This is a genomic window from Xanthobacter sp. (genome assembly GCF_041911315.1).
Taxonomy (GTDB): Bacteria; Pseudomonadota; Alphaproteobacteria; order Rhizobiales; family Xanthobacteraceae; genus Xanthobacter; species Xanthobacter aminoxidans.
The window spans coordinates 53,850-111,131 of record NZ_JAYRPE010000053.1; the positions used below are offsets into that span (position 1 = coordinate 53,850).

Genomic DNA, 57,282 nt, shown 5'->3' on the forward strand with positions numbered 1-57,282 from the left:
GAGGGAGGCCTTTCCGGCGAGGACGGCGCGGAGCGAAGGCGGCAACGGCCCTCGCGCCCCGGACGCATGGAGCGCCAGCGGAATGCGCGCCGGGGCCCAGCGCAAGGGACCGCCGAAGGCGCTGCTTGAACGCCCTCTCCCCTTGCGGGAGAGGGTTGGGGTGAGGGGTGTGTCGCCTTTTGCCCGAAGGTTGGGATTACGACGCCAGCCCCCACACCCCCGGCCCCTCTCCCGCGAGGGGAGAGGGGAGAACGGCGCGCTCGCCCCCGGATCAGCGGGGAGCGGAGCGATAAAAGCGCTGCGCAGAATTTCGAGCGGCGCCCTACCCCTGATACCCCACCGCCGCCCGCTTCTCCGCATCCGTCAAAAAGTCCGCCGCGCCCACGCGCGCCCAAAGTTCCGAGCGCTCGGCGCTGAGCGCTTCGATCTGGTCGAGGTCGGGCACCAGGCTCAGGCCGCCGCCGAAGGCCGGGGCGAGCCACAGAGCGAGGGCGTCGCAGACGCGGCGCACCAGCGGCACCACGCTCTGGCGCCACAGGGCGCGGTTGGCTTCGGCATAGTTGGCATAGGTGTTGTCGCCGGGGATGCCCAGCAGCATGGGCGGCACGCCCACGGCCAACGCGATCTCCCGCGCGGCGGAATTGCGGGCGGCTTCGAAGTCCATGTCCTTGGGCGAGAGGGAGAGCGGGCGCCAGTCCAGCCCGCCCTCCAGCAGCAGCGGGCGGCCGGCATTCACCGCGCCCTGGAAAGAGGCTTCCAGCTCGCCCTTCAGCCGCTCGAACTGCTCCTCGGTGAGCGCGCCCGTGCCGCCATAGACGAGGGCGCCGGAGGGCCGGGCGGCGTTGTCGATGAGCGCCTTGTTCCAGGCGCTCGCCGCATTGTGGAGATCGAGCGCCTGCGCCGCCGCCTCCAAAGGGGCGAAGCCGTAGTGGTCGTCCAGCGGGTTGAAGGCGGAGAGGTGCAGGATGGGCGGCACGTCGGCGCCGGGCACCAAAGTGTCCTGCGCGATGCGCACGGTCTCGGCGCCCAGGGTGTAGTCGAACGCCTCGGGCCAGCCGTCCGGCCCCGGCACCACGCGCACCCGGTCCGGGCGCAGCAGATGCAGCTCGCGCACCGCGCCCTCCAGGGCCACCGCCTCCACATAGGCGTTGCCGGCCACGAGGAGATGGCAGCCGATGGCCTCGAACAGCGCCGCGCGGGTGAGGCGCGGGTTGGGCCGGGCGAGGAGATCGAGGAAGGGGTGGGTGTCGTGCTCGCGCCCGTTCACGGTGAGCACCAGAGGCACGGTGGCCGCCGCCTCGCCGATGAGCCGCACGGCGCGATAGGCGATGGCATTGCGGGCATAGCCCTCGCGGGCCAGCGAAGCGTAGTTGCGCGGCGTCCAGCGCGGCCGGCCGGCGGAGAGCAGAGCGATGAGGCGTCCGGTGCGGCTCGCCTTCGCCTCCTCGGGCGCACGGCGGAAGGGGGCAAGCAGGCTGGCCAGCATGAGGGGGCTCCGAAATGAAAACGGCCGCCCCCTGAGGCCGCTCATTCCAGCAGATCGGGGCTTCTGCGGGAGGTGCGGATCAAGGAGCGGCCGGAGGGTGCAAACCGGCGAACCGGCTGCAGGCCACAGGATGCGCCGGCGCGGCGGCCGGCGTTAAAGCGTGCGGAACGACGAACCGGCCCCAGCCGGCGCGGCAGCAGGGCGTCAGCCCGCCCGGCGCGGCGACAGGGCTTTAGCCCGCCCGGCGAGGGTATTCGTGATGGCGCGGCGGCAGCCGGTGATAGAGGCTCGCCACCGCCACGAGGCAGACGGCGCCCGCAATCACGATGCCGGACAGTTCGAACGGATCGATGGGCGAGGCCGCCATCAGCACCGGCACGGCGCCGGCGGGCGGATGCGACACGCGCAGCAGCAGCATGGCGAGGATGGCAAGGCCCACCCCCAGCGCCGCCGCCCACCAGGCGCCGGGAAACAGCAGCGCAAAGACGATGCCCACCGTGACCGACAGGGCATAGCCGCCAATGACATTGGCCGGCTGCGCCAAAGGCGAAGAGGGATGGCCGAACAGCAGCACCGCGCTCGCGCCGAACGGCGCGATGAGCAGCGGCAGGCTGGTGAAGGCCGCGGCGCCACCGACAAGGCCCATGCCCAGCATGCCGCCCGCGCCGGACTTCAGCCCGACCTGGACGGAGCCGCAATGGGGCTCATGACGTGCGAAAAATGCTTTCCAATGATGTCTCATGGCTCCAGACGGGGCAGAGAGGGCCAAGGGAAGGCAAATGTCTGCACACAACGCTGTCATGCAGCCTCATTTGTAGGCACATGATGGACGTATTCTGGATGCCACGCAAGCGTCGTCACCGGAAAGGCGCCAACAAACCGGTTCGCGCTGGGGCAGCACAGGCGTAGAATGATTGCGGGCCGTGGGTTGGGAGCAGATCGGGAGGGCGTCATGCTCTATGCCCTGGTCCTCATCGTCACGACCACCACGGTCCAGCCCGCGGCGGCATCCGCCATGGGCTATGCGGGCGGCTCCTATGCCGGCGCCCGGCTCGTCACCACCGAGACCTCGCAGCAGATCGTCGGCTATTTCCGCAGCGAACGCGGCTGCCTCGGCGCCAGCCTGAAACGCAACGAGCGATGGCCGGACTTCGCGCCCGGCCAGAGCGTCACCGGCCTGTGCGTGCAGGTGGAGATCCCCGTCGGCGGCGTCGTGGTCGGAAGCTGACGGCCTAAAGCCCCCGCACGCGCGGCGCGCCGGCCTTCGGGCCGAACGCCAGCGCCGTCACCGCCCACACCAGCGCATCGAGCCGGTCGGGCGAGCGGCCGGAGGAGAGGCCGTCGGTGCCGAAGTCGCACATCTCGTCCTCCAGCTCCGGGAAGGCGCCGGCGTGGCGGACGCGGGCCTGCTCGTAGAGGGCGGCCACCGGCTCGGCGCGCAGGAATTTGCCGCGCGTGGCGCGCACCTGCTCCACAGGAACGGCGGGGTCCACCTCGGCGATGACGGCGCGCACCATCTCACCGCCCTGGTTCACCTCGGCGACGATGCGGTCGGCGGAAAAGCGGTGAAACAGCGCCACCGCCTTCGCCGCCCATTGGGCCGGGCGCAGGCCCTGCTCGGTGGCATCCGCCAGCACATGCACCACCCCCGCCGCATCCACTCCCGCCGCCACGAGGCCGCAGGAATCGGCGCCGGCGCGGGAGGAGGCGGGCGGGTCCACTGCCACGACGATGCGGGCGAGCGGCGGGGCCTCGGCCTCGCGCAGCGCCTCCAACTGGGGGCGGGAGAACAGCGCGTCGGACCGGTCCTCGATGATCTCGCCATCCAGCTCCTGCCGGCCGAGGCGGGTGCCGCCGTAGCGGGACATCACCTGCCCGAGGAAGGTGGGGGCGAGGTGGAAGGCATTGTCCGCCGTCTTCGCCCGGCTCACCGCGGTCGCGGGGTCGGCCAGGAGACGGCGCAGCAGCGCGGTGGGGCGCGGCGTGGTCGTCACCATCTGGCGGGGATGGGCGCCGAGGCGCAGCGCGAACTGCAGCATGTCAAAAGTCGCCTCGCCGCGCTTCCACTTGGCCAGTTCGTCCAGCCAGGCGGCGGCGAATTGCGGGCCGCGCAGGCTTTCCGGGTCCTCGGCCGAAAACCCCTGCGCCACCGCGCCATTGGGCCAGACGAGGCGGCGGCGGGTGGGCTCCCAGCGCGGACGCTCGCCGCGCGGGTGGACGGCGAGAACGCCGGAGACGCCCTCCACCATCACCTCGCGCACATCGGCCATGGTCTCGGCGATGAGCGCGATGGGGCTCACCGGCGCCACCGCGAAGGGGGCGGTGCCGGAGGCGAGGCCGCGCACCCATTCGGCGCCGGCCCGCGTCTTGCCGGCCCCGCGCCCGCCCAGCACCAGCCAGGTGAACCACGCCCCGCCGCCCTGGGCTTCCAGAGGCGGAAGCTGGTCCGGCCGCGCCCACAGGGCCCAGTCGGCGAGGAGGCGGCCGGCATCTTCCTCGGGCAGGCTTTCAAGAAGCGTCCGGGCCGTCCCCTTCTTCGCGCAGGCGATCAAGGCGGCGCGCAAGCTCGCGGCGGAAGGTGTCGAGGTCGCGGACGGTTCCATCTTGGTCCTTCGCCTTGCGCCGTTTGCGGGCCTCCGCTTCCAGGGCGGTCAGTTCGCGCAGGGTCCGCGCCAGCACGGCCAGCGCCCGGGCGTCCTTCTCGGGTTCGGGGCGCGGCGCCTCGGAGGGGTCGGCGACGCGGGCGAGGCGGTCCTCGATCTCGTTGATCTGCCGCTCCGCCGCCCGCCACAGCCGCTTGAGCAGGCCGCGCCGGTCCTGCTTGCCGGAGGCGTGCGCAGGGGCCTTGGCGGTGCGCGCCTTCGCCGGCTGGCCGCCCACGGGGTGGGCGGTGCGGCGCGGCACGGGATTGAAGAGGAAGGTGCCGTCCGGCCCCATCTCGCGGTCGATCCAGTAATAGACGCCAGCGCTGGAGAGGCCGGTCTGCCGGCGGATCTCCGCCATGCTGGCCCCCTCCAGATAAAGCCGCCGCGCCAGCGCCCCCCGCGCCGGACGCGCGGACGGCACGGCGCTGCCGTGAGGCTGCTCCATGGCTGGACCTCTGAGGTGAGGAGGAAAGGAAGAGGCGCTGGTGAATGAGGAGGCCAGGCTGCGGAGAGGGCACGCCCCCTCACCGCCGTCGCCGCTCTCATTCCCCGGACAAGCGACGGCGTAGCCGGAGCGCTGATCCGGGGGCCAGCGCAAAGATTCCGCGCCGCGGGGCAATGCCCCGGAGCGCGGGATGAGGAAGCGCCTGCGGCGGACTTGTGCGCTGGGCCCCGGCTCGCATTCCGCTGCGCTGCATGCGTCCGGGGCGCGAGGGCAGTTCGTCGCCCCGGCATCGGCCGTCAGGCACACCTCTCGAACTTGGGGAAAAGATACCCAGGCAGCGCACCGCTGTCAAGGACTAAAATCCCAAAAATCTCCCCCTCACCCCAGCATCACCCGGTCCCGTCCCGCCAGCTTCGCCAGATAGAGCGCGCGATCGGCGCGGCCGTAGGCGTCGGAGAAGGTGTCGCCGGGGGGTGTGAAGGTGAGGCCGGCGGAGAAGGTGTAGGTGAAATCAGGGACATCCGGCAGCGGGCGGGATGCGCGGACGCGGGCGAGGAGGTCGGCGACGCGGTGCTCGGCCTCCGCGAGGTCGGTCTGCGGCAGCACCAGCACGAATTCCTCGCCGCCCACCCGGCCGAAGCAGTCGGAGCGGCGGATGGCGCCGGCCATCAGGGCACAGAAGGCCCGCAGCAGCACATCGCCGGTCTGGTGGCCGAAGCGGTCGTTCACGTGCTTGAAATTGTCGAGATCGATGACGCAGAGCGTGCCGCCGGGGCCTTGCGGCGCCATCATCTCGTTGGCGCGGTGGATGGCGAAGCGGCGGTTGGCGACGCCGGTCAGCTCGTCCGTGTGGGCGGCGCGCAGCGCATGGTCGCGGGCCTGCCTTATGTCGCGCGTGTCGACGCGGAAGGCGGTGACGTCCACCCCCACGGTCAGCATCCAGCCGTCCGCGTCCATGGTCTCGTTCACCAGCAGCCAGCGGCCATCCCTGAGATCGCTCTCGAAGCTGCGGAAGCGCACCTTGCCGCGGCGCGACTTGGCGGAGGCGAGCCAAGTCTCGAAATCATCAGCCGTGATGTTGATGCCGTGCCCCGACGCATGGCTGCGCCGGACCATTTCCTCCCAGGTGGGGAAATCGCCCTCCGGAAGCCCGAAGGTGGCACGGTAGGCCGGGTTGGTGTAGCGCAGCCGGTCGGTGTGATCGTAAAGACCGACAAGCAGCGGCGTCGCCTCGTAGAGGGTGCGGAGGCGGGTCAGGAGGCCGGGCACGCCGTCTTCGGCGCCCGCGTTTCCGAAGTCACGGATGTCGAACATGGCCCGGCCGAGCATACCGTAAGTGGAGGCGCGCCGGGCAGTGGTTTTGTAGCACCTGCCTCCTGCTTTCGGGTGAGACGACGGCGCGCGCCCGGCGCGGTCGCGTCCCCTGCCCTAGCCCAGCGCCGCCATGACCGCGGGCGGCGCCTCGCCGTCCACCTGGATGCGGTTGCGGCCGCTCATCTTGGCCATGTAGAGCGCGCGGTCGGCGCGGCCGTAGAGATCGGTGAAGGTGGTGCCCGGCCCGCCCGTGGCGATGCCGGCGGAGAAGGTGTAGGCGAAGTCCGGCCATTGCGGCAGCGGCCGCGACTGGCGCACCAGCGAGAGCATCCGCTCGACGATGAGCACCGCCTCCTCCGCCGCGGTCTGCGGCAGCACCAGCACGAACTCCTCGCCGCCGATCCGCCCGAAGCAGTCCTTGCGGCGGATGAGGCCGTTGATGCGGGCGGCGAAGTCGCGCAGCACCGCATCACCCGCGAGGTGGCCGACCAAGTCGTTGATATATTTGAAATTATCGAGGTCCAGCACGCACAGCGCCCCGCCCAGGGCGCCGGGCGAGAGCATGTCGTCCACCCGCGCGGTGATGAAGCGGCGGTTGGCGATGCCGGTGAGATCGTCGGTCTGCGCTTCCTTGATGGCGCGGTCGCGGGCCTGCCGCACATCCCGCCCGTCCTCCCTCAAGGCGGTGATGTCGCTGGCGATGCACAGCATCCATCCCGAGGCGGAGACGCCCTCCGTCATCAGCAGCCAGCGGCCATCGTAAAGGTCGGTCTCGAACGCCCGGTAGGGCACCTTGCCGCGGCGCGAGGAGGTGGAGACCAGCCAGGCGTCGAAATCGGGGGCGGCGATGACGGTGCCCCGCCGCTCGGCATGGTTGCGGCGCATGATCTCCGCCCAGGTCACCTCCTCGCCCGGCGCCAGGAAGAAGGCGGAGCGGAACGCGGCGTTGGCATAGCGCAGCCGATCGAAGGAATCATAAGCCGCCACCAGCACTTGCGTGGCGTCGTAGAGGGCAGCGAGCTGGTCGGGGACAAGGATCATGCCAAGGACATTATACGTCATGCGTGTCTGTTTGGGCACGTACAGATCGGCCGCATGGCGCGTGCTGCTGTCTCAGCTGGCGGGTGGGCCGGGTCGGCGGCAACGGCCGCCATGGAAAGCGGCTTCGCGCTGCGGTATGGAGAGGGGTGGCGCGCTGGCGCGTCGCTCTGGAGGGTGCGCGATCCCATGTTTCCGCCCGGCTTCCCGTCCGGCCTGCCGCTACTGGTGCCGCTGATGCTGGCCGCCTGCCTGATGGTGCCGGCCCACGCGCTGGAGGCCCAGTGGCCGGACACCGCCTCCGCCCGCCAGCAGGCGCAGGAGCTGGTGGAGGCGCTGAACGCCGACCTCCTCGCCCATCCGAGCGCCACCGCCACGCTGGAGCGCTGGTGCGCCACCCGGGGCATCTCCGATCCGTCCAAGGTGGTGGCCGAGCGGGTCTACGAGCGGGAGGGCGCCGCCCCCCCGGAGGTGCGCGCTCTGCTCGGCGCCGGACCCGACACGCCGGTGCGGCATCGCCGGGTGCGGCTGGTGTGCGGACCCACGGTTTTGTCGGAGGCGGATAACTTTTATCTGCCGGAAAAGCTGACCCCCGACATGAACCAGGTGCTGGACACCACCGATACCCCGTTCGGCAAGGTGGTGAAACCGCTCGATTTCCGGCGCAAAACCCTCGATTCCACAGTCCTGTGGATGCCGGCGGACGAGACCGGCTTCAAGCCCGCCCCCGGTGCCGCGCTGCCCCTGCCGGCCTTCGTGCTGAGCCACCGGGCGGTGCTGACCCTGCCCGACGGCACCCCCTTCAGCGCCCTGATCGAGCGCTATACGGCCGGCATCCTCGGCCCCCCGCCGTCGCGCTGAAGCGCCTCGCCGGGGCCCCTCCCCCCTCCCGCGCGGGGAGGAGGAAAGGTCCGTCTTTTCAGAGGCTTGTCAGTCCGTCTGCGCCTCGGCCACGGCCACGGCGGTCATGTTGACCACGCCGCGGGTCGTCACCGACGGGCCGAGGATGTGGGCCGGCTTGGCGGTGCCCATGAGGATGGGTCCGACCGGCAGGGCATCGCCCAGCACCTTGATCATGTTAAAGGCGATGTCGGCCGCGTCGAGGTCCGGCATCACCAGCACGTTGGCCACCCCGGACAGCCCGGAATGGGGGAAGGACTTCTTGCGGATATCTTCCACAAGTGCTGCATCCGCCTGCATTTCTCCGTCGACCTGAAGGTTCGGATCGCGCTCGCGGATGATGGAGAGGGCGGAGCGGACGCGCTTGGCCGAGAGCGTCTCGTGGCTGCCGAAATTGGAGTGCGAGAGCAGCGCTACCCGCGGCTCCAGACCGAAGCGGCGGACGTGGGCGGCGGCCAGCACCGTCATCTCGGCGAGGTCGGCGGCGGTGGGCTCGGTCTGGATCTGCGTGTCGCAGATGAAGAAATTGCCCTTGGAGGTGATGAGCAGCGAGAGCGCCGCCAGCTCCTTGACTCCGGGGGCGAGGCCGATGATGTCGCGCACCTGCCGGAGGTGGCGCACGAACCGACCCTCGATGCCGCAGAGCATCGCATCCGCCTCGCCGCGATGGACGGCCAGCGCCGCGATCACGGTGGGATGGGTGCGGACCAGCGTGCGGGCGGCGTCGGGCGTCACGCCGCGGCGGCCGGCCACCTCGACGTAATCGCGCACGTAGTCGCGGTAGCGCGGATCGTCCTCGGGATTGATGAGGTCGAAGTCGCGGCCGGGCTGGATGGAGAGGCCGAAGCGCTTCAGGCGGGTATCCACCACGCTCGGGCGGGCGACGATGATGGGCCGGGCGATGCCTTCCTCGACCACCGCCTGCACGGCGCGCAGCACGCGCTCGTCCTCGCCTTCGGCATAGATCACGCGCTTGATGGACTGCTTCGCCTTGGCGAACAGCGGACGCATGATGAAGCCGGAGCGGAACACGAAGGTGTCCAGCCGGTCGATATAGGCGTCCATGTCGGTGATGGGACGCGTCGCGACGCCGGTGTCCATGGCCGCCTTCGCCACCGCCGGCGCGATGCGCAGGATGAGGCGCGGATCGAACGGGGAGGGAATGAGCGAATCGGAGCCGAAGGAGCGGGTCTCGCCGCCATAGGCGCGGGCCACCACGTCCGACGGTGTCTCGCGGGCGAGCGCGGCGAGGGCTTCCACCGCCGCCATCTTCATCTCGGCGTTGATGTCGGTGGCGCCCACATCCAGCGCGCCGCGGAAGATGTAGGGGAAGCACAGGACGTTGTTGACCTGGTTCGGGAAGTCCGACCGGCCGGTGCAGATCATGGCATCCGGGCGCGCCTCGCGGGCAGCCTCGGGCATGATCTCGGGCATGGGATTGGCGAGGGCGAGGATAAGCGGCTTGTCCGCCATCTTCTTCACCATCTCCGGCTTCAGCACGCCGCCGGCGGAGAGGCCGAGGAAGATATGCGCGCCCTCGATCACCTCGTCGAGGGTACGCTTGTCGGTCTTCTGGGCATAGATCTCCTTGTAGGGATCCATGAGGGTGTTGCGGCCGTCATAGACCACGCCCTCGATATCGGTGACCCAGATGTTCTCCTTCTTCGCGCCGATGGTGACGAGAAGGCCGAGGCAGGCGAGCGCGGCGGCGCCGGCGCCCGAGGTGACGATCTTCAGATCCTCGATCTTGCGGTTGCCGATCTCCAGCGCGTTGCGCACCGCAGCCGCGACGATGATGGCGGTGCCGTGCTGGTCGTCGTGGAAGACCGGGATCTTCATGCGCTGGCGCAGCTGGGCTTCCACCTCGAAGCACTCGGGCGCCTTAATGTCCTCGAGATTGATGCCGCCGAAGGTGGGTTCGAGCGCGCTCACCACGTCCACCATGCGCTCGACGGTCAGGGCATCGATCTCGATGTCGAACACGTCGATGCCGGCGAACTTCTTGAACAGGACGGCCTTGCCTTCCATCACCGGCTTGCCGGCGAGGGGGCCGATATTGCCGAGGCCGAGCACGGCGGTGCCGTTGGAGACGACGCCCACGAGATTCGAGCGGATGGTCAGCTCGGCAGCCTGCAGCGGATCGGCGGCGATGGCCTCGCACGCGGCGGCGACGCCGGGCGAATAGGCGAGCGCCAGATCGCGCTGATTGCCGAGGGGCTTGGTGGCCTGGATCTCAAGCTTTCCCGGCCGCGGCGTGCGATGGTAATAAAGTGCGCCCGAACGCAGATCCTCGGAAATGTTGGACGCCATACGCCTCCCCCTTCGTGAATAACGTTCGCCGCGGAAAATCGGCCGGCAACCTAGCGGCCACGCATGCTTATGTCACGGGCGACCGCACAAATTAGGTTATGTTGCGCACGCATGGCGGGTCTGAGGGGCGCAGGTGCCGCGATCTTGGGCGTGTCTGATGCGCGCTCGCAATTTGGGCGCCTGCGATTCGCCCTTTTGGCGGCGAGTCTGCGGGTATGATGCGGGCGGATGCCTGGAAGGAATGGATATGACCGAGGGGAAGGCGGGGCGCGGAATCGGGACGAAGGTTGCCGTTGCGATCGGGATCGTCGCCGTGCTGGGGGCGGGCGGCTGGTTCGGCTTCGCCGCCTGGTCGCGGGCCAAGGTGCGGTCGGAAGTGGACCAGGCGTTTGCCGGCATCCGCGCGGCGGGCAGCAAGGCGTCCTTCACGGACGCCGGCTTCGACCCCGCGGACCGGGCCGTCACGGTCTCAGGCATCGCCATCGCCTCGGCCGACGGTACAGCGGCCGTGAAGATCGCGCGCCTTGTCGCGCGGGGCAGCGAGAAGCCCATCGACCGGCGAGTGACGCTGGAAGCCCTCGACCTCGACGGCGTGGAGGTGACGCTCACCGGCGATTCCGCACAAGGCGGGACCGTCACCTACAGCCTGCCGCAGGTGATGATCGACCGCTACAACGGTCCCATGACCTTGATCGCGGCTGGCGAGGGTGGCGGCGCCTATGGCGCCTTGCGGGTGGCCCTGCGCCAGTTGGCGGCGACGACCGCCGCCAAGGTGACCATCCCCGAGGCGCGCGTACGGATGGCGCCGGCCGGTGCTCCGCCCATGGAGGCCACCTACACCAATCTCGCCGCCGAGGGCATCAATGCCGGGGCGATCCGCAGCCTCATCATCGACCGCTCGACCGCCTCCTATGTGCTGCCGGCCGCGGCGCCCGCCAATGGGCAGGCCGCCCCGGTTAAGTTCAACCTGCGCATCGAGGGACTGGTCGCGGCGCAGATCGACACCGCGCCGCTGCTGCTGATGACCCAGCCGGGCGGCCCCGCCGGCAAGGCAGCCGACGCCTACGGGCGCATCTATGGCAAGGTGGTCACCGGCCCTTACGTCATCTCCCAGGACGGCGGCCCCACCCAGGGCGGCGCCTCCATGCTGATGGAGAATTTCGCCATCCGCCCCTCGGCCTTCGATGCCGGGCGGCTCGCCAAGTTCCAGGCTCTGGTGACGAAGCCGCCGGCCAATCCGTCCGTCGAGGACAGCCGCCGCGCCGCCGAGCTGGTGCGCGATACCATCGGCGGCATCTCCTTCACCACTGTCGCGGTCACGGAAGCCTACACCTCGGAGAAGGGCGAGACAGGGCGTGTCGGGCTGATCCGCATGGACGGCCTCGCCAACGGCGTGCTCGACGGGTTCGTGCTGGAGCGGGCGGACGGCAAGACGCCTGAGGGCGGCACCGGCAAGATCGGCCGCATCGCTGTGCGCCAGCTCGATTTCAACCAGCTCGCGGCGCTCGCTGCCGAAGCGCAGAGCCCCTCCCCCACCACGGCGCTGGTGTTGTTCCGGGTGATCTCGGGCATCGAGATCAAGAATCTGGAGGTGCCTTACGGCGAGGGCGATGCGAAGGACGAGCCGGTGAAGATCGGCAATTTCTCCCTGTCCTGGGGTGGGTCGCTGGGGGTGCTGCCGTCCTACGTGGACTTCGCGCTGACCGACGTCTCGGGCCCGATCCGGCCGGAGGATGGCGAGCCCTTCATCTATCTCATGAACGCAGGCATGAAGCGGGCGACCGTCTCGCTCGGCGCCAAGGCATTTTACGACGTCAACGAGAGCACGCTCACGCTGGCGCCCATCACCACCGAGGTGAAGGACGCCTTCCGGGTCATCATCGAGACCAAGCTTTCCGACGTGCCGCAGTCCGCCTTCGCCGACGCCGGCGGCTTCGTCAACGAACTGCCGGCGATCGGTGCCGGGCCGGTGACGGTAACGCTGACGGACCTCGGGCTCGCCAAGCTCATGTACGCCCAGTTCGCCAAGGCGGCCGGGGTGAGCGAGGCGGACTATCGCGAGCAGGTCGTGGCGCTGGCCGAAAGCTTCGCGGCCGAGATGGAGGAGGGCATGCCCGAGATGGCGCCGGTGGGTGCCGCCCTGGTGTCGTTCCTGCGCAATCCGGGCACGCTGAAGGTGACGGCAAAGCCGAAGGGCTTCGTGCCGCTGATCGCCCTCGTCTCCTCCGGCGACCCGACCGTCATGCTGGAGACCTTCACCTTCGAGGCGACCGCCACGGCGCCCTGAGGGCGCTCAGGCGCGCGATGGAAGCGCCGGGTTCAGAGCCCCGGCGCCCTCACCGGGGGGCGCCGGTGGCCGCGCTCAGGAACGCCACCAGCTTCACGATCTGCTGCTGAACGGCCATGTTGACGGCTTCCGGTGGATTTTCCTGGACCCGCACCATCTTCAGGCCGAGGGGGCTGCCGTAGAAGGCGGCCAGTTCCTTGAGTTCGGCCAGGGTGTAGGCATCCGCATAATAGCCCACGAAGACCCCCACGAGATCCTCGCGGATGCTGGCGGATTCCTTCGTGAGCACGTCACGTGCGGCATCCCGCTTGTCAGCCGGGATCTTCTCGGCAGCCTGGCCGATCATCCGGCCGAAATGCTTCTCCAGGCCCGGCACGACCGCGAAGTCGACCACCTGCCGCGCCAGCGCGGCCTTGTCCGAAGCCTCGTCAGCTGCGGCGCCGGCGGGGAAGGCGAGAATCTGGACCGCGAGGGCCGCGGCCAAGAGCATTGGATAGGCGAACCGCATCTGCATCCTCCCGGGAGCGCCCGCGGTTTCGTCCCGCGGTGATGTCCCGGAGAGGATCTATATCGGCTTCGGCGCGGCCGCGCTTCTCCCCCAACTGGGGGACCGCATCACTTCTGCTGCGGCGCAGACCGGATGTGGAGTTCGCGCAACTGCTTCGGGCTCGCCTCGTTCGGGGCGCCCATGAGCAGGTCGAGCGCTTGCTGGTTCATGGGGAAGATGGAGATTTCGCGCAGGTTGGTGGTGCCGCACAGGAGCATGACGATGCGGTCCACGCCCGCCGCCATGCCGCCGTGAGGCGGCGCGCCATACTGGAAGGCCCGATACATGCCGCCGAACCGCTCCACCACGGTCGCCTCGTCATAGCCGGCCAGTTCGAACGCCTTCACCATGGCCTCGGGACGATGGTTGCGGATGCCGCCGGAGGCGATCTCGTAGCCGTTGCAGGCGATGTCGTACTGGAACGCCTTGATGGTGAGCGGGTCCTGCGTGTTCAGCGCTTCCAGCCCGCCCTGCGGCATGGAGAAGGGGTTGTGGGAGAAGTCCACCTTCTTCTCCTCCTCCGAATATTCGTAGAAGGGGAAGTCGACGATCCAGGCCAGCTCGAAGCGGTCCTTATCGACGAGGTTCAGTTCCTCGCCGACGCGGGTGCGGGCAAGGCCGGCGAACTTCACGAACTTGTCCGGGTCGCCCGCCACGAAGAAGGCGGCGTCGCCGGCCTTGAGGCCGAGCTGTTCGCGGATCGCCTCGGTGCGTTCGGGGCCGATGTTGTTGGCGAGCGGGCCGGCGCCCTCCCCGCCTTCGCGCCACATGATGTAGCCGAGGCCCGGCTGGCCCTCGCCCTGCGCCCAGCTGTTCATGCGGTCGCAGAAGGCGCGCGAGCCGCCGCCGGGGGCGGGGATGGCCCACACCTCGTTCTTCTCCACCTCCAGCATGCGGGCGAACACCTTGAAGCCCGAGCCGCGGAAATGGTCCGACACGTTCTGCATCACCAGCGGGTTGCGCAGGTCCGGCTTGTCGGTGCCGTACTTGCGCAGGGCTTCCGCATAGGGAATGCGCGGCCAGTTCTTGGTCACCGGCTTGCCGCCGGCAAACTCCTCGAACACGCCGGTGATGACCGGCTCCATGGCGGCGAACACGTCTTCCTGCTCGACGAAGCTCATCTCCAGGTCGAGCTGGTAGAACTCGCCCGGCAGGCGGTCGGCGCGCGGGTCCTCATCGCGGAAGCAGGGGGCGATCTGAAAGTAGCGGTCGAAGCCGCTCATCATGATGAGCTGCTTGTACTGCTGCGGCGCCTGCGGCAGCGCGTAGAACTTGCCCGGATGGAGGCGCGAGGGCACCAGGAAGTCGCGCGCGCCCTCCGGCGAAGAGGCCGTGAGGATGGGCGTCTGGAATTCGAAGAAGCCCTGATCCTTCATGCGCCGGCGCATGGCGTCGATGATGGCGCCGCGGGTCATGATGTTGCGGTGGAGCTTCTCGCGGCGCAGGTCGAGGAAGCGGTACTTGAGCCGCGTCTCTTCCGGGTATTCCACATCGCCGAACACCGGCAGCGGCAGCTCGGCCGCCGGGCCGAGCACTTCGAGGTCGGTGGCGTAGACCTCGATGGCACCTGTCGTGAGGTCCGCGTTCTCCGTGCCTTCGGGGCGCAGGCGCACCTTGCCGTCGATGCGGATGACCCACTCGGAGCGCGCCTTCTCGGCGTCCTTGAAGGCCCCGCTATCGGGGTCCACCACCACCTGGGTGAGGCCGTAATGGTCGCGCAGGTCGATGAACAGCACGCCGCCGTGGTCGCGGATGCGGTGGCACCAGCCGGACAGGCGGACGATCTGGCCCACCTCGGCGGTCGAAAGCGCGCCGCAGGTATGTGAGCGGTAACGGTGCATGGGGTCGCCCTTTCAAGGCTGAACGGAGAAGACACGGGGCGATCAGGCCCTGCAGCCCGGACGCCCGCGCGCAGGCCATTGGCGCGCACCGGACGCCCGAGGCGCCGCTTGCGCGCCGGGCGCCGCGTCACCGCGCGCCACGGCTCGAAAGTCCGCATCTAAGGCGGGGCGAAGGTGCATGCGATCCCGCCCGTGTCAAGCGCGCAGTCTTGTTCAGCCATGCGCGAAGGATGTAGGTTCGGTTCTGCCGTGTCTTCATCGATGGGTCGTGCGGGTGCGGGCGTGACAGAGAGCGAGGCCGGCATGGAGACGCCGAACGGGCGTGAAACCGGGTCGCAGGACGTGGCGGGACCAGCCCTGCACGGGCCTCTGTGGCTGGCCCTGATCGCTGCGGCCCTGGTCGGCTGCGTAATCGCCGCCACCAGTCTCCTCGTGACGAACCTGTGGCATGATGGGGCCGCCGATCGCGCCCGTGAGCTCGAAAACCTTGCCGTGACGCTGTCGGAGCAGACCGCCCGTGCGTTCCAGAGCGTGGGCCTCATCCAGGACGACCTTATCGCCCATGCGCGGGAAAGGGACATCGAGACACAGGCCCAGCTCGCAGGAAACATGTCGACGGAAGACGTCCATTCCCGGTTGCGGGAGAAGATTTCCGGCCTGCCCTTCATCGATGCCATCACCGTCATCGATCAGACCGGCCAGCTCCTCAATTTTTCGCGCTATTGGCCCATTCCCAAGGTCAACGTATCCGACCGCGACTATTTCCTGGCCCTCGAAGGGATGAAGGGACCGGATATCTTTGTGAGCGAGCCGGTCCCGAACCGCGGGAGCGGCTCCGTCACCATCTATCTCGCCAAGCGCTTCGCGAACAGTTCGGGCCGCTTCCTGGGCCTGGTGCTGGGCGCCATGGAGCAAGCGTATTTCGAGCGCTTCTACGGCGGCATCCGGCTTGGACGCGACGGCATGATCGCGCTGATCCGTTCCGACGGTGCGCTGCTCGCCCGCTATCCCGGCTCGGCCGGCCTCTCCCCGCGCGATTCCGCCGTCCGTGCGCGGACCGCGACGGCGGTGTTCGGCAGCGGCCAGATGACCCAGCTCCCCGCCGGAACGCTGGATGAAAAGGCGCGCATTGCTGCGGTCCACCCCGTGGGCGATCTGCCGGTGGCCGTGGTGGTGAGCGACAGCGTCGCCGCTCTGGATACCCTCATGTGGCAGCGCGCGACGCCGCTGATCGTCGCCTCCGTGCTGCTTTGCCTCACCATCGGTCTGGCCGCCTGGGGCCTCGGCCGGCATCTGCGGGATGAGCGGGCCTTCGCCGTAACCCAGCATGCCATGGCACGGATCGACATGCTGACCGGCCTGCCCAACCGCCTTGCCTTCGCCGAGCGTCTGGCCGCACTCCTGAATGCGCGAGGCGGCGGAACGCCCTTCGCCCTGCTTTATCTCGACCTCGATTATTTCAAGGCCGTCAACGACACCCTCGGCCACGACGCCGGCGACACCCTGCTGACCGAGATCGCCGAACGCATCCGCGCCATGCTCGGCCCGGACGACTTCTCAGCCCGCCTCGGCGGCGACGAGTTCGCCGTCGTTCTGGCGGGGCTGACGCACGAGACAGAAGCGACGGAATTTGCGCAGCGTCTGATCGAGGCGCTGCGCACGCCGTTCCACATCGGGCTCCACCGGATCATCAGCGGCTGCAGCGTCGGCATCGTGATGTCGCCGCGGGACGGGACCGGGGTCGCTCAATTGCTCAAGAACGCGGACCTCGCCCTCTACCGCGCCAAGACCGACGGCCGGGGCATCGCCCGTGTCTTCGTCGAGGAGATGGAGCGTCTGGTGCGCGAGCGCCGCGAGATGGAGGTGGATCTCCAGACCGCATGGCGGGAGCGCCAGTTCTTCCTGGTCTACCAACCCATCGTGGAAGCCGAATCAGGCCGCATCGCCGGGTTCGAGGCGCTGCTGCGCTGGCGGCATCCCGAGCGCGGGCTGGTCAGCCCCTCGGACTTCATCCCGGTCGCCGAGGAAACCGGGCTCATCCTGCCGCTCGGCGCCTGGGTCCTCACCGAGGCCTGCGTCGCGGCCACCGCCTGGCCAGAGAGCCTGTTCGTCTCGGTCAATCTCTCGCCCATCCAGTTCCGGGGGGCGGAAGCCTTCCGGCAGGTGCGCAGTGCGCTGGAAAGCTCGGGTCTCGCCCCCTCCCGGCTGGAGGTGGAGATCACCGAAAGCACGCTGCTGCATGAGGGGCCGATGGTGCGGGCGACGCTGGAGCAGTTCAGCGAGGAGGGAATCACTGTCGCGCTGGATGATTTCGGGACCGGCTACTCCTCCCTGGGATACCTCAGAACGCTCAGCATCGGCCGCATCAAGGTCGACCGCTCGTTCATCGAGCAGGTGGAGACCTCGCCGCAGAGCCTCGCCATCGTGCGCGCCATCGTCGGCCTCGCCCGCACGCTCGGGCTGCGTTGCACGGCTGAAGGCGTTGAGACCGAGGGCCAGCGGCGGCTGCTCACGGCCGAGGGCTGCTCGCATCTTCAGGGCTATCTGCTGGGCCGTCCGGGCTCCGCAGAGGAAGCCCTCCGCCGCGCCCGCGCATCGGCCGCCTGACGTCTTTCCGACAAGATCACGCCACATTCCCTTTGCCGAACGCGTCGGCGTGGGTATGTTTGACGGATGGACCCCATCACCTCGACCGAGGCGCTGGCAGCTGCCTGCGAGCGTCTTGCGCGACACCCCTTCGTCACCGTCGACACCGAATTCCTGCGGGAAAGCACCTTCTGGCCGAAGTTGTGCGTGGTGCAGGTTGCATCCCCCGACGAGGCCATCCTCATCGATGCGCTCTCGGAAGGGCTGGATCTCGCCCCCTTCTACCGGCTCATGGGCAATGAGCGGGTGATGAAGGTGTTCCATGCCGGGCGGCAGGATATCGAGATCATCTGGCATCAGGCGCGGCTGATTCCCCACCCGGTGTTCGATACCCAGGTGGCGGCCATGGTGCTGGGATACGGAGACAGCATCTCCTACGACCAGTTGGTCCAGCGCACCGTCGGCCACAGCCTCGACAAGTCCTCCCGCTTCACAGACTGGTCGCGCCGGCCGCTGAGCCAGGCGCAGATCACCTACGCCATCGCCGATGTCACCCATCTGCGGGACATCTACATCAAGCTCACGGCGGATCTGGACGCCCGCGGCCGCGGCGAGTGGGTGGGCGAGGAGATGCACGTCCTCACCTCCCCCGCCACCTATGAGCAGCATCCCGAACAGGCGTGGGAACGGCTCAAGTCCCGCGTGCGCAAGCCGCGCGAGCTGGCGGTGCTGGTGGAAGTCGCCGCCTGGCGCGAGCGCGAGGCCCAGACCCGCGATCTGCCGCGCGGCCGGGTCATCAAGGACGAAGTGATCGGCGAGATCGCCGTGCAGCAGCCGCAGACCCCGGAGCGCCTTGCGGAGCTGCGGTCCCTGCCCAAGGGGTTCGAACGCTCGCGCTATGGCGAGGCGGTGCTGGAAGCGGTGAAGCGCGGTGTCGCGCGCGATCCCAAGACCCTGCCGCGCATCGAGCGGGACAAACCCCTGCCCAACGGCGCCAGCGCCACGGTCGAACTGCTGAAGGTGCTGCTGCGCATGACGGCGGAACAGAACGCCGTCGCCGCCAAGGTGATCGCGACGACCGAGGATCTGGAGCGCATCGCCGTGAGCGACGAGGCCGACGTGCCGGCTCTGAAGGGCTGGCGACGCGAGCTGTTCGGCGTGCACGCCCTCGCACTCAAGGCCGGGCAGCTCGCCCTCGCCGTGGACAAGGGCAAGGTGGTGGCAGTGCAGAAATAGCCGCTACCGGACCGGCGCACCTCAGAGGTGGTCGCGCAGGCCCTTCACGAAGCTGGAAAGCCCGGTGAGCCGCCGCCGCTTCAGCCGCTCCGCCTGGAGGATGGCGGTGAGCTTGGTGAGGCTGTCTTCCACGTCGTGATTGATGATGATGTAGTCGTATTCGGTGTAGTGGCTGATCTCGTCCGAGGCCTTGGCCATGCGCTGGTGCACGACCTCCTCTGAATCCTGCGCCCGCGACCTCAGCCGCTGCTCGAGGTCGGCGGCGGACGGCGGCAGGATGAAGACCTTCACCAGATCCTGCTGCGCGCTCTCGCCCAATTGCTGGGTGCCCTGCCAGTCGATGTCGAACAGCACATCCCGCCCGGCGGAGAGCGCCTGCTCCACGGCCCCGCGCGGCGTGCCGTAGAGGTTCTCGAACACCGTGGCGTGCTCCAGCAGTTCGCCTTCGTCGCGCATGCGGTGGAAGGTGTCGCGATCGACGAAGAAATAATCCTTGCCGTGCTCCTCGCCCGGCCGCGGTGCGCGGGTCGTCACCGAAACCGACATGGTGATGCGGTCGTCGCTCTTCAGCAGCAGACGGGACAGGGTGGTCTTGCCCGCGCCCGACGGCGAGGAGAGCACCAGCATCAGTCCGCGGCGGGCGAGCACCCCGGCGCCCGGCTTCCAGCCCGGCAGCGCGAAGTGCGACGACACGGAAGATGAGGCGGAATTGGGCATCGCGGCGGACTTCACTCTAGGTTCTGGATCTGCTCGCGGAACTGGTCCACGAGCAGCTTGAGGTCAAGCCCGATCTGCGTGAGTGCCACGGAATTGGACTTCGAGCACAGGGTGTTCGCCTCGCGGTTGAACTCCTGGGCGAGGAAATCAAGCCGCCGCCCGACTGGCCCGCCGGCGGCCATCAGGTCGCGCGCAGCGGCAATGTGGGCGACGAGGCGGTCAAGTTCCTCGCGGACGTCGGCCTTGGTGACGGCGAGAATGGCCTCCTGGTGGAGCCGCTCGGGATCGAGGGAAGCGGCCTCCATCAGCACCCGGACATGATCGGCGATGCGCGCCTTGACCGCCTCGACCGAACGCTCTGGCAGGCGCTCGGCGCGGGAGACGAGGCCGGTGATGGTATCGAGGCGCTCGGTCAGGATGGAATTGAGGGCGCTGCCTTCCCGCTCGCGCATGGTGCCGAGTTCGGCCAGCGCCCGGTCGAAGGCGTCCAGCACCGCGGCCATAAGGGCGCGGCGCTCTTCCTCGCTGTCCTCGGCCTCGGTGATCTCCACCATGCCCTTCACGGCCAAAAGCGAATCAAGGGTCGGCGCAGCGGCGCCAAGACGGCGCGCGCTTTCGGCCATGGCGCGGTAGAGCGCCTCAAGCGCGCCCTGGTTGACGCGGACGGTGGAGGCCTCGCCCTCGCGGGTCGCGGTGAGGTTGGCGGCGACGGAGCCGCGCGAGAGCACCTGCCCGGTGCGGCTGCGCACGTCCGATTCCAGCGACTCGAAGCCGGGCGGCAGGCGCAGGCGCAGGTCGAGGCCCTTGCCGTTCACCGAGCGCACCTCCCAGCCGAAGCGCCACGGCCCGTGCGAGCCGGAGACGCGGGCGAAGCCGGTCATGCTGGCGAGCGGCGTCCTCGGCTCAACCTTTCCGGCCGAGACGGCTGCGCGCTTGATGATCGGTCCCGCGGCCATTGCCGTCTCCGTGTCTTTTAGCGGCCGGGTGCGGCCGGAGGTGTGGCGGCCGGCGCGGCAGGCGGCTGTCCGCCCTGCGCCGGGGCTGCGCCCTGCTCGATCGCCCGCCAGCGGGCGACGTTCTTGTTGTGGTCCGCCAAGGTCTCGGCGAAGGCGTGTCCGCCGGTGCCGTCGGCGACGAAGAACAGATCCTTCGTCTTCGGCGGGTTGGCCGCCGCCATCAGCGCGTCCTTGCCCGGATTGCAGATGGGGCCGGGCGGCAGGCCGTCGATGGCATAGGTGTTATAGGCGGTGGCCGTGGCGATGTCGGTGCGCGAGATCGGGCGACCGAGCGAGCCCCTGCCGCCGACGATGCCGTAGATGATGGTCGGATCGGACTGCAGCCGCATCTTCTTCGTCAGGCGGTTGACGAACACGGCGGCGACCTTGGGCCGCTCGTCGTCCTTGCCGGTCTCCTTCTCCACGATGGAGGCGAGGGTGACGAGTTCCTGCGGGCTCTTGAGCGGCACGTCCGGCGCGCGCTTGGCCCAGATGGTCGCGAGCAGCTTCTTCTGCGCGTCCGCCATCTCCTGCAGCACCGCATCCCGGGTCATGCCGCGATGGATGCGGTAGGTCTCGGGCAGGAGCGTGCCTTCCTGCGGCACGGCGGGCGTGCCGGTGAGCAGGTCATTGTCCATCAGCCGCTTGACCACCTGCTGGCTGGTCAGCCCCTCGGGGATGGTCACCTGGTGGAGCACCACCTTGCCGGAGGCGATGGTGTCGATGATGCTCGCCACCGACTGGCCCGGCTTGAACACGTATTCGCCTGCCTTCAGGGAGGCATCGGGCCGGGCGAGCTTCTGCCCGGCAACGAACAGTACCCAGCTCTGGATTACGCCCTCGCGTTCCAGAATCTCGGCCATGTCGCGCACGCCAGCGCCGCGCGGAATGTTCACCACCTTCTCGGTGGTCAGCGGGCCCGGCTCGGTGAAAGCACGCTGGCCATACCAACCGGCGAGCCCCACCGCGACGAAGACGAACAGCAGGAAGGTGAAGATGCCGCTGCCGATGGTCACGGCCGGATGCCGCGCGCTGCGCGACGGCCGCGGCGGCTTGGGCGGAGGCCGGCGCGGCGGCGCCTTGCCCGGCTTCGAACTGCGGGCAGGACCGGTGGGCATCGGAGGAGCGGCGGGCGGACGCGGCGGAGCGGACACGCCGGCAGCGCTCGGGGCCGCGGGCGGACGGATCTGCCCCTTGAGCAGAAGCGGCGATTCCTCACCGGCGCCGACGTGAGATTGCGCAGCGGCAGGCTCGGAAGATGCCGGCGTCGGGGCTGCCGTGCCCCCGGCCTCCGCCGGCTCCTCGCGCGTCGATGATCCGTCGTTGGACTGGGCCATCCCGGGCTCCCTTGTCGTCGGCGAAGGCTCCCACCGTGTCGGCGGGGCAGTCAGCCACCTTTTGGCGGCTTGCTAAAGGGACATTCGGGCGTGACGGGGGCAGGCTGTCCCAGCGTCGTGCGGCCGGGCGCGAGCCCGGCCGTCGGGCCGCATCAGGCGGCGTAGCGGCGGAAGACGAGCGACGCGTTGGTGCCGCCGAAGCCGAAGGAATTGGAGAGAACGGCGTCGATCTTGCGCGGCTTGGGCGTCAGCGGCACGAGATCGATCGGCGTCTCGACCGACGGATTGTCGAGATTCAGCGTCGCCGGGGCGATCTGGTCGCGGATGGCGAGGATGGAGAAGATCGCCTCCACCGACCCCGCGGCCCCGAGCAGATGGCCGATGGACGACTTGGTCGACGACATGGCGGTCTTGGCCGCCGCGTTGCCGAGCAGCCGCTCCACCGCCTTGAGCTCGATCTCGTCGGCCATGGTGGAGGTGCCGTGGGCGTTGATGTAGTCGACGTCGTCCGCCGTCATCCCCGCGCGCTTCAGCGCCGCCGACATGCAGCGATAGGCGCCGTCGCCGTCCATGGACGGGGCGGTGATGTGGAACGCGTCGCCCGACAGGCCGTAGCCGACCAGCTCGGCGTAGATCTTGGCGCCGCGGGCCTTGGCGTGCTCCAGCTCTTCCAGCACCACGACACCGGCGCCCTCGCCCATGACGAAACCGTCACGGTCCTTGTCGTAGGGGCGCGAGGCGTGGGTCGGATCCTCGTTGAAGGCGGTGCAGAGCGCCTTGCAAGCGGCGAAGCCGGCGATGGCGAGCCGGTTGATCGGCGATTCGGTCCCGCCCGCCACCATCACATCCGCATCGCCGAGGGCGATCAGGCGTCCGGCGTCGCCGATGGCATGGGCGCCAGTGGAGCAGGCCGTGACCACCGCGTGGTTCGGCCCCTTGAGGCCGTGGGCGATGGAGACGTAGCCACCGGCAAGGTTGATGAGCCGGCCGGGAATGAAGAAGGGAGAGATGCGGCGCGGGCCGCGATCCTTCAGCAGCAGGGAGGCATCCGCGATGCCCTCGATGCCGCCGATACCGGAGCCGATCAGCACGCCCGAGGTGATCTGGTCCTCGTAGGACGTGGGATGCCAGCCGGCGTCGTCCAGGGCCTGGGTGGCCGCAGCCATGGCAAAGACGATGAATTCATCGACCTTGCGCTGTTCCTTCGGCTCCATCCACTGGTCGGGATTGTAGGTGCCGTCGGACCCGTCGCCGCGCGGGATGTTCGCTGCGATCTTGCACGCGAGGTCGGAGACCTCGAAGTGGCTGATCGTCTTGACACCGCTTTCGCCGGCAAGAAGCCGCCGCCAGGTCGGCTCGACGCCGCAGGCGAGCGGCGTCACCATGCCGAGGCCGGTGACGACAACACGTCTCATGGGAAAAACTCCGGGAGGCGGGCGAACAGCGCGCCTGGCGCGCGGCCCGGTGCAACAACGGCCGCGGGCGCCGAGCGCCACGCGACCGCCAGATGGACACGCGAATGGATCAAGCCGCGTTCTTTTCCAGGAACTTGATCGCGTCGCCCACAGTCAGGATGGTCTCGGCGGCATCGTCCGGGATCTCGCAGTTGAAGGCCTCCTCGAAGGCCATCACGAGTTCCACGGTGTCGAGGCTGTCCGCGCCGAGATCGTCGATGAAGGAGGCGCTCTCCGTGACCTTCTCGGGTTCAACCCCCAGATGCTCCGCGACAATCTTCTTCACCCGCTCGGCGATGTCACTCATAGATCGAACCCTCGGTTGTTCGGATAATCCCGTTGCCGTTCGGCGGCTGGAGGAGGGCATAATGCCTTTTTTCCGCCGTGCCCAGCCCCCCTCCGTCGCGAAGGAGACGAGATCGCGTCGGCCCGTCCTCGCGCCGCGCGCGGATGGTGGAGCGCCTGAACGCCCGCGTGCCCCCGGCCCAGCAATTGGGCTCGTTAGCACACTCCCTGCGGCAAGGCCAGCAATGCACGCAAAGGTAAGGAGAAAGGGTGCCCTTGCGCCGGTTCGCCCGCGCCTCTATTGGGACGAAAGGGGAACATCATGGCTTCTGACACGGATCGATCGGATCGCCTCGCCGCTGCATTGCGCGCCAATCTCCAGCGCCGCAAGGCGCAGGCGCGCGCCCGGCGCGCGCCGCAGGAGGAAAATGCCTCGCCCGAGGCTTCCGGTGGAAATCCCGCAACGGGTGGTAGCAGCGCCCCGTCCGAGGGGAAGCCCGCGATTGTGCCGGACGGCGAGGCGGGCTAGAGCTTCTCTCTTACATCCGCTTACGGCCGGCTCAGGGGGGCGCCGCCCGCAAGGCAAGGACAGGACGGCATGGACAAGATTCGCATCGTCGGCGGCAACGAGCTGAAGGGCACCATCCCCATCTCGGGCGCGAAGAACGCAGCCCTGCCGCTGATGATCGCCAGCCTCCTGACCGAGGAGAAGCTGATTCTCGAGAACGTCCCGCGGCTCGCGGACGTGGCGCTGCTGCAGCGCATCCTCGGCAATCACGGCGTGGATATCACCACCAACGGCAAGCGTAACGGGGACGACCCCTATGCCGGCCAGACGCTGGAGATCGACGCCCGCGTCATCGTGGACACCATTGCTCCCTACGAGCTGGTGTCGAAGATGCGCGCTTCGTTCTGGGTGGTGGGGCCGCTCCTCGCCCGCATGGGCGTCGCCAAGGTCTCCCTGCCCGGCGGCTGCGCCATCGGCACGCGGCCGGTGGATTTCCACCTCGACGCCCTGCGCGCCCTCGGCGCCGACATCGAGATCGACGCCGGCTACGTGCTGGCCAAGGCGCCGCGCGGGCTCACCGGCGCCCGCATCGTCTTCCCGAAGGTGTCGGTGGGTGCGACCCATACCGCGCTGATGGCTGCCGCCCTCGCCCGCGGCGAGAGCGTGATCGAGAACGCTGCGCGCGAGCCCGAGATCGTCGATGTCGCCGACTGCCTCATCAAGATGGGCGCGCGCATCGAGGGGGCCGGCACCTCCACCATCCGCATCGAGGGCGTGCCGCGCCTCAAGGCCGCCCGCCACGCGGTGCTGCCCGATCGCATCGAGACCGGCACCTATGCCATGGCCACCGCCATGACCGGTGGCGACGTGATGCTGGCCGGCGCCCGCCCGGACCTGCTGGAGGACGCGCTTGAGACCCTGCGCCATGCCGGCGCCGAGATCGACGCCACCAACGAGGGCATCCGCGTGCGTCGCAACGGCGCCGGAATCCTGCCGGTGGAGGTCTCCACCGCCCCCTACCCTGGCTTCCCGACCGACCTCCAGGCCCAGCTCATGGCGCTGATGACCAAGGCCAAGGGGCGCTCGCGCATCACCGAGACCATTTTCGAGAACCGCTTCATGCACGTGCAGGAGCTGGCCCGTCTCGGCGCCCGCATCCAGCTCGACGGCGACACCGCCGTGGTGGAGGGTGTCGAGCGCCTGACCGGAGCCCCGGTGATGGCCACGGACCTGCGCGCCTCGGTGTCCCTGGTCATCGCCGGCCTCGCCGCCGAGGGCGAGACCATGGTGCAGCGCGTCTACCACCTCGACCGCGGCTTCGAGAAACTGGAAGAGAAGCTGTCGCGCTGCGGCGCGGAAATCGAGCGCATCAGCGGCTGAGGGCGGCGCGGAGCACTGCGCCCCCTCTCATTCGACCGGCCTTTCAACGCTATCAGGGTGGCGGAAGAGCCTTGAGCATCCCCAACATCATCACCTTGCTGCGCATCTTCCTGGTGCCGGCCGTGGTGTGGGCCATCGCCTCCGGCGAGCCGCTCCTTGCCTTCTGGCTGTTCCTCGCCGCCGGAATCTCGGATGCGCTCGACGGCTTCATCGCCAAGCGCTTCCAGATGCAGACGGAGCTCGGCTCCTATCTGGACCCGGTGGCGGACAAGGCGCTGCTCATCTCCATCTACGTGACGCTGGCGGTGGTTGGCCTCATCCCCCGCTGGGTCGCCATCGCCGTGGTGTCGCGGGATGTCATGATCATCGGCGCGGTGGTGCTGTCGCTGGTGATGGCCAAGCCGGTGACGATCAGCCCGCTTCTCATTTCCAAGGTGAACACGGCGGCGCAGATCAGCTTCGCCGCCCTTGTGCTGGCGAGCGCCGGCTTCGGGGTGACGGTGCCCGGCCTGTACGATCTGGGGCTCGTGCTTGTCGGCCTCTTGACGGGCCTTTCCGCCGCTGCCTATCTCGCCGCATGGACGCGCCATATGGCAAGCTGAGGGGCAACGGTTCAGGATCGGCGCCTCTACGGGCGGCCGGTTGAAAGGCGCAAGGTGATGGACGGCGACCGCACCCGCATGCCGGAACTCCGCAGCGACCCCACGTCGCCGGCGCGTCGCGGTGCCGCGTTTGCCCGGCTTCCGCGCATGCCAGTGCCGATCCATTCCGGGATGGAGGGGACCTCCGTGCGCATCCAGGCCCGCTTCTGGGTGGGCGCACTGCTGCTCACCGCATTCGTCCTGTGGCTGCTTTCCGGCATCCTCCTACCGTTCGTGGCGGGCATCGTGCTCGCCTACTTCCTCAATCCGGTGGTCGCGCGCCTTGAGCGCATCGGCGTCGCCCGCACCCTCTCCGCCCTCGTGGTGGTGGGGATCATGCTGCTGCTGGTGATGCTGTTCTTCCTGCTGGCGCTGCCCATCCTGTCGTCCCAGCTGTTCGAATTCATCCAGCGCCTGCCGTCCTACGTGACGCGCCTGCAGGGCCTCCTGACCGAAGAGAACCGGGAATGGCTGAGCGGCATCGTCGGCGACCGGCTGCCGGATATGCAGCGCTCCATCTCCGACCTGATGACCCAGGGGGTCAGCCATGTGCTGAGCCTGCTCTCGTCGGTCTGGTCCGGCGGGCAGGCGCTGATCTCGCTGTTCGCGCTGCTGGTGGTGACGCCGGTGGTTGTGTTCTACATCCTGTGCGACTGGAACGAGATGGTCGGGCTGGTGGACCGGCTGGTGCCCGTGCCGCACCGCCCGGTGGTGCGGAGCCTCGCCCTCGCCATGGACAGCGCGGTGGCCGGCTTCGTCCGCGGCCAGGCCATGGTCTGCCTGCTGCTCGGCGGATTCTATGCCGTCTCCCTCTCCATGGTGGGGCTGAACTTCGGCCTGCTGATCGGCATCGTGTCCGGGGTCATCACCTTCATCCCCTATGTGGGCTCGCTGACCGGCTTCGTGCTGGCCATGGGCGTCGCCATCGTCCAGTTCTTCCCGGACTGGAGCATGATCGGCACCGTGCTCGCCATCTTCGTCGCCGGCCAGACCATCGAGGGGTATGTGCTCTCGCCGAAACTGGTGGGCGACAGCATCGGCGTGCATCCGGTGTGGCTGATGTTTGCCCTGTTCGCCTTCGGCTACCTGTTCGGCTTCGTCGGCCTGCTGCTGGCTGTGCCGCTGACGGCGGTGGCCGGCGTTCTGGTGCACTTCGCCATCGCCCGCTACATGCAATCCTCGCTCTATCAGGGCGCGGCGGACGATGATCCTCCGGCAGAGACCCGCTGACCCGATGCCCCGCCCCCCGGCAGAACCGCCGCGCCAGCTTGCCCTCGACCTGCCGAACCAGCCGGCGCTGCGCCGCGACGACTTTCTCGCCGCGCCCGGCAACGCGGCGGCGCTCGCCTTGATCGACGCCTTTCCCGACTGGCCGTCGCGTGTCGCCTGCCTCGTCGGCCCGGAAGGCGCGGGCAAGAGCCACCTCGCCGCCATCTTCGCCGAGCGGTCGGGCGCCCTGACGCTGGCCGCCCGCGACTTGGTGCGCGAGGCGGTGCCGGCGGCCCTCGCCTGCGACGCGCTGGTGCTGGAGGACCTCGACCCGGCGACCTTCAGCGAGCCGGCCTTGTTCCACCTGCTCAATCTCGCCCGTGAGCAGCAGGCCTACCTGCTGATGACGGCGCGTACGCCGCCCTCTGGCTTCCCCCTCGCCACAGCCGACCTCGCCTCCCGGCTGCGCGCCATCCCGGTGTTCGAGATCGCCCCGGCGGACGATTCCCTGCTGGCGGCCGTGCTGGTGAAGCTGTTCACCGACCGCCAGCTCGCGGTGGACGAGGCGACCGTGCAATATCTGTTGCTGCGCATCCCGCGCTCGGTGGCGGGGGCCCAACGCATCGTCGAGGCGCTCGACCAGGCCGCGCTGGCCGCCCGGCGGCCGGTGACCCGCGCGCTGGCAGCCCAGGTGCTGGCGGCCGGCGATCTGGCGGACGAGGCCTCCGCCGGGACCGATCCGGACGCGGACGATTGAGGAACGCGCAAGGCCGGCGCAATGTCATAGAGTGGTCATGCAAGCCGGCCATGGTCCGGCCGGTTTCCGCCAATGAGGCATGAGGGAGCGACGGGAGCGAATGGGCATGAACGAGGCTGTGGCTCTCTCCGACACCGAAATCGTCTCCGAAGTGGAAAGCCCGCTCGCGCAGTCGCCGCAGCGGTTCATCAATCGCGAGATTTCCTGGCTCGGCTTCAACCGCCGCGTGCTGGAGGAAGCGGAGAACCGCAATCATCCCCTGCTGGAGCAGTTGCGCTTCCTCTCCATCTCCGCCAACAACCTCGATGAATTCTTCATGGTCCGCGTCGCCGGCCTGAAGGAGCAGGTGCGCGAGGGCGTGCAGACCCAGAGCCCGGATGGCCTCACCCCTTCCGAGCAGCTCACCACCATCCTCGCCGCCGCCGCGCAGCTGATCTCCGACCAGCAGGCGCGCTGGCGCGAACTGAGGCGCGACCTTGCCGCCGCCGGCATCGTGCTGGTGGATGGCGGGGACGGGACGCCCGAGGACATGGAGGTGCTGGAGCGGCACTTCCTCAACCACGTCTTCCCGGTCCTGACCCCGCTCGCCATCGATCCGGCCCACCCTTTCCCGTTCATTCCCAACCTGGGCTTCTCGCTGGCCCTCCAGCTGGTGCGTCAGTCGGACGGGCGGGGCATGAACGCGCTCATCCGCATCCCGGCCAAGGTCGACCGCTTCATCCGCCTGCCGGACCAGGGCACCGGCACGCTGCGTTTCATGACGCTCGAGCAGATGATCGGCCTGTTCATCGCGCGCCTCTTCCCCGGCTATGCGGTAAAGGGACAGGGCGTGTTCCGCGTGATCCGCGACAGCGACCTCGAAATCGAGGAAGAGGCCGAAGACCTCGTCCGCCTGTTCGAAACCGCCCTCAAGCAGCGCCGCTACGGCGAGGTGATCCGCATGGAGGCCGACGCCGCCATGCCGGAGGAGCTGCGCAATTTCGTCGCCCGCGAACTCGGCGTGAACGACGACGAGATCTTCGTGGTGGACGGCGTGCAGGCGCTGAACGAGTTCTCACAGCTCGTCTCGGTGGACCGGCCGGACCTGAAATTCCAGGCCTACAACGCCCGATTTCCCGAGCGCATCCGCGACCACGGCGGAGACTGCTTTCTCGCTATTCGCGAGAAGGACATTCTGGTTCACCACCCTTATGAATCCTTTGACGTGGTGGTTCAGTTTCTGCGTCAGGCCGCCCGCGACCCCAACGTCGTCGCCATCAAGCAGACCCTCTACCGCACCTCCTCCGACAGCCCCATTGTGAAGGCACTGGCCGAGGCGGCCGAGGCCGGCAAGTCGGTGACCGCGCTGGTGGAGCTGAAGGCGCGCTTCGACGAGGAAGCCAACATCCGCTGGGCGCGCGACCTGGAGCGCGCCGGCGTGCAGGTGGTGTTCGGCTTCATCGAGCTGAAGACCCACGGCAAGCTCTCCATGGCGGTGCGCCGGGAAGGCTCCCAGCTCGCCACCTACGTCCATGTGGGCACCGGCAACTACCATCCCATTACCGCGCGCATCTACACCGACCTCTCCTTCTTCACCGCCGATCCGGTGATCGCCCAGGACGTGGCGCGCATCTTCAACTTCATCACCGGCTATGCGACGCCGGGTGAACTCGACGCCATGGCCGTGTCGCCCTCCTTCCTCAAGCCGCGGCTGATGAAGCACATCGCGGACGAGATCGAGTTTGCCCGGGCGGGCCGTCCGGCGGCCATCTGGCTGAAGTGCAATTCGCTGGTGGATCCCGAGATCATCGACGCGCTCTATGCCGCCAGCGCCGCCGGCGTTCAGGTGGATTGCGTCATCCGCGGCATCTGCTGCCTCCGGCCCGGTATTCCCGGGCTTTCCGAGAACATCCGGGTGAAGTCCATCGTCGGGCGCTTCCTGGAGCACTCGCGCATCTACTGCTTCGGCGGCGGCCACGGCCTGCCGAGCCCCAACGCCATCGTCTACATCTCCTCGGCCGACCTGATGCCGCGCAACCTCGACCGCCGCGTCGAGACCCTGTGCCCCATCACCAACCCGACCGTGCACGAGCAGGTGCTCGACCAGATCATGGTTGCGAACCTTATCGACAACCAGCAGAGCTGGCGCGTCTTGCCGGATGGCTCGTCGGAACGCATAGTCCCGGCGCCGGGCGAGGAGCCGTTCAACGCCCATCAGTATTTCATGACAAATCCGAGCTTGTCCGGACGTGGAAAGTCTCTCAAGGATTCTTCGCCGCGCAGCCTCTTCGTCCGCCGCGGAGGCGGGCGCTGAGTTGACGCATGCCCCCGGCCGGCTGTCCCAGGGGGCGCCGGTTGCCGTCATCGACATCGGCTCCAACTCGGTGCGCCTCGTGGTGTACGAGGGGCTCAACCGTGCCCTGACGCCGGTCTTCAACGAGAAGGCCCTGTGCGGGCTCGGCCGGGAGGTGCTCTCCACCGGCCGGCTCCCGCAGGATGCGGTCGATCGCGCCTTCGCCGCGCTGAAGCGGTTTCGTGCGCTCTGCGACGCGATGCAGGTGGGCGAGGTCCATGCCCTCGCCACCGCCGCCGCGCGCGACGCGCAGAACGGCCCCGCCTTCATCGCCGAGTGCGAGGCCATCTGCAGCACCCGCATCGAGCTGCTCACCGGCAAGCGCGAGGCGGAACTTGCGGCCTATGGCATCGTCGCCGGCGTCCATGCGCCGGACGGCATCGTCGGCGACCTGGGCGGCGGCTCGCTGGAGCTGGTTGACGTGAAGGCCGGCAGCGTCGGCACGGGCGTGACCCTGCCTCTGGGCGGCCTCGCCTTGCAGGATCGCTCCTCCCGTTCGACGCGCAAGGCGGAGAAGATCGTCCGCGACACCATCCCGGAGGCGCAGGTTCTGGAAGGCCTCGCCGGCCGTACCTTCTATGCGGTGGGCGGCACCTGGCGGGCGCTGGCGCGCCTGCACATGTTCACCAAGGGCTATCCGCTGCATGTGATGCACGGCTACGTGATACCAGCCCGCGAGGCGCTGGATTTCACCCGCATCGTCCATCGCGCCGATACCGAGGCGCTGGCCCATATCGACGTGATCTCCGACGCGCGCCGCCCGCTTTTGGCCTATGGCGCGCTGGTGCTGGAGAACATCGTGCGGCAGGGCCGTCCGTCCGAGGTGGTCATCTCGGCGCTCGGCGTGCGCGAGGGCCTGCTCTATTCGCTGCTGCCGGAAGCCGAGCGCGCCGGCGACCCGCTGCTCATCGCCGCCGCGGAGATGAACGTCCTGCGCTCCCGCTCGCCGCTGCACGGCGAGGAGCTGGTGGCTTGGACCGACGGCTTCTTCGCTTCGGCGCCTGTGCTGGAAGAAGCGGAGGAGGAGCGCCGCCTGCGCCGCGCCGCCTGCCTGCTGGCGGATGTGGGCTGGCGCGCCCATCCCGACTATCGCGGCGAGCAGAGCCTCAACATGATCGCCCATGCCGCCTTCGCCGGCATCGATCATCCCGGCCGGGCCTATGTGGCGCTGTCGGTCTATTTCCGCCACGTGGGCCTCGGGGCTGACGAGAGCGACACCCGCATCCTGGAGCTTGTCACCACCGGAATGCTGGACCGCGCCCGCATCCTCGGCGCGGCCATGCGGGTGGCCTATGTGCTGTCGGCCGCCATGCCCGGCATCCTGCCCCGCATGCCGCTGAAGGTGCGCGGCGACCAGCTCGCGCTGAGCGTGCCGAAGCAGCTGGTGCCGCTCATCAACGAGCGAGTGCAGAACCGGCTGCGCCAGCTCGCCCGCCTCATCGGCCGCGAGCCGGCGCTGGAGCAGTATGAGGAGGGCGCGGCGGACTGATCCGCCGTCCCCACCCGGCCCCCTGCCCGGTCACGAAAAGGTTGCCCGTGTCCCCGCGTCGCCGCACGGATTTCTGCCTGAATTGGCCGGCAGTCTTTCAGTCATGAAACAGCTCGTGAACATCTTCGGCGGCATCGCCGGCCTTGTGGTGGCGGGTCTCGTCGGACTCGCCCTCTTCACGCTCGTGGGCGGCCTCATCCTGGTGGCGGGCATCGTCATCACCGCCCTGGTCATTGGTGGCGGCGTCTATGCCCTCGTCACTGGGCGCGCGCCGGGCATGAAGCGCGACGGCGGCTTCTCCTTCCGGGTCATCGACCTGCGCGAGACGCGCACCTACGGGACGCCGGACGAGAGCGGCATGATCGACGTGACCCCGCCCAAGGACCCTCGCCGCAACGTCTGATCACCCGCCATTGCGGGGGAGTTCAGCCGACTGACTGGTGATATGGTCTGCTCCCTTTGAAGCGGGAGCGGGCTTGGGACATGCACGGGGCGATCGGTTCGGGCGCGGTTCTGGCGGTGGTCGCGACCTGCGTCGTGCTGGCAATGCTGACGGTCGTCACCCATGCGATCGCGCTGACGGTCATCCGTCGGCGCCTCACGCACCGCATCAGAGGGAAGGTCTACGTCGACCACGTCTTCGTCGAGGCCGCCATCATCAGCGCGACGGTGCTCAGCCTCAGCCTCGTGCATCTCGCCGAAGTCTGCATCTGGGCCGCCGCCTATGTGCTGCTCGACGCAATCGGCGACCCGCGGGACGCCATCTATTATTCCCTGTCCACCTACACCACGCTCGGCCCTGACGGCGTGACCATCGCCAAGGCGTTCAGGGCAGTGGCCGGCTTCGAATCGCTCATCGGACCGATGATGGTGGCGTGGTCCACGGCCTTCCTGGTGGAATTCGTGGTCCGCATGCGCGGGGGCAACACCGGCACGGGTTGAGCCGCGCCGGTGCGAGTCCCAGGCCGCTTCAGACGCTGGTCGGGTAGTTCGGGCTCTCGCGGGTGATCGTCACGTCATGGACGTGGCTCTCGCGCAGGCCGGCCGAGGAGATGCGCACGAAGCGGGCGCGCTCGCGGAACTCCTTCAGGTTGCTGCCGCCCACATAGCCCATGGCCGCCCGCAGGCCGCCGGCGAGCTGGTGGAGCACCGCGCCCACCGGCCCCTTGTAGGCCACCTGGCCCTCGATGCCTTCCGGCACCAGCTTCAGGGTGTCGCGCACCTCGGCCTGGAAGTAGCGGTCGGCCGAGCCACGGGCCATGGCGCCCACCGAGCCCATGCCGCGGTACGACTTGTACGAGCGCCCCTGGAACAGGAACACCTCGCCCGGGCTCTCATCGGTGCCGGCGAGCAACGAGCCCACCATGGCGGCGGACGCACCGGCCGCCAGCGCCTTGGCGAGATCGCCGGAAAACTTGATGCCGCCGTCCGCCACGACAGGCGTTCCGGTGGCTAGGGCCGCCTCGACTGCGTCCATCACGGCGGTGAGCTGGGGTACGCCGACGCCGGCGACGATGCGGGTGGTGCAGATGGAGCCGGGGCCGATGCCCACCTTCACCGCATCCGCGCCGGCATCGATCAGCGCCTTGGCGCCGTCCGAGGTGGCGATGTTGCCGGCGAGGATCTGGGTGCGGTTGGAGAGCTTCTTGATGCGGGAAACCTGGTCCAGCACCTTGCGCGAATGGCCGTGAGCGGTGTCCACCACCACGAGGTCCACCCCGGCGTCGATGAGGCGCTCGGTGCGCTCGAAGCCGTCCTCGCCGACCGTAGTGGCGGCGGCAACGCGCAGGCGGCCCTGTTCGTCCTTGGCGGCGCTGGGGTAAGCGACCGCCTTCTCGATGTCCTTCACCGTGATGAGGCCGACGCAGCGGTCGTCCGCGTCCACCACCAGCAGCTTCTCGATGCGGTACTGGTGCAGCAGGCGCTTAGCCTCGTCCTGGTTCACCTGCCCCTCGCGGACAGTGACCAGCCGGTCCTTGGTCATCAGCTCGGCGACGCGCTGGGCGGGATCGCGGGCGAAGCGCACGTCGCGGTTGGTCAGGATGCCGACGAGGCGGCCGGCGATGCCGCCGGTGCCCCGCTCCACCACCGGAATGCCGGAGATGGAATAGCGCTTCATCAGATCGAGTGCGTCGGAGAGCGTCTGGTCGGGGTGGATGGTGACGGGGTTCACCACCATGCCCGATTCGTACTTCTTCACCTGCCGCACATGCTCGGCCTGCATCTCGGGCGAGAGATTGCGGTGGATGACGCCAATACCGCCGGCCTGCGCCATGGCGATGGCGAGCCGCGATTCGGTCACCGTGTCCATGGCCGCGGAAATGATCGGCATGTTGAGGCTGATGGTCTTGGTGAGCTGGGTGGTGATCTCCACCTGACCGGGCATCACCTCGGAGGCGCCGGGCGTCAGCAGCACATCGTCGAACGTCAGCGCCTCGCGGAAGCGCGAGCGGCTGTCGATTGCGGACGAATGCGCGGTCCCATTGGGGGTCGTCATGGCCAACTCCTGGTGGCGGCGCGGAACGCGACCGCTGGATCGGGGCCGGAACGAGGGACTGAGCCTGGACCCAGCCGTGGGCTGGCCGAGGGGCTTAAGAACCTCGCTACGAGTTGGCAGTGGCCGATACCATGGGTGCGCGACGAATAGAAGACCTGTTGCGAGGGATTCGCCGCAGGGCACGCATGCGCCGGACGAGGAGCCGGAAAAGCGGCGGTCTCAGCGGGTGACGAGAATCAGCGTGTTTCCCGCCCCGTAGGTCTGCACCAGGGAATAGAGCGTCGCGGCATTCGACGGGTGCAGCCGCACGCAGCCGTGGGACGCCGGCGCGCCGAGGCGGCTCACCTCGTAGCTGCCGTGGATGGCATAGCCCCCGTTGAAGAAGATCGAGTAGGGCATGGGCGAGTTGTAATATTTGCGCGAGAAATAGCTGCGGTACATGCGCTGGGGCCGGTAGGCGCCGGTGGGCGTGACATAGCCGCGGCGGGCGGTGGAGACCGGCCAGGAATATTGCGGCATGCCGTTCACGCTCACGGTCATGGTCTGCCGCGAGAGGTCGATCCGCGCCACCACGGCCGCGGTGCCGGCGGAGGCCGGCGCGGCACAGGCCAGCACCCATATGAGCGAGACCGCGAGGAGAAGCGACGCCAGCCATCTGCCGGAGGCCGGCGACAGGCGCATCGCGGGCAGACGCCTTGCCTCGGCCCGGCCGGTACGCGGCCGCACAACCAACGGTAGATTCATGCCCGTTACCCTCCCGTCAGCCATAGTGCCACGCTTGCAACCGCGCGCAAGGTGTTGCTGCCGCAGGGACATCTGGCCGATGCCGGCGGCCGGGCGTCGGTGCCCCGTTTCCATCCGGCTCCAGCCCCACTAAGGTCCGCCCGTCGGCGGCGGATGTTTCGGGTCCGCGCCTGAAGGAGACCTGCCCCATGGTGATGATGCTGCTCGGCCTCGTGGTCTTCCTCGGCATCCATCTGGTGACGACTGTCCGGGGTCTGCGCGCCGGCCTCATCGCCCAATTGGCGGAAGGCCCCTACAAGGGCTTCTATTCCCTGCTGGCGGCGTCCGGCCTCCTGCTCACGGCCTATGGCTATGCGCTGTGGCGTGCCTCCGGCCCCATGCAGGTGTGGAACCCGCCGGTGGGGATGCGGCACCTCACGCTGCTTCTGATGCTGTTCGCCGCCATTTCCATCGTCGCCGCCTATGTGCCGAGCCATGTGAAGGCCTGGCTCAAGCACCCCATGCTGGTGGGCGTGAAGACGTGGGCAGTGGCGCATCTGCTCGCCAATGGCGACATCGCCTCCATCGTGCTGTTCGGCGCGGTGCTGGCCTGGGCGGTGTTCGACCGCATCTCGCTGAAGCGGCGCGACCTGCCCGTGCCGGTGGCGCCGAAGAACTGGGCCGGCGACGCGCTGGTGGTGGGCGGGGGGCTGGTGCTCTATCTCGCCCTCGCCTACCTATTCCATCCCTACGTCGTCGGCGTGCCGGTGATGTAGAAGCGGCCAACGCCGCAGGGGAACAAGAACAACGCACAGGTGAGGACGGCTCCCGCCGGAGCCGCGAACGACCCCGGCCGCAGCCAAGACGGCGGCCAAGCCAAGAGGAACGCCATGTCCATTCAGGCCGACGCCCGCCGCGTCACCGCGCCCGAGATCCAGGCCCGCAAGGGGGGAGAGCCCATCGTGTCGCTCACCTCCTACCACGCGCACACGGCGCGCCTGCTCGACCGCCACGTGGACCTGATCCTCGTCGGCGACAGCCTCGGCATGGTGATGCACGGGCTGGAGACCACCGTCCCCGTCACCGTGGAGATGATGATCGTGCACGGCCGCGCGGTGGTGCGCGGCACGCAGCGCGCGCTCATCGTGGTGGACCTGCCCTTCGGCAGCTACGAGGCGAGCCCCACCGAAGCCTTCCACACCGCCGCCCGCGTGCTCAAGGAGACCGGCGCAGGCGCGGTGAAGCTCGAAGGCGGGCGCCGCATGGCCGAGACCGTGCGCTTCCTGGTGGATCGCGGCGTGCCGGTGATGGGCCATGTGGGCCTCACCCCGCAGGCCATCAACACGCTCGGCTCGTTCAAGGCGCGCGGCCGCGACGATGCCGAGGCCTCCATCATCCTCGACGACGCCCGCGCCATCGCCGAGGCCGGTGCCTTCTCCATCGTGCTGGAGGCCATCGCCGAGCCGCTCGCCCGCCGCATCACCGAGGAAGTCCCCTGCCCCACCATCGGCATCGGCGGCTCGCCGGCCTGCGACGGGCAGATCCTGGTGCTGGAAGACATGCTGGGCCTCGGCGACCGGGTTCCGAAGTTCGTGAAGAAGTACGCGAACCTCGGCCCGGCCATCGAGACGGCGGTGGCGACCTATGCCGAGGAAGTGCGCGCCCGCACCTTCCCGGCCAAGGAGCACACCTACGCGCCCCGCCTGGTGGACAAGCCGGCCAAGGCCTCCTGATGGGGCGGATGCGCTCCGGGGCGGCAACGCCCCTCGCCCGCCTCGCATTCACCCTGTCCCTCGTTTTGGCCCCGGCGCTCCTCGGGATGCGCTCGGCGGCCGCGGCCGAGGACTGCCTGCTCGTCACCGATCTCGACAGCGGCCGGGTGCTGGCGAAGCAGGGGCTGTGCGCCGCGCGGCATCCGCCCAACTCCACCTTCAAGGTGGTGCTGGCGCTGATGGGCTACGACGCCGGCATCCTCAAAAGCGACAGCAAGCCGGTCTACGAGCCCCCGCCCGGTGCCGACCTCGAGCGGGAGGTGACGCGCGGCCCCCAGACGCCCCGCTCCTGGATGAAGAACTCGGTGGTCTGGTATTCCGAGGTGCTGGCCGCCGAGCTTGGCGGCGAGCGGATGGCCCACTATCTCAAGGCCTTCACCTACGGCAACGAGAACATGGGCGGAGTGAAGGGTGAGGCGGAACCTGGCAAACGCTACTGGATCTCCTCCTCCCTCGTCATCTCCCCGCGCGAGCAGATCGACTTCCTGCGCCGCATGCTGAAGGGCCAGCTGCCGGTTTCGGCCGACGCCGTCGAAGAGACCATCCGCATCATGGCCATCGATGAGCAGCCCGCCGGCTGGCTCACCTTCGGCAAGACCGGCTCCGGCTTCGGGCGCTTCCCGGACGGACGCATCGACCGGTCGCGCCCGTTCGGCTGGTTCGTGGGCTTCGCGAGGAAGGACGGCCACACCGCCGTGTTCGTGCGCTACACCTCCCTCGACATGGCCTCCCCCGAATCCCTCGGACTGGTGGCACGGCGGCAGACGCTGGCGGCGCTCGTCCCGGTCCTGTCGGCTCAGGCCCCCTGAGCCTGCCGGCGGAGGCCTTCCGATAGATATCCGCGAGGAGTTGAGCGTGCCGGTCTCCGCCATCGTGTCGGCTTTCGTCGCCGCCCTCGTGGGCTTCGGCGGAACCCTCGCCCTCATTCTCTCCGCCGCCGCGGCAGTGGGCGCGAGCCCGGCGCAGGCGTCGTCCTGGGTGGCGGCGCTCTGCCTCGCGATCGCGGGATCGAGCGCAATCCTCTCCATCCGCCACCGCCTGCCCATCATCACCGCCTGGTCCACCCCGGGCGCGGCCCTGCTGGCCGCATTCGGGGCGGGGATCGGCATGGAACGGGCGGTGGGCGCGTTCCTGGTGGCCGGGCTCCTCATGGTGGCTTGCGCCGCGGTGAAGCCGCTCGGCACGCTGGTGGCCCGCATTCCCGTGGCGGTGGCGGCAGCGATGCTGGCGGGCGTGCTGGTGCGCTTCGTCACGGCGCTGGCCGAACATGCGGTGAAGAGCCCGCTGCTGGTGCTGCCGGTGGTGGCCGCCTTCTTCCTCACCCGCCGGCTGGCGCCGAGCTGGTCCGTGCCGGCCGCGCTCGTCGCCGGCATCGGCGCGGCCCTCGGGCTGGGCGTGGTGGGACCGATGCCCGCGCCGGAGCTGTCGGCGCTGGTGTGGGTGACGCCGGAATTCGACGGCGGCGTGCTCCTCAGCATCGCATTGCCGCTGTTCCTCGTGACCATGGCGTCGCAGAACCTGCCCGGCTTCGCCGTGCTCACCGCCAGCGGCTACGTGCCGCCCGTGCGCTCCATCCTCGCCACCACCGGCATTGCTTCGGTGCTCACCGCGCCGTTCGGCGCCCATGCCTCGAATCTTGCCGCCATCACCGCCGCCTTGTGCACGGGGCCGGACTGCGACCCGGACCCGCGGGCGCGATGGAAGGCGGGGCCGGTCTATGCCCTGTTCTATCTGCTGCTGGCCGCGGCGGGGGCCTCCCTCGTCGCGGTGTTCGCGGCGTTGCCGCCGGCGCTGGTCGCGACCATCGCGGGGCTGGCGCTGATCGCCCCCCTCACGGGTTCGCTCACCGCGGCGCTCAACGTGGACAAGGACCGCACCGCCGCCATCGTGACCTTCGCCACCACGGCGTCGGGAATCAGTGCCCTCGGCCTCGGCGCCCCGGTGTGGGGGCTGGCCGCCGGCCTCGCCGTGTTCGCCATGGATACCGTGCGCCGCCGCTGACGGGAACGCGCCCTGAAATGAAAAACCCCGCGAGCGACGGGCGCCCGCGGGGTGGGAGGATGTCGGGCCGGCCCCAGGGCCGGCGACTGACGGCCTAGCTGTTGGCCTTGCGGGCCTTCATCTGCTGCCAGATCGCGATGACCTCGCCGACGAAGCCGCGGCGGAACAGCGAGACGGCGAGCACGAAGATGACGCCCTGGATCACCAGCACCCACTCGCCGAGACCGGCGAGATAGTTCTGCATGGTCACGATCACCGCCGCGCCAACCACCGGGCCGAGCACGGTGCCCATGCCGCCCACCAGCGTCATCAGCACCACTTCACCCGACATCTGCCAGGCGACGTCGGTGAGTGAGGCGAGCTGGAACACCAGCACCTTGGTGGAGCCGGCGAGACCCGCCAGCGCCGCCGAGAGCACGAAGGCGAGCAGCTTGTACTGGTTGGCCCGGTAGCCGAGCGAGATGGCGCGCGGCTCGTTCTCGCGGATCGCCTTCAGCACCTGCCCGAAGGGCGAATGGATGGTGCGGTAGATGACGAAGAAGCCGAACAGGAAGATCGCCAGCACGAAGTAGTAGAGGTGGATGTCCTGGCTGATGTCGATGACGCCGAACAGCGGCCGGCGCGGCACCGCCTGAAGGCCATCCTCGCCGCCGGTGAACTTCGCCTGCAGGCAGAAGAAGAAGAACATCTGCGCCAGAGCCAGCGTGACCATGGCGAAATAGATGCCCTGCCGGCGGATGGACAGCAGCCCCGCGAGGAAGCCCAGCACCACCGAGAAGGCGACACCGGAGAGAATGGCAAGCTCGGGGGTGAAGCCCAGCACCTTGGTGGTGTGGGCGCAGATATAGGCCGACCCGCCGAAGAACATGGCGTGGCCGAACGACAGGAGGCCCGTGTAGCCCAGCAGCAGGTTGAAGGCGCACGCGAACAGCGCGAAGCACATCACCTTCATCAGGAACACGGGATAGACGCCGAAGGGCGCCACCAGCAGCACCGCCACCGCGGCGACGGCGAACAGGAGCATGACGTTGGAGCCGGCGCCGGAGGTGGCGGGGGCGGGATGGGTTGCGGAGCTCATGTAGCAGCCCTCACTTGGCCGTGCCGAACAGGCCGGCGGGCTTCACCATGAGCACGATGGCCATGATGACGAAGATCACGGTGGACGATGCCTCGGGATAGAAGACCTTGGTCAGGCCCTCCACGACGCCGAGGCCGAAGCCGGTGACGATGGCGCCCATGATCGAGCCCATGCCGCCGATCACCACCACCGCGAACACCACGATGATGAGGTTCGAGCCCATGGTGGGGCTCACCTGATAGGCCGGGGCGGCGAGCACGCCGGCGAGCGCCGCAAGGCCCACGCCGAAGCCGTAGGTGAGCGTGATCATGCGCGGCACGTCGATGCCGAAGGCCTGCACCAGGTCCGGCCGCTCGGTGGCGGCGCGCAGGTAGGAGCCGAGCTTGGTGCGCTCGATCACGAACCAGGTGGCGAGGCAGACGACCAGCGAGGCCACCACCACGAAGGCGCGGTAGTTGGGCAGGAACATGAAGCCGAGATTGGTGCCACCCGGCAGCGGATTGTTGTACGGCAGGCCCGAGGAGCCGTACTGCCGCCGGAACAGGCCCTCGAGGATGAGAGCGAGGCCGAAGGTCAGCAGCAGGCCGTAGAGATGATCGAGATGGTACAGCCGTTTGAGCAGCGTCCTCTCGATGACCATGCCGATGATCGCCACGATGATGGGCGAGAGCACGAGCGCCCCCCAGAAGGGGATGCCGGCATAGTTCAGCAGCATCCACGCCCCGAACGCGCCCATCATGTACTGCGCGCCGTGGGTGAAGTTGATGACGTTCAAAAGGCCGAAAATCACCGCGAGCCCGAGGCTCAGCATGGCGTAGAACGCGCCGTTAATTAGACCCAGGAGCAATTGCCCGAACAGGGCCTGGGGGGGAATGCCGATGAGCTCGAACATCGAAGACCCGTCTCGTCAGGAGGAAACGGCGGAAACCGCAAGCGACAACCGGAACTGGGGGTACCGGACACGGAGGAGAAGGATCGGGCGGGCCCTGAGGACCCGCCCGATCCGGATTCTGGATCAGCCCTTCTTGACGAGCGGGCAGTCGCTCTCGGAGAGCGGACGGAACGCCTCGTTGGCGGGGATGGTCGCCTTCAGGGTGTAGTAGTCCCACGGCCCCTTGGATTCGGAGGGCTTCTTCACCTCATAGAGATACATGGGATGAATGGTGCGGCCGTCGACGCGCACCTCGCCCTTGCCGAACAGCGGGTCGTCGGTGGGGATTTCCTTCATCTTGGCCACAACGGCGGCGCCGTCCTTGGCAGACTTCAGGGCCTCGACCGCCTTCAGATAGTGCAGCGTGCCGGCGTAGACGCCCGCCTGCACCATGGTCGGACGCTTGCCGCCGTTGGCCGCGGCGAAGGCGTCCGCGAACTTGCGGTTGGCGTCGGTCTGGTCCCAGTACCAGGCTTCGGTCAGGGTCAGGCCCTGGGCGGTCTTCAGCCCCAGCGAATGCACGTCGGTGAGGAAGATGAGGAGGCCGGCGAGCTTCTGGCCGCCCTCGACGATGCCGTATTCCGCCGACTGCTTGATGGAGTTGATGGTGTCGCCGCCGGCATTGGCGAGGCCGATGACCTTGGCCTTGGACGACTGCGCCTGCAGCAGGAAGGAGGAGAAGTCGGCGTTGTTGAGCGGCACCTTCACGGAGCCAACCACCTTGCCGCCATTCTCCGCCACCACCTTCGAGGTGTCGCGCTCCAGCGCATGGCCGAAGGCGTAGTCGGCGGTCAGGAAGAACCAGGTGTCGCCGCCGGTCTTCACGATCGCCTTGCCGGTGCCGTTGGCCAGCGCCCAAGTGTCGTAGGTCCAGTGCACGGTGTTGGGCGTGCAGGCCTTGCCGGTGAGGTCCGAAGTGGCCGCGCCGGAATTGATGAAGACCTTGTTCTTTTCCTTGGTCACGCCGCTGACCGCCAGCGCGACGCCGGAATTCGGCACGTCCAGGATCACGTCCACGCCGTCCACGTCGTACCACTGGCGGGCGATGGAGGTGCCGACGTCGGCCTTGTTCTGGTGATCGGCGAAGATCACGTCCACCTTGAGGCCCTTGGCGGCGGCGCCAAAGTCCTCGACCGCCTTCTTGGCGGCCCACACGGAGCCCTGGCCGCCGAGATCGGCGTAGAGGCCCGACTGGTCATTGAGAACGCCGATTTTGACGGGAACCTGGGCCTTGGCGGCGCCAGCGGCAACGACGACGCTGGCGGCGGCCAGCAATACGGCTGCAAGACGCATGATGTGTCCTCCCTCCGGCTGGAACCGGATTTTCTCGCTGTCGGAAACCCGGCGTCAGACGCCGAGAAAGGCTTCGAGACGAGCCGCGTTTTCCGCGATCTTGTCGTTTTCCACCATGTCCACCACACGGCCATGCTCCACCACGTAGTGGCGATCGGCGACAGTGGAGGCGAAGTGGAAATTCTGCTCCACGAGCAGCACCGTGAACCCCTTCTTCTTGAGGTCCCGGATGATCTGGCCGATGTGCTGCACGATCACCGGCGCAAGGCCCTCGGAGGGCTCGTCCAGCAGCAGGAGCTTTGCCCCCGTGCGCAGGATGCGGGCGATGGCCAGCATCTGCTGCTCGCCGCCCGACAGCTTGGTGCCCTGGCTGTTGCGGCGCTCTTCGAGCCGCGGGAACAGCTCGTGCACCTCGTCCACGGTCAGGCCGCCGGGCAGCACCACGGGCGGCAGCAGCAGGTTCTCGCGCACGGAGAGCGAGGAGAAGATGCCCCGCTCTTCCGGGCAGATGGCGATGCCGAGCCGGGCGATCTTGTTGGGCGCCAATCCAACCGTTTCAGTGCCCTGATAGCGGATGGAACCGGCGCGCTTGCGCAGCAGGCCCATGATGGCCCGCATGGTGGTGGTCTTGCCGGCGCCGTTGCGGCCGAGCAGCGTCACCACCTCGCCCGGATGGACGTCGAAGGTCATGCCGTGCAGCACATGGCTCTCGCCATAGTGGCCGTGCAGGTCCTTCACCTCGAGGAGGGGCGTTCCGTTCGCGGCCATCTCAATGCGCTCCACCGGTGCCCATATAGGCCTCGATCACCTGCGGGTTCTTCGACACTTCGGCATAGGGGCCTTCGGTGAGGATCTCGCCGCGCGCCAGCACGGTGATCCGGTCCGAGAGATTGGCCACAACCGAAAGATTGTGCTCCACCATGAGGATGGTGCGATTGTCCGAGACGCGCTTGATGAGGTCCGCCGTGCGGGCGATGTCCTCGCGGCCCATGCCCGAGGTGGGCTCGTCCAGCAGCAGCATTTCCGGCTCGAGCGCCAGCGTGGTGGCGATCTCCAGCGCGCGCTTGCGGCCGTAGGGCAGCTCCACCGCGAGGTGCTTCGCGTACTGGGTCAGGTCCACGTCGGCGATCAGTTCCATGGCGCGGTCGTTGAGCGCTTCGAGGCTCTTCTCCGACTGCCAGAAGTGGAACGAGTTGCCGATGGGCCGCTGCAGCGCGATCCGCACGTTCTCCAGCACCGTGAGGTACGGGAACGTGGCGGAGATCTGGAACGAACGGACCATGCCCATCCGCGCAACATCCGCTGGCGGCGTGCGCGTAATATCGCGGCCGTTCAACTTGATGGTGCCGCGCGTCGGCTCCAGAAACTTGGTAATCAGGTTGAAGCACGTGGTCTTACCGGCACCGTTCGGCCCGATCAGGGCGTGAATGGTGTGGCGGCGGATCCTGAGGTCAACGTTCTTGACCGCAGCGAACCCCTTGAATTCCTTCGTAAGACCTGAAGCTTCAACGATGTAGGGCACGTCTGAGACGCTGTCCATGATCGTAAGGCGCCCTCGCTGTTCCCCGGCCGCACATCGCAAGCGACGCGCTCCAGCCGATCTCCGCAACATTCGGCACCTTGGCTGGTGCGCTTGATCTTGGGGCGCAAGCTATCATGCTCCGCCGCGGCTGCGTCAATAGACCGACGCGCCGACGAATGTCTAGCTCGATCTTACCACTATTGTCTGAGAGACGCTGCGGCAGGAGGTAATCAATAGCCATACCCGCCGTGGTTGAGCCGAAGTTGTTTTTGCTCTCAAGGTCCAACGGGATCGATGACCATGCCGAGACCGGAGCCTGCGGCATCGGTCACGACCAGCACCGCCTCGCCGGCCGGCAAACGAAAGCGCAGGCTCTTGCGCACGCCCGGGCAGGCATGCACGCCGGTGAAGGCGAGCGGCGCCAGCGGCCTGCCGTCCGTGAACACGTCGAGCCACGCGCCGTCCGACACTGTGATCTGATAGTCCCCACCGGGCGGGGGCACTGCGATGCGGGCGAATCCGGCCCGTGATTCCCGCCCCTGCCGGGTCGGCGGGAACGGCAGGGCGGCGGAAGCGCGATCCGACAAGGCGAGCGTCACGGCGCCCTCCAGCGGTAAGGACAGGCGTCCGCCGACCTCCACCGTGCGAGCCGGCGCCGCAAGGCGGGTACGAGCTGATGCGAGTGGCCATGCCGCCTTGCCGCAATCCTCACCGTCCGGCTCCGCCGCCGCGACCGCCGGAACGGCCGCGACTGCGGCGCAGACGAGGGCTGGTATCACAAGCATCAACAGACGGCGTGCCAGAGCCATGCCGCGCCTCAGGATCCGAAAAAGCTATATCTATATAAATATACCTTTCCGGACCGGCAGGCGAGCCCTTCGGCCGGGCCTCACCCCTTCAGCGTGCGCGCCTGGACGTGATATTCCTCGTTCGGGCGCATGTCCGTGGCCGAGGCGATGCGGTTGGACATGTTGAAGAAGCCGACCACGGCGCCGATGTCCCAGATGTCGCGTTCGGAAAAGCCGACCTTGCGCAGCGCCTCCCGGTCTTCTTCCTCCACTTCGTGGGGTCGCTCGGTGAGCTTGGCGGCGAAGTCGAGCATGGCCCGGCGGCGCGGGTCGAGCCGGGCGGCGCGATAGTTCATCACCATCTGCTCGCCGAGGATGGGATCGCCGGAAAGCTGGCGCACTGCGGCCCCGTGCGCGGTGAGGCAGTAATAGCAGCGGTTGATGCTGGAAACGACCACCGCGATCATCTCCCGCTCCAGCTTCGAGAGGCCGGAGGGTGCGAGCATCAGATCATTGTACATGCCGGCGAAGGCGTTCAGCTTCGCCATGTCGAGCGTATAGGCCTGGAGGACGTTCGGCACGAAGCCGATCTTCTCCACACACTTGTCGAAATAAGCCTTGTTCGACGCATCGAGTTCGGCGGGCGGAATCGCGAGGGCGACAGCGGGAAGATCGTCGCGCCGGCGGGCAGGCTCAGCGGTCGGAACCGCCGTCTTCGGTGCAGAAGTTTTGGCCGAAGACTTTCGGCCGGACGGCGCCGCCTGAGTTTCGGGCCTGCCTTTATTTGCGGCAGTCACGCTTTTGGCCTTTTCCACGCCCCCTACTGCCTTCACTTTCGATGCCATTGGGTCGCCTCGTCATTCCAGCGTCGCCGCTCCGGGCCACAACGTCATGCTCGCCGTAAGCGGGGGACCCGCAGCCGGCGGCCACACAGTGAGGAAAGGCCATGAACGTCATGGGATTTCAAGCCGGCGCGCACGGACTCCACGACGAGACGGCTCTGGCCGCGGTGAAAGCGCTCGTCGAACGCGAGGCGCCTCATCTGCCGGCCGGCTTCGCCGACATCTTCCTCGCCGCCGTGGCGCCGGAGGATCTGGCGCCTCTCCCGGCGGCCTGCGTCGTCCTGCTGCTGCGCGAAGCCTGGGCCCATGTGGCCGGCCGCCCCAAGGGGCAGCCGAGCGTGCGCGTCTTCAATCCCGATCTGCCGGGGGCGGCCATCACCGTCATCGAGGCGGTGAACGACGACATGGCCTTCCTGTTCGACTCGGTCGCCGGCGAGCTGGCCGACCGCGGGCTGGTGGTGAAGCTCGCCGCCCACCCCATCCTGCATGTGGAGCGGGACGGCGACGGCACGGTGCGCGGCCTGGAACCCCCCGGCCCCCGGGGCCTGTCGGAGGAGAACCGCGAAAGCCTCATCCACATCCACGTCGCCGCCATCGACGAGACCGCGGCGGCGGAGCTGAAGGCGGGACTGGACCGAACCCTCGCCGACGTGCGCGCCGCCAATCTCGATTTCTCCGCCATGCGCAAGCAGGTGAAGAGCCTTTCGAAGGGCTACCGGCGCGAGAAGCGGCCCTATGGCGACGACGCCCGCGAGGAAGCCGCCGACGTGCTCGAATGGCTGACCGAGGACAATTTCATCTTCCTCGGCCTGCGCCACTACGAGCTGAGCGAGGATGGCCTGAAGGCGGAGGCCAACAGCGGCCTCGGCATCCTGCGCAATCCCGACGTCCACGAACTGCGCCTCGGCGATGCGCCGGTGGTGACGACGCCGGAAATCCGCGCCTTCCTGGAAGGCCCCACCCCGCTCCTCTTCACCAAGGCCAGCCTGCGCTCACGGGTGCACCGGCGGGATGTGATGGACTATGTGGGCATCAAGGCCCACGACGAGAAAGGCCGGCTCATCGGCGAAGTGCGCCTCATCGGCCTGTTCGCCTCCACGGCCTACACCCACTCCCTGCGCGAGATTCCCTATCTGCGCCTCAAGGCGGATTCGGTCATCCGCGGCGCCGGGCTGGAGCCGGACAGCCATTCCGCCCGCGCGCTCTCCACCGTGCTGGAGACCTATCCGCGCGACGACCTGTTCCAGATCGACGTGCCGACGCTGCTCGGCCACGCCCGCGAGATCCTCTCGCTCTATGACCGGCCGCGCCTGAAGGTGCTGGCGCGGGCCGACCGGTTCGACCGCTTCGTCTCCGTGCTCACCTTCCTGCCGCGCGAGCGGTTCGATGCGCAGGTGCGCGACCGGGTGGGCGCCATCCTCGAAAAGTCCTACGGCGGAACGGTCACGTCCTTCGAGCAGGCGTTCGTCGCCGGCCTGCCGCTCACGCGCGTGCATTACGACATCGGCCGCACCGAGGGGCGCATCCCGGAGGTGGACAAGGGGGAGCTGGAACGGGCGGTGGCGGACGCCATCCTCACCTGGCGCGACCGCCTTTCGGCCGCCGTGTCGGCGCTGCCCGGCATGACCAGCACCGACGCGGTTCGCCTCGCCCGCCGCTACGTGGAGGCGTTCGATCCCGGCTACCGCGCGGCCTACGGCGTGCCCACGGCGCTCGCCGACATCGAGCTGCTGGAGCGCCTCTCCGAGGAGCGGCCTGTCGCCCTCGATTTCTACCGCCGGGAAGGCGACGACGACCGGCGCATCGCGCTGCGCCTCCTCTCCTACGGTGCGCCCCTGCCGCTGGCGGCGCGGGTGCCCATGCTGGAGAACATGGGCCTCAAGGCCATCAACGAACGCACCTTCCGCATCGAGCCTGCCGGCGGCCCCAAGAGCTGGGTCCACGACATGTCGCTGGAGCGGGCGGATGGCGGCACCATCTCGGTGGAGGGCTCGGCCGTCCGCCTTGAGGATTGCCTCAACGCCGTGCTGCGCGGCGCGGCGGAGAATGACGGCTACAACGCCCTCGTGCTCGATGCCGCCCTCGACTTCCGGGAGGCGGCGCTGGTGCGCGCGCTCGGCCGCTATCTCAGGCAGGCGGGCATCCCCTTCTCGCAGGACTATATCTGGCAGACGCTGAACCGCCACGGCGGCCTCGCCCGCGCCATCGTCGGCCTGTTCCACGCCCGCTTCGATCCGGCGCAGGATACTTCCGCCGAGGCGCGCGCCTCTCGGGAGGCGCCGCTGCGCGAAGCCATCGACGCAGCCCTCGCCGAGGTGTCCAGCCTCGACGAAGACCGCATCCTGCGCCGCTTCGTGAACCTCGTGGATGCGGCGCTGCGCACCACCTACTACCAGAAGGACGCGCAGGGCCGCCTGCGCGAGCCCATCGCCATCAAGTTCGAGAGCGCGAGGGTGGAGGGCCTGCCCCTGCCCCGCCCGCTCTACGAGGTGTTCGTCTATTCGCCGCGCGTGGAGGGCGTGCACCTGCGCTTCGGCAAGGTGGCGCGCGGCGGCCTGCGCTGGTCGGACCGGCCGCAGGATTTCCGCACCGAGATCCTCGGCCTCGTGAAGGCGCAACAGGTGAAGAATGCGGTCATCGTGCCGGTGGGCGCCAAGGGCGGCTTCGTGCCGAAGCGCCTGCCCGTGGGCGGCGCGCGCGAGGCGGTGTTCGCCGAGGGCACGGCGGCCTATGAGGTGTTCGTCTCCTCGCTCCTCGATCTCACCGACAATCTGAAGGGCGGCGCCGTGGTGCCCCCGGCGGACACGGTGCGCCTCGACGGGGATGACCCCTATCTGGTGGTGGCCGCCGACAAGGGCACGGCGACCTTCTCCGACACGGCCAACGCCATCTCCGCGCGGCATGGCTTCTGGCTGGACGACGCGTTCGCGTCTGGCGGCTCGGTGGGCTACGACCACAAGGCCATGGGCATCACCGCCCGCGGCGCCTGGGAGGCGGTGAAGCGCCATTTCCGGGAAAGGGACATCGACATCCAGACGACGCCCGTCACCGTGGCCGGTGTGGGCGACATGTCGGGCGACGTGTTCGGCAACGGCATGCTGCTGTCGTCGGCGCTGAAGCTGGTGGCGGCCTTCGACCACCGCCACATCTTCCTCGATCCCGAACCGGACCCGGCCTCCTCCTTCGCCGAGCGGCGGCGCCTGTTCGATCTGCCCCGCTCCTCCTGGGCCGACTACGACGCCGGCCTGATCTCGAAGGGCGGCGGCATCTTCCCGCGCAGCGCCAAGAGCATCGACCTCTCGGAGGAAGTCCGCGCGCTGCTGCGCTTCCCCAAGGCCAGCGCCACGCCGGCGGAGCTGATCAACGCCATCCTGAAGGCGCCGGTGGACCTCCTGTTCTTCGGCGGCATCGGCACCTATGTGCGCGCCTCCGCCGAGACCGACGCCCAGGCCGGCGACCGCGCCAATGACGCGGTGCGCATCGCCGCCGCCGATCTCAACGCGAAGGTCATCGGCGAAGGCGCCAACCTCGGCATGACCCAGCGCGGGCGCATCGAGGCGGCGCGCAAGGGCGTGCGACTGAACACCGACGCCATCGACAATTCCGCCGGCGTGAACACCTCCGACGTGGAGGTGAACATCAAGATTGCCCTCGCCAAGCCCCTGGAGATGGGCGACCTCAGCGTGCCGGACCGGGCGGCGCTCCTGAAGCAGATGACGGACGAGGTGGCGCGCCTCGTCCTCGTCAACAACTATGACCAGACCCTCGCTTTGTCCCTCGCCGAGCTAAAGGGGGCGGACGACCTCGCCTTCCAGCAGCGCCTGATGCAGATGCTGGAAGCGCGGGGCGAACTGGACCGCGCGGTGGAGTTCCTGCCGTCCGATGCCGAGATCGCCGACCGCCGTTCGCGCGGGGAGCATCTCACCCGGCCCGAACTGGCGGTGCTGCTCGCCTATGCCAAGCTCGCCCTCAAGGACGACCTCGTCGGCTCCAGCGTGCCGGACGACGCCTATCTCTCCGGCGAGCTGGTGCACTACTTCCCGCACGAATTGCAGGACCGCTATCCCCACGCCATCGAGACCCACCGCCTCCACCGGGAGATCATCGCGACGGGCCTCGCGAACGCCATCGTCAACCAGGGCGGCCCCTCCGCCATGGCCCGCATCTCCGACCAGACGGGCGGGGACGCCGCCTCCATCGCCCGCGCCTTCGCGGCGGTGCGCGACAGCTATCACCTGCCAGAACTGACCGCCGCCATCGACGCGCTGGACAACAAGGTGGACGGGCACGTCCAGCTCCAGCTCTATGCGGCGGTGCAGGACCTGATGGTGGGACGCACCATCTGGTTCCTCGGCAACGTCTCGTTCGCGGACGGCATCGCCGGCGTGGTCGAGCGCTACCGCAGCGGGGTCGCGGCGGTCGCCGCCGCGCTCGACGAGAGCCTGCCCGAGGCCTGGCGCAAGGACCGCGCCGGGCGCGTGGCCGATCTCGTCGCCCAAAGGGTGCCGGAGGAGCTGGCCCGCCGCATCGCCTCCATGCCGGCGCTGGCGGCGGCCTCCGACATCGCGCTCATCGCCGAGACCACCGGCAAGGCCATCCCCAGCGCGGCCAGCACCTTCTTCGCCGCAGGCCGCTACTTCGCCATCGACGACCTGCTCACCCAGGCGCGCAGCATCATGGCGCCGGACTATTACGACCGGCTGGCGCTGGACCGCTCGCTGGCGCAGCTCGAGACCTTCCTCCGCCGCATCACCGAGGCGATGCTGGCGGAGGGCATCTCCGGCGAAGCCGCGGTAGACGCCTATGTGGCCCGCCGCCGCGAGGAGGTGGAGCGCATGCGCCGCACGGTGCGCGACATCGCCCAGTCCGGCCTCAGCCTCTCCAAGCTGACGCTGGCCGCGAGCCTGCTGGGCGATCTGGTGAAGGCCTGAAGGGGGCGCTCCCCTTCAGGCCGCTCCCGCCCGCGCCGGGACCAGTGCGGGAGCGGAAGGCCCCGACGCGGGCGCGTCCACCTGCGCCGCCTCCACCGCGCCCCTCACGGTGGACACTGCCGCCGCCTCGCCCTGAAGGACGGGCGGCGGCCCCTCGGCCATGAAATCGGCCACCACCACGCGCCGGCCGGAGCGGTCGCGGGTGAGGCTGCGGATGGTGTAGCGGCGGTGCGCGGGCGTCGCGGGGGAGAGATAGGCGAGGACGACCATCCCGGCCTGTCCCGCCGCCAGCCGCCGGGCGCTGCCGGGTGCGGTCGCCTCGGCCGCGACGCCATCGGCCGTCAGCCGGTAGACCAGAAGCTGCGCCGCCGCTTCATCAAGGACCGAGCGGGCGGGAAGCACCAGCACGGAGGGGCCTTCCGGCCGCGGACGGGCATCGTCGGCTCCTTCCCCTTCAGCCGCGACCTTCTCCTCGGGTGCCGGCAGATGCTCGAGCAGATCGGCGAGGGTGTCGCGGATGCGGGCCTGACGCTCGGCATCGAGAGCGCCGCGCGCCGCATCGCGCTGGGCCAGCTTCAGCGCCGGCAGCACCACGCCGTCGCAATAGGCGTCGAGATCGGTCTGGCGCAGGACATCCTCGGCGGATGCGGCGGCCTCTACGGGGTCGCCGGCCAGCAGGCGCTGGTAGAGAAGTTCGCTGTCCGAAAGCGGCGGCCGATCACCCAGGGCAACGTCCAGGAATTCGAGGCTCTCCACATGACGCCCGAGCACCACCAGGCACAGGGTGAGCGGCGTTGAGAGCAGGAGCCCGATGGGCCCCCAAAGCCAGGTCCAGAAGGTGGCCGCAGCGATCACCGCCACCGGCGACAGGCCCGTGGAGCGGCCATAGAGCAGCGGCTCGATGACGTGCCCCACCAGCGGCTCCACCACGATGAACAGCACGGCGGCCGACAGAACCATGGTCCAGCCGGGGTCCACCGCCAGCGCGAAGCCGATGGGCAATGCAGCGGCCACCGCCGCACCCACATAGGGCACGAAGCGCAGCACCGCGGCGGCGATACCGAACAGGAGCGGGCTCGGCACGCCGATGAGCCACAGGCCGAGGCCGATCACCGTGCCGAACGCCGCATTCAGCGCCACCTGGGTGAGGAAGAAACGGGACAGCCGTCGCCCCGCATCATCCAGCGCCGCCGTGGTCCGCTGGATGTCGTGGGCGCCGGCGAGGCGCACGAAGCGGTTTCTGAGGTCCTCGCGCTGGAGCAGGATGAACAGCACGAAGATGAAGATGATGCCGAGCGTCGCGAGCGGATGCAGCAGCGGCGCCATCACGGCGGAGAGGGTGCCGAGCGTGCCGGGCGGCGGCTCGCGGATTTCGACCGGCAGCGGCCGCCCGCCGGCCGCGAAGGGCCCGCCTTCCTCGCTCACGGCTTTGGCCGGGTCCGGCGCCTCAAGTTCCCGGCCGAGGTCCTGGATCATGTCCATGGTCCGCTCGAAGGTGCCGGAACCGCCGGTCGCCTCCTTCACGGAGCGGATCTTCTCGCTGAGGTTCAGCCGGTATTTCGGCAGCTCGGCCACGAGATCGGAGGTCTGGAGCGCGATCACGGAGCCCAGCGCCAGCAGGCCGACGAAGGTGGCGATCACCACCACCACCGCCGCGGCCGTCCGCGGCACCTTCACCCGCCGCAGCACCAGGATCACCGGCGCCAGCACGAAGGACAAGAGGATGGCCACCGCGATGGGGACGAACACGTCCCGCCCCACATAGAGTACGGTCACGATGGCAATGGCGGTGAAAAAGGCGAGCAGCCGGTCCCGTCCGGGCAGATCGGCGCCTCTGGCCGGGCCGGACAACGACGGGTCCTGTGACTGCAGCATCGCCGCCTCTCCCAATCAGGCGCCCGCGGCGCCGAACACGGCATTAACGCTGCGGCGTGGCAGTTGATCCACAGGAATGCAGAAGGATCGGAACGAGGGGCTGCACCGTGGCGTTCAGGGCACGGATGTCCGCAGGGAGCAGCGAAGCGCCATGTACATCTACAAGGTGGTCTGGCGGGCCTCAGGCGAGGAGGAGCCGCTGCACGTGCGTGACAAGCGCCCACCCAAGGCCATCGCCCGCGATCTCGTCAAGGACGGCTACCTCGTGACCGAGGCGGTCGTCGTGCGCGCCGCCTCCTCCGCCTTCAAGGACGAGGACGGCCATGCGGTGCAGGAAGAGTTCTTCTCCGCCGCGCCCGTGGGCGCCGCCGTGCTGGTCGCATCCGCGATCGCCGCGCTGGTGGAACACGTGGTGCCGGCTGGGGCCGAGCCCATGCCCGACTTTCCCGCCTGAGGTTTCGCGACGGAGACGGTTTCCCTCGGGCGCGGCGACTGCCATGGTGGTCCATCGATCGCCAGCCATTGCGGATTTGCCCTTGCCCTCCTCCCGGCCTGCCTCCCGTCTCCCGCGCCGGGCCGTGGTCGGCTGGATCCTGTTCGATCCCGCCTGCCAGCCCTATTTCACCCTCATCACCACCTTCATCTTCGCGCCCTACTTCGCCTCCGCCGTGGCCCCGACACCGGCCGAAGGGCAGAGCCTGTGGGGTTTTGCCACCGGGGCGGCGGGGCTCATCATCGCCATCTGTTCCCCCATCCTCGGCGCAGTGGCCGACGCCTCCGGCCGGCGCAAGCCGTGGATCGCGGTGTTCGGCCTGATGCTGATGACGGGATCGGCGCTGCTGTGGTTCGCGGTGCCGGGCGACACGGCGCGCATCCCGCTGGTGCTCGCGGCCTTCGCCATCGGTACCATCGGCGTCGAGTTCGCCACCGTCTTCAACAACGCCATCATGCCGGACCTCGTGCCGCCGGAGCGGCTGGGCCGGCTCTCCGGCACCGGCTGGGCGGCGGGCTATTTCGGGGGGCTGGTGTCGCTGGCGCTGATGCTCGGCTTCTTCTCCACCGCGCCGGACACCGGCCTCACCCTCATCGGCCTGCCGCCGGCACTCGGGCTCGACGCGGCGACCCGCGAGGGCGACCGCTTCTCGGGGCCGCTCACGGCCGTGTGGTTCGCGGTGCTGGTGCTGCCCATGTTCCTGTTCGTGCCCGACCGCAAGAAGGGCCTGCCGCTGCGCGAGGCGGTGCGCAAGGGCCTCACGGAAATCCGCGGGCTGGTGCCGAAGCTGAGGACGCGCCCGGCGCTCGCCCGCTTCCTCCTCGCCAACATGATCTATGCCGACGGGCTCGTCGCCCTGTTCGCCTTCGGCGGCATTTATGCCGCCGGCACCTTCGGCTGGGGCTCCATCGAGATCGGCATCTTCGGCATCCTGCTCACCCTCACCGGCACGGCCGGGGCGCTGGCGGGGGGCTGGCTGGACGATGCCTTCGGCCCGCGCCTCGTCATCCTCGGCGCGCTCCTCGGGCTGCTGTTCGCCTGCATCGGGCTGCTGTCGGTGGACCGGACATCCATCCTGTTCGGCCTTGTGCCCACGGCGCCGGGAACCGGCCTCTACGGCACGGTGCCGGAGAAGGTCTATGTGGGCCTCGGGCTCCTCATCGGCGCCGTCGCCGGCCCGCTCCAGGCGGCCTCGCGCACCCTTCTGGTGCGCCTCGCCCCGCCGGAAAACATCGGCGAGTGCTTCGGCCTGTTCGCGCTCTCCGGCAAGATCACCTCATTTGCCGCGCCGACCTCGGTGGCGATCGTCACCGCCCTGACGCAGAGCCAGCGCGCAGGGGTGGCGGTGCTGGTCGCCTTCTTCGGGATGGGCGTTGTGCTGATTGCAGGGTTGCGCACGCCCTTGCGGCAGGACGGCGGACGGGCGAAGGATGGGCCACACACAGCGAGCCAGACGCGCCGGGAGTGACCCCCATGACCATCCGCTCCATCCGCTTCGATCCTTCCCCGCCGCTGAATCCCGATGCCGCCACGACCGTGCATGAGTGGTATCAGGATCGCACCGGCGCCTTTTCGGCGGGGTTCTGGGCCTCGGCACCGTCGGAGATCGAGGTGAGCTATGACGAGGACGAGTTCTGCGTCCTCGTGGAAGGTACCGTCGAGCTGACAGACGCTTCGGGCCATACGGAGACCTTCCATGCCGGCCAGTCCTTCGTCATCCCCTCGGGTTTCAAGGGGGTGTGGAAGAGCGTGACCGCGGTCCGCAAGTTTTACGTCGTGCATCTGCCCGTGGCGCCGGCCGCCGACCCCAAGGCGGCCCCCACCCTGCCGGATGCGGCCGCCGACCTCGCGGGAACCTGAACACCGCGCGGGGAACCCCGGTCCACGTGGGCCGGTTGACCTTCCGAAATGTCCGTCTCGGAAGGAGGCTCCAACCATGTCGATCCGGCTGCAACTCGCCGCCATGCTGTTCATGATGATCCAGGCGGTCACGTTCTTCGCCGGCCTGCTGGCGCTGCTGCTGTCCCCACTGGCGCGCGAGGCCATGGGCCTGATGCCCTTCGTGGTGCTCGGCTCGTCGATCATCTCCGCGCCGCTGTCCTGGTGGCTTGCGCCGCGGCTTCGGGCGCGCACCTGGCGGCGCGAAGGCACCGCCGAACTGCTCCGGTAAAGGCTCGCCTGCGGCCAAGCTCGCAATCCGGCGCGCGCGATGCCATTTTGTTCCCTTGAGCGAATCACGCGCACCGAGACCTTTTGCATTGAGACCGCCTGAATCCCCGCGCCGTCCGGGCCACGAGCCCGGTGGAGTGCCAGAGCTTCCCGGCCTGAAGCCCGGCGGCATCGCCGCGCGTGCGCGCGCCGCCATCGCCCCCGCCGGGCCGCAGGCGTCCTATCTCGCCGGCCTCAATCCCGAGCAGCGTGAGGCGGTGGAAACGCTGGACGGCCCGCTGCTGGTGCTCGCCGGCGCAGGCACGGGCAAGACACGCGTGCTCACCGCCCGCGTCGCCCATATCCTCGCCTCCGGTCGCGCCTTCCCCTCGCAGATCCTCGTGGTGACCTTCACCAACAAGGCGGCGCGGGAGATGAAGGACCGCATCCACGGCATGGTCGGCGACCAGATCGAGGGGATGCCCTGGCTCGGCACCTTCCATTCCATCGGTGTGCGCATCCTCCGGCGCCACCACGAGCTTGTGGGGCTGAAGAGCGGCTTCACCATCCTCGACACCGACGACCAGATCCGCCTGCTCAAGCAGCTCCTCGCCGCCGAGAACATCGACGAAAAGCGTTGGCCGGCGCGGCTGCTCGCTTCCACCATCGACGGCTGGAAGAACCGTGGCCTGTCCCCGAAGGACGTGCCCCCCGGAGAGGGCGCGGTCTTCGCCAACGGCAAGGGCGGCATGCTCTATGCTGCCTATCAGGACCGGCTGAAGGCGCTCAACGCGGTGGATTTCGGCGACCTTCTACTGGAAGGCATCCGCCTGTTCCGGGAGAACCCGGACGTGCTGGCCGAATACCACCGCCGGTTCAAATACCTGCTGGTGGACGAGTATCAGGACACCAACGTCGCCCAGTATCTCTGGCTGCGCCTGCTCGCGCAGGGCTCGAAGAATGTCTGCTGCGTCGGCGACGACGACCAGTCCATCTACGGCTGGCGCGGCGCCGAGGTGGACAACATCCTCCGGTTCGAGAGCGATTTTCCCGGCGCCAAGGTCATCCGGCTGGAGCGCAACTATCGCTCCACCGGGCACATCCTCGCCTCCGCCGCCCATCTCATCGCCCATAATGAGGGGCGGCTGGGCAAGACCCTGTTCTCCGAGGGCGACGAGGGCGAGCGCGTCTCCGTCACCGGGGCGTGGGATTCCGGCGAGGAGGCCCGCGCCGTCGGCGAGGAGATCGAGGCGCTGCAACGCGCCGGGCATCGCCTGTCGGAGATCGCCATCCTGGTCCGCGCCTCCTTCCAGATGCGCGAGTTCGAAGACCGCTTCGTCACGCTCGGCATGCCCTATCGCGTCATCGGCGGCCCGCGCTTCTATGAACGGGCGGAAATCCGCGATGCGCTGGCCTATCTGCGCTGCGTGAACTCCACCGCCGACGATCTCGCCTTCGAGCGCATCGTCAACGTGCCCAAGCGCGGCATCGGCGATGCCACGGTGAAGCAGATCCATGATGTCGCCCGCGCCGCCGGCGTGCCGCTGCAGGAAGCCGCGCGCGTGCTGACCGAGAGCGAGGAGCTGAAGCCAAAGGTGCGCGGCACCCTGCGTGGGCTCATCCAGGCGTTCGAGCGCTGGCGCGAGCAGGCGCGCGTCATGTCCCACACCGAGATCGCCGAGATTGTCCTCGACGAGAGCGGCTATACCGAGATGTGGCAGAAGGACCGCTCCGCCGAGGCCGCCGGGCGGCTGGAAAACCTCAAGGAACTCGTGCGCTCCATGGAGCCGTTCGAGAACCTCTCCGGCTTCCTCGAACACATCTCCCTGGTGATGGACGTGGACAACGGCGCCGGCGAGGACGCGGTGCAGGTTATGACGCTGCATTCCGCCAAGGGGCTGGAATTCGACACCGTCTTCCTGCCCGGCTGGGAAGAAGGCCTGTTCCCCCACCAGCGCGCGTTGGACGATCAGGGCAAGGCCGGTCTCGAGGAGGAGCGCCGGCTCGCCTACGTGGGCATCACCCGCGCCCGCGCCTCGGCCCGCATCTGGTTCGCCTCCAACCGGCGCATTCACGGCATGTGGAATTCCACCGTGCCCTCCCGCTTCCTCGACGAACTGCCCGACGCCCATGTGCAGGTGGAGGAAAGCCGCGGCGGCATGGGGTGGGGCGGCTCTTCCTACGGCGGGGGCGGCAGCTATGGCCAGAGCCGGTTCGACCGGGCCGAGCCCTTCGCCGCCTCCTCCTATTCCACGCCCGGCTGGCAGCGGGCCCAGACCCAGCGTGGCCGCACGGACAGCGGCGGGAGCGGCGGCGGACGGGGTGGCTTCTCCGAGCGCGGCGGGCGCTACGATGCCGGTGCTTCGGCGCGGCGCGGACCGATGGTGATCGAGGGCACGCTGGTGGCCTCGTCTTCCGCCCCCTCCTCCGCCTTCAAGCGGGGCGAGCGGGTGTTCCACATCAAGTTCGGATATGGCGAAATCACGGGCATCGACGGCAACAAGCTGACCGTGCAGTTCGACAAGGCGGGCGAGAAACGGGTGGTGGATACCTTCGTCGAAAAGGCCTGACGCAATATTTGCGGGCGACGAGAGGTGGCGTGTCGGTCCGTCGGGGCGGCCCCTCATCTTCGCCCTGATCTTCCCCTAG

General features: G+C 68.8%; 48 protein-coding genes. 24 read left to right on the plus strand and 24 right to left on the minus strand.

The window, feature by feature from the left end:
* Positions 1–322: 322 nt before the first annotated feature.
* On the minus strand, positions 323–1,486 hold the full coding sequence (locus ACE3QW_RS15285; RefSeq protein WP_374252285.1) for a phage portal protein: 1,164 nt from the start codon (positions 1,484–1,486) through the stop codon (positions 323–325).
* 232 nt (positions 1,487–1,718) lie between these two features.
* Entirely contained in the window at positions 1,719–2,228 is a 510-nt protein-coding gene (locus ACE3QW_RS15290; protein ID WP_250168127.1) for an HPP family protein, read from the minus strand.
* A 210-nt stretch (positions 2,229–2,438) separates the two neighbouring features.
* On the opposite strand from ACE3QW_RS15290, the gene ACE3QW_RS15295 reads away from it, so the two are divergent.
* Positions 2,439–2,714 (plus strand): hypothetical protein, encoded by a 276-nt coding sequence (locus tag ACE3QW_RS15295; RefSeq protein WP_374252288.1) that lies wholly within the window; start codon positions 2,439–2,441, stop codon positions 2,712–2,714.
* Between the two features lie 4 nt (positions 2,715–2,718).
* Here the strand turns inward: ACE3QW_RS15295 and ACE3QW_RS15300 are convergent, their stop codons facing one another.
* From ACE3QW_RS15300 to ACE3QW_RS15315, 4 genes are all read right to left on the minus strand, one after another.
* Positions 2,719–4,089 carry a DNA-packaging protein gene (locus ACE3QW_RS15300; RefSeq protein ID WP_374252290.1) on the minus strand — a complete coding sequence of 457 codons (1,371 nt, stop codon included), beginning with the start codon at positions 4,087–4,089 and terminating at the stop codon, positions 2,719–2,721.
* A complete protein-coding gene (locus ACE3QW_RS15305; RefSeq protein ID WP_374252292.1) occupies positions 3,995–4,576 on the minus strand; it encodes a hypothetical protein in 582 nt (193 codons plus the stop codon). Before ACE3QW_RS15305 ends, ACE3QW_RS15300 begins: the two co-directional genes overlap by 95 nt.
* Positions 4,577–4,954: 378 nt before the next feature.
* Complete coding sequence (locus tag ACE3QW_RS15310; protein WP_374252294.1) at positions 4,955–5,890, minus strand: diguanylate cyclase; 936 nt, start codon at positions 5,888–5,890, stop codon at positions 4,955–4,957.
* Positions 5,891–6,004: 114 nt separating this feature from the next.
* Positions 6,005–6,952, minus strand: a complete 948-nt coding sequence (locus tag ACE3QW_RS15315) for a GGDEF domain-containing protein (RefSeq protein ID WP_374252296.1) — start codon at positions 6,950–6,952, stop codon at positions 6,005–6,007.
* Positions 6,953–7,117: 165 nt separating this feature from the next.
* Between ACE3QW_RS15315 and ACE3QW_RS15320 the strand changes: the two genes are divergently transcribed.
* A complete protein-coding gene (locus tag ACE3QW_RS15320) occupies positions 7,118–7,789 on the plus strand; it encodes a hypothetical protein (protein ID WP_029555143.1) in 672 nt (223 codons plus the stop codon).
* Positions 7,790–7,858: 69 nt separating this feature from the next.
* On the opposite strand, the gene ACE3QW_RS15325 is transcribed toward ACE3QW_RS15320, so the two are convergent.
* Complete coding sequence (locus ACE3QW_RS15325; protein ID WP_029555144.1) at positions 7,859–10,138, minus strand: NADP-dependent malic enzyme; 2,280 nt, start codon at positions 10,136–10,138, stop codon at positions 7,859–7,861.
* A 247-nt stretch (positions 10,139–10,385) separates the two neighbouring features.
* Here ACE3QW_RS15325 and ACE3QW_RS15330 point away from each other — a divergent pair, with 247 nt between their 5' ends.
* Positions 10,386–12,425 carry a hypothetical protein gene (locus ACE3QW_RS15330; RefSeq protein WP_374252298.1) on the plus strand — a complete coding sequence of 680 codons (2,040 nt, stop codon included), beginning with the start codon at positions 10,386–10,388 and terminating at the stop codon, positions 12,423–12,425.
* 49 nt (positions 12,426–12,474) lie between these two features.
* Here the strand turns inward: ACE3QW_RS15330 and ACE3QW_RS15335 are convergent, their stop codons facing one another.
* Positions 12,475–12,933, minus strand: a complete 459-nt coding sequence (locus ACE3QW_RS15335) for a DUF2059 domain-containing protein (RefSeq protein WP_374252300.1) — start codon at positions 12,931–12,933, stop codon at positions 12,475–12,477.
* A gap of 107 nt (positions 12,934–13,040) precedes the next feature.
* Positions 13,041–14,813, minus strand: coding sequence for an aspartate--tRNA ligase (gene aspS / locus ACE3QW_RS15340; RefSeq protein WP_374252302.1), 1,773 nt, complete (start codon positions 14,811–14,813; stop codon positions 13,041–13,043).
* A gap of 282 nt (positions 14,814–15,095) precedes the next feature.
* Here aspS and ACE3QW_RS15345 point away from each other — a divergent pair, with 282 nt between their 5' ends.
* Both ACE3QW_RS15345 and rnd read left to right on the plus strand, forming a co-directional pair.
* Positions 15,096–17,420: an EAL domain-containing protein gene (locus ACE3QW_RS15345; protein ID WP_374252304.1), complete on the plus strand. Its 2,325-nt coding sequence runs from the start codon at positions 15,096–15,098 to the stop codon at positions 17,418–17,420.
* A gap of 66 nt (positions 17,421–17,486) precedes the next feature.
* Positions 17,487–18,635 (plus strand): ribonuclease D, encoded by a 1,149-nt coding sequence (rnd, locus tag ACE3QW_RS15350; protein ID WP_029555149.1) that lies wholly within the window; start codon positions 17,487–17,489, stop codon positions 18,633–18,635.
* Positions 18,636–18,656: 21 nt separating this feature from the next.
* Here rnd and gmk read toward each other — a convergent pair whose 3' ends face one another.
* The 5 genes from gmk to ACE3QW_RS15375 form a co-directional block, all read right to left on the minus strand.
* Positions 18,657–19,262, minus strand: coding sequence for a guanylate kinase (gmk, locus tag ACE3QW_RS15355; RefSeq protein WP_250168183.1), 606 nt, complete (start codon positions 19,260–19,262; stop codon positions 18,657–18,659).
* Between the two features lie 101 nt (positions 19,263–19,363).
* On the minus strand, positions 19,364–20,233 hold the full coding sequence (locus ACE3QW_RS15360; RefSeq protein WP_029555151.1) for a YicC/YloC family endoribonuclease: 870 nt from the start codon (positions 20,231–20,233) through the stop codon (positions 19,364–19,366).
* 92 nt (positions 20,234–20,325) lie between these two features.
* Positions 20,326–21,363, minus strand: coding sequence for an endolytic transglycosylase MltG (gene mltG, locus ACE3QW_RS15365; protein ID WP_250168138.1), 1,038 nt, complete (start codon positions 21,361–21,363; stop codon positions 20,326–20,328).
* A 473-nt stretch (positions 21,364–21,836) separates the two neighbouring features.
* Positions 21,837–23,099, minus strand: coding sequence for a beta-ketoacyl-ACP synthase II (gene fabF / locus ACE3QW_RS15370; protein ID WP_029555153.1), 1,263 nt, complete (start codon positions 23,097–23,099; stop codon positions 21,837–21,839).
* Between the two features lie 109 nt (positions 23,100–23,208).
* Entirely contained in the window at positions 23,209–23,445 is a 237-nt protein-coding gene (locus ACE3QW_RS15375; RefSeq protein ID WP_012115109.1) for an acyl carrier protein, read from the minus strand.
* A 300-nt stretch (positions 23,446–23,745) separates the two neighbouring features.
* Between ACE3QW_RS15375 and ACE3QW_RS15380 the strand changes: the two genes are divergently transcribed.
* The 9 genes from ACE3QW_RS15380 to ACE3QW_RS15420 all read left to right on the plus strand — a co-directional run bounded on the left by ACE3QW_RS15380 (position 23,746) and on the right by ACE3QW_RS15420 (position 32,681).
* A complete protein-coding gene (locus tag ACE3QW_RS15380) occupies positions 23,746–23,952 on the plus strand; it encodes a hypothetical protein (RefSeq protein WP_374252306.1) in 207 nt (68 codons plus the stop codon).
* Between the two features lie 69 nt (positions 23,953–24,021).
* Positions 24,022–25,311 (plus strand): UDP-N-acetylglucosamine 1-carboxyvinyltransferase, encoded by a 1,290-nt coding sequence (gene murA, locus ACE3QW_RS15385; protein WP_374252308.1) that lies wholly within the window; start codon positions 24,022–24,024, stop codon positions 25,309–25,311.
* A 71-nt stretch (positions 25,312–25,382) separates the two neighbouring features.
* Entirely contained in the window at positions 25,383–25,913 is a 531-nt protein-coding gene (locus ACE3QW_RS15390) for a CDP-alcohol phosphatidyltransferase family protein (RefSeq protein WP_029555155.1), read from the plus strand.
* Positions 25,914–26,099: 186 nt separating this feature from the next.
* Positions 26,100–27,182, plus strand: coding sequence for an AI-2E family transporter (locus ACE3QW_RS15395; protein WP_245272226.1), 1,083 nt, complete (start codon positions 26,100–26,102; stop codon positions 27,180–27,182).
* 4 nt (positions 27,183–27,186) lie between these two features.
* Positions 27,187–27,918 (plus strand): chromosomal replication initiator DnaA, encoded by a 732-nt coding sequence (locus ACE3QW_RS15400; RefSeq protein WP_374252311.1) that lies wholly within the window; start codon positions 27,187–27,189, stop codon positions 27,916–27,918.
* Positions 27,919–28,024: 106 nt separating this feature from the next.
* On the plus strand, positions 28,025–30,211 hold the full coding sequence (locus ACE3QW_RS15405; RefSeq protein WP_029555158.1) for an RNA degradosome polyphosphate kinase: 2,187 nt from the start codon (positions 28,025–28,027) through the stop codon (positions 30,209–30,211).
* A 1-nt stretch (position 30,212) separates the two neighbouring features.
* Entirely contained in the window at positions 30,213–31,739 is a 1,527-nt protein-coding gene (gene ppx / locus ACE3QW_RS15410; protein WP_374252313.1) for an exopolyphosphatase, read from the plus strand.
* Between the two features lie 103 nt (positions 31,740–31,842).
* Positions 31,843–32,142 carry a hypothetical protein gene (locus tag ACE3QW_RS15415; protein ID WP_029555160.1) on the plus strand — a complete coding sequence of 100 codons (300 nt, stop codon included), beginning with the start codon at positions 31,843–31,845 and terminating at the stop codon, positions 32,140–32,142.
* An 80-nt stretch (positions 32,143–32,222) separates the two neighbouring features.
* The gene (locus ACE3QW_RS15420; RefSeq protein WP_250168145.1) at positions 32,223–32,681 is read left to right on the plus strand and encodes an ion channel; all 459 of its coding nucleotides are present in this window, start codon (positions 32,223–32,225) and stop codon (positions 32,679–32,681) included.
* Between the two features lie 28 nt (positions 32,682–32,709).
* Here ACE3QW_RS15420 and guaB read toward each other — a convergent pair whose 3' ends face one another.
* Together guaB and ACE3QW_RS15430 are read right to left on the minus strand one after the other, a co-directional pair.
* A complete protein-coding gene (guaB, locus tag ACE3QW_RS15425) occupies positions 32,710–34,236 on the minus strand; it encodes an IMP dehydrogenase (protein WP_024277836.1) in 1,527 nt (508 codons plus the stop codon).
* 219 nt (positions 34,237–34,455) lie between these two features.
* Positions 34,456–34,917, minus strand: a complete 462-nt coding sequence (locus ACE3QW_RS15430; RefSeq protein WP_374252315.1) for a L,D-transpeptidase — start codon at positions 34,915–34,917, stop codon at positions 34,456–34,458.
* 251 nt (positions 34,918–35,168) lie between these two features.
* Here ACE3QW_RS15430 and ACE3QW_RS15435 point away from each other — a divergent pair, with 251 nt between their 5' ends.
* From ACE3QW_RS15435 to ACE3QW_RS15450, 4 genes are all read left to right on the plus strand, one after another.
* Positions 35,169–35,735, plus strand: coding sequence for an NnrU family protein (locus tag ACE3QW_RS15435; protein ID WP_374252317.1), 567 nt, complete (start codon positions 35,169–35,171; stop codon positions 35,733–35,735).
* 114 nt (positions 35,736–35,849) lie between these two features.
* Entirely contained in the window at positions 35,850–36,692 is an 843-nt protein-coding gene (gene panB, locus ACE3QW_RS15440; RefSeq protein WP_024277833.1) for a 3-methyl-2-oxobutanoate hydroxymethyltransferase, read from the plus strand.
* Positions 36,692–37,540, plus strand: coding sequence for a penicillin-binding transpeptidase domain-containing protein (locus tag ACE3QW_RS15445; RefSeq protein WP_374252320.1), 849 nt, complete (start codon positions 36,692–36,694; stop codon positions 37,538–37,540). Before panB ends, ACE3QW_RS15445 begins: the two co-directional genes overlap by 1 nt.
* Positions 37,541–37,586: 46 nt before the next feature.
* Positions 37,587–38,732: a benzoate/H(+) symporter BenE family transporter gene (locus tag ACE3QW_RS15450; protein ID WP_374252321.1), complete on the plus strand. Its 1,146-nt coding sequence runs from the start codon at positions 37,587–37,589 to the stop codon at positions 38,730–38,732.
* A 94-nt stretch (positions 38,733–38,826) separates the two neighbouring features.
* Here ACE3QW_RS15450 and ACE3QW_RS15455 read toward each other — a convergent pair whose 3' ends face one another.
* From ACE3QW_RS15455 to ACE3QW_RS15485, 7 genes are all read right to left on the minus strand, one after another.
* Positions 38,827–39,810: a branched-chain amino acid ABC transporter permease gene (locus ACE3QW_RS15455; RefSeq protein WP_374252323.1), complete on the minus strand. Its 984-nt coding sequence runs from the start codon at positions 39,808–39,810 to the stop codon at positions 38,827–38,829.
* Between the two features lie 10 nt (positions 39,811–39,820).
* On the minus strand, positions 39,821–40,702 hold the full coding sequence (locus ACE3QW_RS15460; RefSeq protein ID WP_029555168.1) for a branched-chain amino acid ABC transporter permease: 882 nt from the start codon (positions 40,700–40,702) through the stop codon (positions 39,821–39,823).
* Positions 40,703–40,825: 123 nt separating this feature from the next.
* The gene (locus ACE3QW_RS15465; protein WP_024277828.1) at positions 40,826–42,034 is read right to left on the minus strand and encodes an ABC transporter substrate-binding protein; all 1,209 of its coding nucleotides are present in this window, start codon (positions 42,032–42,034) and stop codon (positions 40,826–40,828) included.
* 54 nt (positions 42,035–42,088) lie between these two features.
* Positions 42,089–42,802: an ABC transporter ATP-binding protein gene (locus ACE3QW_RS15470; protein WP_024277827.1), complete on the minus strand. Its 714-nt coding sequence runs from the start codon at positions 42,800–42,802 to the stop codon at positions 42,089–42,091.
* A gap of 1 nt (position 42,803) precedes the next feature.
* Positions 42,804–43,574 (minus strand): ABC transporter ATP-binding protein, encoded by a 771-nt coding sequence (locus ACE3QW_RS15475; RefSeq protein ID WP_024277826.1) that lies wholly within the window; start codon positions 43,572–43,574, stop codon positions 42,804–42,806.
* A 257-nt stretch (positions 43,575–43,831) separates the two neighbouring features.
* Positions 43,832–44,365: a hypothetical protein gene (locus ACE3QW_RS15480; protein WP_374252327.1), complete on the minus strand. Its 534-nt coding sequence runs from the start codon at positions 44,363–44,365 to the stop codon at positions 43,832–43,834.
* Between the two features lie 80 nt (positions 44,366–44,445).
* On the minus strand, positions 44,446–44,994 hold the full coding sequence (locus tag ACE3QW_RS15485; protein ID WP_374252375.1) for a peroxidase-related enzyme: 549 nt from the start codon (positions 44,992–44,994) through the stop codon (positions 44,446–44,448).
* Between the two features lie 296 nt (positions 44,995–45,290).
* Here ACE3QW_RS15485 and ACE3QW_RS15490 point away from each other — a divergent pair, with 296 nt between their 5' ends.
* Positions 45,291–50,117 (plus strand): NAD-glutamate dehydrogenase, encoded by a 4,827-nt coding sequence (locus ACE3QW_RS15490; RefSeq protein ID WP_374252329.1) that lies wholly within the window; start codon positions 45,291–45,293, stop codon positions 50,115–50,117.
* Positions 50,118–50,132: 15 nt separating this feature from the next.
* Here the strand turns inward: ACE3QW_RS15490 and ACE3QW_RS15495 are convergent, their stop codons facing one another.
* Positions 50,133–51,992: an AI-2E family transporter gene (locus tag ACE3QW_RS15495; RefSeq protein ID WP_374252331.1), complete on the minus strand. Its 1,860-nt coding sequence runs from the start codon at positions 51,990–51,992 to the stop codon at positions 50,133–50,135.
* 151 nt (positions 51,993–52,143) lie between these two features.
* On the opposite strand from ACE3QW_RS15495, the gene ACE3QW_RS15500 reads away from it, so the two are divergent.
* The 5 genes from ACE3QW_RS15500 to ACE3QW_RS15520 all read left to right on the plus strand — a co-directional run bounded on the left by ACE3QW_RS15500 (position 52,144) and on the right by ACE3QW_RS15520 (position 57,203).
* Positions 52,144–52,446 carry a hypothetical protein gene (locus tag ACE3QW_RS15500; protein WP_250168152.1) on the plus strand — a complete coding sequence of 101 codons (303 nt, stop codon included), beginning with the start codon at positions 52,144–52,146 and terminating at the stop codon, positions 52,444–52,446.
* 43 nt (positions 52,447–52,489) lie between these two features.
* Positions 52,490–53,953 carry an MFS transporter gene (locus tag ACE3QW_RS15505; RefSeq protein WP_374252333.1) on the plus strand — a complete coding sequence of 488 codons (1,464 nt, stop codon included), beginning with the start codon at positions 52,490–52,492 and terminating at the stop codon, positions 53,951–53,953.
* Positions 53,954–53,958: 5 nt separating this feature from the next.
* Positions 53,959–54,345, plus strand: coding sequence for a cupin domain-containing protein (locus ACE3QW_RS15510; RefSeq protein ID WP_051678732.1), 387 nt, complete (start codon positions 53,959–53,961; stop codon positions 54,343–54,345).
* Between the two features lie 76 nt (positions 54,346–54,421).
* Positions 54,422–54,655, plus strand: coding sequence for a hypothetical protein (locus ACE3QW_RS15515; RefSeq protein ID WP_374252335.1), 234 nt, complete (start codon positions 54,422–54,424; stop codon positions 54,653–54,655).
* A gap of 55 nt (positions 54,656–54,710) precedes the next feature.
* Complete coding sequence (locus ACE3QW_RS15520) at positions 54,711–57,203, plus strand: ATP-dependent helicase (RefSeq protein ID WP_374252337.1); 2,493 nt, start codon at positions 54,711–54,713, stop codon at positions 57,201–57,203.
* Positions 57,204–57,282: the final 79 nt, after the last annotated feature.

Bases quoted from the DNA above. Each gene is read 5' to 3' on its own strand.
- ACE3QW_RS15285 (WP_374252285.1), bottom strand. From the start codon at position 1,486: ATGCTGGCCAGCCTGCTTGCCCCCTTCCGCCGTGCGCCCGAGGAGGCG.
- ACE3QW_RS15290 (WP_250168127.1), bottom strand. From the start codon at position 2,228: ATGAGACATCATTGGAAAGCATTTTTCGCACGTCATGAGCCCCATTGC.
- ACE3QW_RS15295 (WP_374252288.1), top strand. From the start codon at position 2,439: ATGCTCTATGCCCTGGTCCTCATCGTCACGACCACCACGGTCCAGCCC.
- ACE3QW_RS15300 (WP_374252290.1), bottom strand. From the start codon at position 4,089: ATGGAACCGTCCGCGACCTCGACACCTTCCGCCGCGAGCTTGCGCGCC.
- ACE3QW_RS15305 (WP_374252292.1), bottom strand. From the start codon at position 4,576: ATGGAGCAGCCTCACGGCAGCGCCGTGCCGTCCGCGCGTCCGGCGCGG.
- ACE3QW_RS15310 (WP_374252294.1), bottom strand. From the start codon at position 5,890: ATGTTCGACATCCGTGACTTCGGAAACGCGGGCGCCGAAGACGGCGTG.
- ACE3QW_RS15315 (WP_374252296.1), bottom strand. From the start codon at position 6,952: ATGACGTATAATGTCCTTGGCATGATCCTTGTCCCCGACCAGCTCGCT.
- ACE3QW_RS15320 (WP_029555143.1), top strand. From the start codon at position 7,118: ATGTTTCCGCCCGGCTTCCCGTCCGGCCTGCCGCTACTGGTGCCGCTG.
- ACE3QW_RS15325 (WP_029555144.1), bottom strand. From the start codon at position 10,138: ATGGCGTCCAACATTTCCGAGGATCTGCGTTCGGGCGCACTTTATTAC.
- ACE3QW_RS15330 (WP_374252298.1), top strand. From the start codon at position 10,386: ATGACCGAGGGGAAGGCGGGGCGCGGAATCGGGACGAAGGTTGCCGTT.
- ACE3QW_RS15335 (WP_374252300.1), bottom strand. From the start codon at position 12,933: ATGCGGTTCGCCTATCCAATGCTCTTGGCCGCGGCCCTCGCGGTCCAG.
- aspS (WP_374252302.1), bottom strand. From the start codon at position 14,813: ATGCACCGTTACCGCTCACATACCTGCGGCGCGCTTTCGACCGCCGAG.
- rnd (WP_029555149.1), top strand. From the start codon at position 17,487: ATGGACCCCATCACCTCGACCGAGGCGCTGGCAGCTGCCTGCGAGCGT.
- gmk (WP_250168183.1), bottom strand. From the start codon at position 19,262: ATGCTGGTGCTCTCCTCGCCGTCGGGCGCGGGCAAGACCACCCTGTCC.
- ACE3QW_RS15360 (WP_029555151.1), bottom strand. From the start codon at position 20,233: ATGACCGGCTTCGCCCGCGTCTCCGGCTCGCACGGGCCGTGGCGCTTC.
- fabF (WP_029555153.1), bottom strand. From the start codon at position 23,099: ATGAGACGTGTTGTCGTCACCGGCCTCGGCATGGTGACGCCGCTCGCC.
- ACE3QW_RS15375 (WP_012115109.1), bottom strand. From the start codon at position 23,445: ATGAGTGACATCGCCGAGCGGGTGAAGAAGATTGTCGCGGAGCATCTG.
- ACE3QW_RS15380 (WP_374252306.1), top strand. From the start codon at position 23,746: ATGGCTTCTGACACGGATCGATCGGATCGCCTCGCCGCTGCATTGCGC.
- murA (WP_374252308.1), top strand. From the start codon at position 24,022: ATGGACAAGATTCGCATCGTCGGCGGCAACGAGCTGAAGGGCACCATC.
- ACE3QW_RS15400 (WP_374252311.1), top strand. From the start codon at position 27,187: ATGCCCCGCCCCCCGGCAGAACCGCCGCGCCAGCTTGCCCTCGACCTG.
- ACE3QW_RS15405 (WP_029555158.1), top strand. From the start codon at position 28,025: ATGAACGAGGCTGTGGCTCTCTCCGACACCGAAATCGTCTCCGAAGTG.
- ACE3QW_RS15415 (WP_029555160.1), top strand. From the start codon at position 31,843: ATGAAACAGCTCGTGAACATCTTCGGCGGCATCGCCGGCCTTGTGGTG.
- ACE3QW_RS15420 (WP_250168145.1), top strand. From the start codon at position 32,223: ATGCACGGGGCGATCGGTTCGGGCGCGGTTCTGGCGGTGGTCGCGACC.
- guaB (WP_024277836.1), bottom strand. From the start codon at position 34,236: ATGACGACCCCCAATGGGACCGCGCATTCGTCCGCAATCGACAGCCGC.
- ACE3QW_RS15430 (WP_374252315.1), bottom strand. From the start codon at position 34,917: ATGCGCCTGTCGCCGGCCTCCGGCAGATGGCTGGCGTCGCTTCTCCTC.
- ACE3QW_RS15435 (WP_374252317.1), top strand. From the start codon at position 35,169: ATGGTGATGATGCTGCTCGGCCTCGTGGTCTTCCTCGGCATCCATCTG.
- panB (WP_024277833.1), top strand. From the start codon at position 35,850: ATGTCCATTCAGGCCGACGCCCGCCGCGTCACCGCGCCCGAGATCCAG.
- ACE3QW_RS15445 (WP_374252320.1), top strand. From the start codon at position 36,692: ATGGGGCGGATGCGCTCCGGGGCGGCAACGCCCCTCGCCCGCCTCGCA.
- ACE3QW_RS15455 (WP_374252323.1), bottom strand. From the start codon at position 39,810: ATGAGCTCCGCAACCCATCCCGCCCCCGCCACCTCCGGCGCCGGCTCC.
- ACE3QW_RS15460 (WP_029555168.1), bottom strand. From the start codon at position 40,702: ATGTTCGAGCTCATCGGCATTCCCCCCCAGGCCCTGTTCGGGCAATTG.
- ACE3QW_RS15465 (WP_024277828.1), bottom strand. From the start codon at position 42,034: ATGCGTCTTGCAGCCGTATTGCTGGCCGCCGCCAGCGTCGTCGTTGCC.
- ACE3QW_RS15470 (WP_024277827.1), bottom strand. From the start codon at position 42,802: ATGGCCGCGAACGGAACGCCCCTCCTCGAGGTGAAGGACCTGCACGGC.
- ACE3QW_RS15475 (WP_024277826.1), bottom strand. From the start codon at position 43,574: ATGGACAGCGTCTCAGACGTGCCCTACATCGTTGAAGCTTCAGGTCTT.
- ACE3QW_RS15480 (WP_374252327.1), bottom strand. From the start codon at position 44,365: ATGGCTCTGGCACGCCGTCTGTTGATGCTTGTGATACCAGCCCTCGTC.
- ACE3QW_RS15490 (WP_374252329.1), top strand. From the start codon at position 45,291: ATGAACGTCATGGGATTTCAAGCCGGCGCGCACGGACTCCACGACGAG.
- ACE3QW_RS15495 (WP_374252331.1), bottom strand. From the start codon at position 51,992: ATGCTGCAGTCACAGGACCCGTCGTTGTCCGGCCCGGCCAGAGGCGCC.
- ACE3QW_RS15500 (WP_250168152.1), top strand. From the start codon at position 52,144: ATGTACATCTACAAGGTGGTCTGGCGGGCCTCAGGCGAGGAGGAGCCG.
- ACE3QW_RS15505 (WP_374252333.1), top strand. From the start codon at position 52,490: ATGGTGGTCCATCGATCGCCAGCCATTGCGGATTTGCCCTTGCCCTCC.
- ACE3QW_RS15510 (WP_051678732.1), top strand. From the start codon at position 53,959: ATGACCATCCGCTCCATCCGCTTCGATCCTTCCCCGCCGCTGAATCCC.
- ACE3QW_RS15515 (WP_374252335.1), top strand. From the start codon at position 54,422: ATGTCGATCCGGCTGCAACTCGCCGCCATGCTGTTCATGATGATCCAG.